At 54.2% G+C, this 55,573-nt stretch carries 40 protein-coding genes and 5 pseudogenes; 3 read left to right on the top strand and 42 right to left on the bottom strand.

Annotation, left to right across the window (positions count from 1 at the left end):
- Positions 1-60: 60 nt before the first annotated feature.
- From ybeY to PPOP_RS11310, 11 genes are all read right to left on the bottom strand, one after another.
- A complete protein-coding gene (gene ybeY / locus PPOP_RS11260) occupies positions 61-564 on the bottom strand; it encodes an rRNA maturation RNase YbeY (protein WP_006286481.1) in 504 nt (167 codons plus the stop codon).
- Positions 565-596: 32 nt separating this feature from the next.
- Positions 597-2,966 carry an HD family phosphohydrolase gene (locus PPOP_RS11265; protein ID WP_093471045.1) on the bottom strand — a complete coding sequence of 790 codons (2,370 nt, stop codon included), beginning with the start codon at positions 2,964-2,966 and terminating at the stop codon, positions 597-599.
- Positions 2,967-2,981: 15 nt separating this feature from the next.
- On the bottom strand, positions 2,982-3,950 hold the full coding sequence (locus tag PPOP_RS11270) for a PhoH family protein (RefSeq protein ID WP_006286483.1): 969 nt from the start codon (positions 3,948-3,950) through the stop codon (positions 2,982-2,984).
- A 26-nt stretch (positions 3,951-3,976) separates the two neighbouring features.
- Positions 3,977-5,218 (bottom strand): sporulation protein YqfD, encoded by a 1,242-nt coding sequence (gene yqfD / locus PPOP_RS11275; RefSeq protein ID WP_006286484.1) that lies wholly within the window; start codon positions 5,216-5,218, stop codon positions 3,977-3,979.
- Positions 5,215-5,508 carry a sporulation protein YqfC gene (gene yqfC / locus PPOP_RS11280; protein ID WP_006286485.1) on the bottom strand — a complete coding sequence of 98 codons (294 nt, stop codon included), beginning with the start codon at positions 5,506-5,508 and terminating at the stop codon, positions 5,215-5,217. Before yqfC ends, yqfD begins: the two co-directional genes overlap by 4 nt.
- Before the next feature lie 342 nt (positions 5,509-5,850).
- A complete protein-coding gene (locus PPOP_RS11285; protein WP_006286486.1) occupies positions 5,851-6,345 on the bottom strand; it encodes a hypothetical protein in 495 nt (164 codons plus the stop codon).
- A 10-nt stretch (positions 6,346-6,355) separates the two neighbouring features.
- The gene (floA, locus tag PPOP_RS11290) at positions 6,356-7,351 is read right to left on the bottom strand and encodes a flotillin-like protein FloA (RefSeq protein ID WP_006286487.1); all 996 of its coding nucleotides are present in this window, start codon (positions 7,349-7,351) and stop codon (positions 6,356-6,358) included.
- Positions 7,352-7,483: 132 nt separating this feature from the next.
- The gene (locus PPOP_RS11295) at positions 7,484-8,857 is read right to left on the bottom strand and encodes an NfeD family protein (protein ID WP_006286488.1); all 1,374 of its coding nucleotides are present in this window, start codon (positions 8,855-8,857) and stop codon (positions 7,484-7,486) included.
- Positions 8,858-9,003: 146 nt separating this feature from the next.
- Positions 9,004-9,447 (bottom strand): GatB/YqeY domain-containing protein, encoded by a 444-nt coding sequence (locus PPOP_RS11300; RefSeq protein ID WP_006286489.1) that lies wholly within the window; start codon positions 9,445-9,447, stop codon positions 9,004-9,006.
- A gap of 15 nt (positions 9,448-9,462) precedes the next feature.
- Positions 9,463-9,636, bottom strand: a complete 174-nt coding sequence (gene rpsU / locus PPOP_RS11305) for a 30S ribosomal protein S21 (protein ID WP_005547957.1) — start codon at positions 9,634-9,636, stop codon at positions 9,463-9,465.
- Between the two features lie 169 nt (positions 9,637-9,805).
- A complete protein-coding gene (locus PPOP_RS11310; protein ID WP_006286490.1) occupies positions 9,806-10,156 on the bottom strand; it encodes a histidine triad nucleotide-binding protein in 351 nt (116 codons plus the stop codon).
- Between the two features lie 116 nt (positions 10,157-10,272).
- Here PPOP_RS11310 and PPOP_RS11315 point away from each other — a divergent pair, with 116 nt between their 5' ends.
- Positions 10,273-11,028, top strand: a complete 756-nt coding sequence (locus PPOP_RS11315) for an alpha/beta hydrolase (protein ID WP_006286491.1) — start codon at positions 10,273-10,275, stop codon at positions 11,026-11,028.
- A 122-nt stretch (positions 11,029-11,150) separates the two neighbouring features.
- Positions 11,151-11,597: a hypothetical protein gene (locus tag PPOP_RS11320; RefSeq protein WP_006286492.1), complete on the top strand. Its 447-nt coding sequence runs from the start codon at positions 11,151-11,153 to the stop codon at positions 11,595-11,597.
- A 506-nt stretch (positions 11,598-12,103) separates the two neighbouring features.
- On the opposite strand, the gene PPOP_RS11325 is transcribed toward PPOP_RS11320, so the two are convergent.
- The 8 genes and pseudogenes from PPOP_RS11325 to PPOP_RS11355 form a co-directional block, all read right to left on the bottom strand.
- A complete protein-coding gene (locus PPOP_RS11325) occupies positions 12,104-15,589 on the bottom strand; it encodes an AAA family ATPase (protein WP_006286493.1) in 3,486 nt (1,161 codons plus the stop codon).
- Positions 15,586-16,782 carry an exonuclease SbcCD subunit D gene (locus PPOP_RS11330; protein WP_006286494.1) on the bottom strand — a complete coding sequence of 399 codons (1,197 nt, stop codon included), beginning with the start codon at positions 16,780-16,782 and terminating at the stop codon, positions 15,586-15,588. Before PPOP_RS11330 ends, PPOP_RS11325 begins: the two co-directional genes overlap by 4 nt.
- 223 nt (positions 16,783-17,005) lie before the next feature.
- Positions 17,006-19,846, bottom strand: a pseudogene (locus tag PPOP_RS11335) (3'-5' exonuclease); the annotation flags it as partial.
- A gap of 122 nt (positions 19,847-19,968) precedes the next feature.
- Positions 19,969-20,040 carry an HNH endonuclease gene (locus PPOP_RS25945; RefSeq protein WP_422730641.1) on the bottom strand — a complete coding sequence of 24 codons (72 nt, stop codon included), beginning with the start codon at positions 20,038-20,040 and terminating at the stop codon, positions 19,969-19,971.
- Positions 20,040-21,521 (bottom strand): reverse transcriptase/maturase family protein, encoded by a 1,482-nt coding sequence (locus PPOP_RS11340; protein WP_006286496.1) that lies wholly within the window; start codon positions 21,519-21,521, stop codon positions 20,040-20,042. The genes PPOP_RS25945 and PPOP_RS11340 overlap by 1 nt, the downstream gene beginning before the upstream one ends.
- A gap of 584 nt (positions 21,522-22,105) precedes the next feature.
- Complete coding sequence (locus PPOP_RS11345) at positions 22,106-23,602, bottom strand: UvrD-helicase domain-containing protein (protein ID WP_006286497.1); 1,497 nt, start codon at positions 23,600-23,602, stop codon at positions 22,106-22,108.
- The gene (addB, locus tag PPOP_RS11350) at positions 23,574-27,125 is read right to left on the bottom strand and encodes a helicase-exonuclease AddAB subunit AddB (RefSeq protein ID WP_042228509.1); all 3,552 of its coding nucleotides are present in this window, start codon (positions 27,123-27,125) and stop codon (positions 23,574-23,576) included. Before addB ends, PPOP_RS11345 begins: the two co-directional genes overlap by 29 nt.
- Positions 27,126-27,200: 75 nt before the next feature.
- A complete protein-coding gene (locus PPOP_RS11355; RefSeq protein ID WP_042228528.1) occupies positions 27,201-28,568 on the bottom strand; it encodes a class I SAM-dependent rRNA methyltransferase in 1,368 nt (455 codons plus the stop codon).
- A 171-nt stretch (positions 28,569-28,739) separates the two neighbouring features.
- Between PPOP_RS11355 and PPOP_RS11360 the strand changes: the two genes are divergently transcribed.
- Positions 28,740-29,702 (top strand): Na/Pi cotransporter family protein, encoded by a 963-nt coding sequence (locus PPOP_RS11360; protein WP_006286500.1) that lies wholly within the window; start codon positions 28,740-28,742, stop codon positions 29,700-29,702.
- Between the two features lie 53 nt (positions 29,703-29,755).
- Here the strand turns inward: PPOP_RS11360 and PPOP_RS11365 are convergent, their stop codons facing one another.
- The 23 genes and pseudogenes from PPOP_RS11365 to PPOP_RS21975 form a co-directional block, all read right to left on the bottom strand.
- Complete coding sequence (locus PPOP_RS11365) at positions 29,756-30,190, bottom strand: NUDIX hydrolase (protein ID WP_006286501.1); 435 nt, start codon at positions 30,188-30,190, stop codon at positions 29,756-29,758.
- 151 nt (positions 30,191-30,341) lie between these two features.
- Positions 30,342-31,691: a tRNA (N(6)-L-threonylcarbamoyladenosine(37)-C(2))-methylthiotransferase MtaB gene (mtaB, locus tag PPOP_RS11370; RefSeq protein WP_006286502.1), complete on the bottom strand. Its 1,350-nt coding sequence runs from the start codon at positions 31,689-31,691 to the stop codon at positions 30,342-30,344.
- 3 nt (positions 31,692-31,694) lie between these two features.
- Positions 31,695-32,459, bottom strand: coding sequence for an RsmE family RNA methyltransferase (locus PPOP_RS11375; RefSeq protein ID WP_006286503.1), 765 nt, complete (start codon positions 32,457-32,459; stop codon positions 31,695-31,697).
- A 104-nt stretch (positions 32,460-32,563) separates the two neighbouring features.
- A complete protein-coding gene (locus tag PPOP_RS11380) occupies positions 32,564-33,247 on the bottom strand; it encodes a site-2 protease family protein (RefSeq protein ID WP_006286504.1) in 684 nt (227 codons plus the stop codon).
- 63 nt (positions 33,248-33,310) lie between these two features.
- Complete coding sequence (prmA, locus tag PPOP_RS11385; protein ID WP_042228513.1) at positions 33,311-34,288, bottom strand: 50S ribosomal protein L11 methyltransferase; 978 nt, start codon at positions 34,286-34,288, stop codon at positions 33,311-33,313.
- A gap of 156 nt (positions 34,289-34,444) precedes the next feature.
- Entirely contained in the window at positions 34,445-34,639 is a 195-nt protein-coding gene (locus PPOP_RS11390) for a hypothetical protein (protein ID WP_006286506.1), read from the bottom strand.
- A complete protein-coding gene (locus tag PPOP_RS11395) occupies positions 34,636-34,833 on the bottom strand; it encodes a YfhD family protein (RefSeq protein WP_006286507.1) in 198 nt (65 codons plus the stop codon). The genes PPOP_RS11390 and PPOP_RS11395 overlap by 4 nt, the downstream gene beginning before the upstream one ends.
- A 36-nt stretch (positions 34,834-34,869) precedes the next feature.
- Positions 34,870-35,271 (bottom strand): annotated as a pseudogene (locus tag PPOP_RS25950) (IS3 family transposase); the annotation flags it as partial.
- 62 nt (positions 35,272-35,333) lie between these two features.
- A pseudogene (locus PPOP_RS25955) lies at positions 35,334-35,423 on the bottom strand (hypothetical protein); the annotation flags it as partial.
- A gap of 32 nt (positions 35,424-35,455) precedes the next feature.
- Positions 35,456-36,123 (bottom strand): annotated as a pseudogene (locus tag PPOP_RS25140) (IS256 family transposase); the annotation flags it as partial.
- A gap of 259 nt (positions 36,124-36,382) precedes the next feature.
- Complete coding sequence (locus tag PPOP_RS11410; protein ID WP_306304722.1) at positions 36,383-36,907, bottom strand: BsuBI/PstI family type II restriction endonuclease; 525 nt, start codon at positions 36,905-36,907, stop codon at positions 36,383-36,385.
- A gap of 9 nt (positions 36,908-36,916) precedes the next feature.
- Positions 36,917-37,039: pseudogene (locus tag PPOP_RS25145) on the bottom strand (hypothetical protein); the annotation flags it as partial.
- Positions 37,040-37,120: 81 nt separating this feature from the next.
- Positions 37,121-38,620 carry an Eco57I restriction-modification methylase domain-containing protein gene (locus PPOP_RS11415; RefSeq protein WP_042228517.1) on the bottom strand — a complete coding sequence of 500 codons (1,500 nt, stop codon included), beginning with the start codon at positions 38,618-38,620 and terminating at the stop codon, positions 37,121-37,123.
- A 563-nt stretch (positions 38,621-39,183) separates the two neighbouring features.
- The gene (locus PPOP_RS11420) at positions 39,184-40,962 is read right to left on the bottom strand and encodes an ABC transporter ATP-binding protein (protein ID WP_006286512.1); all 1,779 of its coding nucleotides are present in this window, start codon (positions 40,960-40,962) and stop codon (positions 39,184-39,186) included.
- Positions 40,963-41,630: 668 nt separating this feature from the next.
- Complete coding sequence (gene dnaJ / locus PPOP_RS11425) at positions 41,631-42,755, bottom strand: molecular chaperone DnaJ (RefSeq protein WP_006286514.1); 1,125 nt, start codon at positions 42,753-42,755, stop codon at positions 41,631-41,633.
- A 185-nt stretch (positions 42,756-42,940) separates the two neighbouring features.
- Positions 42,941-44,776, bottom strand: a complete 1,836-nt coding sequence (dnaK, locus tag PPOP_RS11430; protein ID WP_006286515.1) for a molecular chaperone DnaK — start codon at positions 44,774-44,776, stop codon at positions 42,941-42,943.
- 73 nt (positions 44,777-44,849) lie between these two features.
- A complete protein-coding gene (grpE, locus tag PPOP_RS11435; RefSeq protein WP_006286516.1) occupies positions 44,850-45,443 on the bottom strand; it encodes a nucleotide exchange factor GrpE in 594 nt (197 codons plus the stop codon).
- A gap of 61 nt (positions 45,444-45,504) precedes the next feature.
- A complete protein-coding gene (locus PPOP_RS11440; RefSeq protein WP_006286517.1) occupies positions 45,505-47,073 on the bottom strand; it encodes a TCP-1/cpn60 chaperonin family protein in 1,569 nt (522 codons plus the stop codon).
- 17 nt (positions 47,074-47,090) lie between these two features.
- Positions 47,091-48,119, bottom strand: a complete 1,029-nt coding sequence (gene hrcA, locus PPOP_RS11445; protein ID WP_006286518.1) for a heat-inducible transcriptional repressor HrcA — start codon at positions 48,117-48,119, stop codon at positions 47,091-47,093.
- Positions 48,120-48,431: 312 nt separating this feature from the next.
- Positions 48,432-49,643 (bottom strand): radical SAM family heme chaperone HemW, encoded by a 1,212-nt coding sequence (gene hemW, locus PPOP_RS11450; RefSeq protein ID WP_006286519.1) that lies wholly within the window; start codon positions 49,641-49,643, stop codon positions 48,432-48,434.
- 258 nt (positions 49,644-49,901) lie between these two features.
- Positions 49,902-51,791, bottom strand: a complete 1,890-nt coding sequence (locus PPOP_RS11455) for an N-acetylmuramoyl-L-alanine amidase (RefSeq protein ID WP_234399799.1) — start codon at positions 51,789-51,791, stop codon at positions 49,902-49,904.
- Between the two features lie 892 nt (positions 51,792-52,683).
- Positions 52,684-54,633 carry a peptidoglycan recognition protein family protein gene (locus tag PPOP_RS11465; protein WP_234399801.1) on the bottom strand — a complete coding sequence of 650 codons (1,950 nt, stop codon included), beginning with the start codon at positions 54,631-54,633 and terminating at the stop codon, positions 52,684-52,686.
- Positions 54,634-55,015: 382 nt separating this feature from the next.
- Entirely contained in the window at positions 55,016-55,276 is a 261-nt protein-coding gene (locus PPOP_RS21975; protein ID WP_148277923.1) for a hypothetical protein, read from the bottom strand.
- Between the last annotated feature and the right edge of the window lie 297 nt (positions 55,277-55,573).

A 55,573-nucleotide genomic window follows, 5' to 3' on the forward strand; every position in this document is an offset into this window, starting at 1 on the left:
GGAGGGTATAGAGAATGCCTTCCCATGCTGCCCGGAATGTATCCGCCCATGGCCGCCTCATTAGCGGATCAGCCCGACCCGGCCAAGAACCGCCGCCTGCTTGTCCATCATCTCGCGCTCGCTCTTCTCGTCCTGATGCTCATAGCCAAGCAGATGAAGAAAGCCGTGCACGAACAAAAATCCGATTTCCCGTTCAAGTGAATGCCCGTATTCCTCAGCCTGGGCCTGCGCGCGTTCAGTGGAAATGATAATGTCCCCGAGCAGATCATCGTCCAGGCCTTCCAGCTCGGCATCCTCTTCCACTTCGTATAAGATGTCCATCTCTTCATCGGTCGATTCGCGCATCGCGAAGGACAGTACGTCCGTCGGGCGATCGATGCCGCGATACTCGCGGTTCAACGCATGGATAGCCGCGTCGTCGACGAAGGTGAGGGCAACCTCTCCTCCATCCACGCCTTCTGTTCGGGCCGCTTCTTGCAATATCCGCTCCAGCAGTTCGATAAGCGGCGGTTCAATTGAAAGCTTCACCTGCTCATTGTTCCACTCCAGCTTCACAGTGTGCATGTTCCGTAATCTCCTTCATCACGCTCTACGATTTATCGTCCCGTTCCGGATCCGGTTCCCGGCATGGCCGCCTGGTCGGACTGCACCTCGACAACCGCCTCAACCACCTGTTGCTGCTTCTTCTCGCCGGCGGCAGCATCCGAAGCGGATTCCAGCGTGGTGCTGCTCTGCTTCGCCTTCGGATCGTCCGGATACTCAATGCGGGAATGGAATATCCCCATTACGGTCTGCTTCAGCGAATGACCGATCATGTCCAGCTCGCGCAAGGTCAGATCGCATTCGTTGAATTGGTTGTCATCCAGACGGTCTTTAATGATTTTTTGAATCATCGATTCAATGTGCTCCACGGTCGGGTGGCGGAGCGAGCGGACCGCCGCTTCTACGCAATCGGCAATGCCGACGACGGCCGCTTCCTTCGATTGCGCCTTCGGCCCCGGATAACGGAAGTCATCTTCCGTAAAATCGGGCTCCTTGCCCTGCTCCTTGGCCAGCTTCAACGCCTTGAAATAGAAGTACTTCAAAAATGTCGTGCCATGATGCTGCTCGGCAATATCCCGAATCGGCTTCGGAAGCTTGTAGTCCTTCAGCATCTCGGCTCCGTCGCGGGCATGCGCAACAATGATCGAAGTGCTCTGCTTCGGATCAATGAAATCATGCGGATTGTCCATATTCGTCTGATTCTCGATGAAATAACTTGGACGCTTCGTCTTGCCGATGTCATGATAAAACGCACCCACGCGGCAGAGCAGCCCGTTGGCCCCGATCGCTTCGGCCGCCTGCTCGGCCAGATTCCCGACCATAACGCTGTGATGATACGTGCCCGGCGTCTCCGTCAGGAGCTTCCGCAGCAACGGATGGTTCGGGTTCGACAGCTCGACCAGCTTCAGTGCGGATAAAATGCCGAAGGTCACTTCGAAAAACGGCATCAGTCCCATCACCAGAACCGCATTCAACAGTCCGCTGGCAAAGGCGAACGCCGCGGCGAGCATCGTCTCGCGCTGATTGAGCGCATCCCCGTTCAGCATGGACAGCGTCAGCACCGTCAAGCTGCCGAAGATGCATACCATAATGCCCGCCTTCAATATCGTTGAGCGCTGGCTCGCCCGGTGAATCGCGAATATCGCCGCATAGGATGTAACGAGGGCGAAAAATCCGAAATGGAAATCGAACAGCGCGCCCTGATGCGTATTCAAAATGATGCTGGCCACGACGCTCAGCACGACCGCGCTAATATAGGCGAGCGGCAGATCGATCAGAAGCGTAATCAGCATGACGCCCATGGCGACGGGTGCCGCGTAGCCGATATATATTGCGTCTTCCGTCTGTGAGTAAGCGAGAATATGAACAGCAATGATATTGATGGTGAAAATAAGCAGCAGCATCAGCAATTGAACATTGTTAAATTTGAAATGCGTATGGCTCGCCTGGCGCATGAACATGAACAAGACGAGCGAGAACAGCGCCGACAGAAGCAATAGACCAAATTGCGGCCAATAATTGACTTCGGTCTTCAGCAGATCGTTCTCACGCAGCAGATCATACATTTCTTGCGTAATGAGTTGGCCCTTTTTGACGAAAATATCGCCCTGCTTAATAAATACCGGCGGCGTATTCTCGCGCGCCTGAACCTTCGCTTCCTTCGTTGCTTCATCGTCATAGAACTTGTTCGGCGTAATGACGAGTCGGACCAGCTCCTGTACGACTTCGCGCGCCGAGCGCTTGTTCAGGGAGCTGGCGTTCACATATTCGGGCACCTTCGCCCTGGCGATCGCCGCTTCGGGCACCGCATCGCTCATCAGCTTCGATACGAGCTCCCGGGCGACCGATTTCATTTCCGTAATATCTTCCTTGGTCAGTCTCGCGATCTTGATATACGTTTCCTCGGGAATACGGTAGGTCTGCTCTTCGAGACGTTGGCTTATCTCCTCCAGCATCACGCTGGAATAGGTGTTGGTATTCCGTCCCGTCGTCAGGAACTGGCGCACATGATCCTTCACCATCTCCGGAATTTCCCGGCGGAATACGTCCACCTTCTGGGAATAAGTGATCGACTCGTCCGAGTTCAACTGCTCGATCCGATCGAAAATGCTGTCTGACAGACGCTCGTTGCGCAAGGAAATGATATCGTAAATCGGCTGCACCCGTTCGGCTGCATAATCCTGGGCTTTGAGCGTCGCCTTCTTGTCCGGGATCTGAATCGGCGCGATAATGTCCTTCTCGCTTCGCACGTTGACCTCGATATCGAATTTCTCCGGCAGCACGCTCGGAGCCAGACTCATATAGAACAGCAGCGTGATGAGAAGAAACAAAAGAAGGCGTACGCCAACGCTGTATTTCCAACCGGACATATTCACTTGCCGGGCCGGCTTGCTTCCGTCTCCGGAACGATTTGTCTTTAGCATAGAGAACAACCCTCTCTATCCTTGGTTTTCGCTATCCTTCTGATAAGCTGTAATCATTTTCTGCACTAAGGAGTGACGAACGACATCCTGCTCGGCAAAGTGCACAAAGCCGATTTCTTCAATCTCATGCAAAATATGAGTTGCTTCCACCAGGCCCGAGCGCTTGCCGCGCGGCAGATCGATCTGGGTGATGTCTCCGGTGATGACCATCTTCGAGCCGAATCCGAGCCGCGTCAGGAACATCTTCATCTGCTCGGGCGTCGTATTTTGGGCCTCGTCCAAAATAATGAACGCGTCATCAAGCGTGCGGCCGCGCATGTAAGCAAGCGGCGCGACCTCGATCAGTCCCCGTTCCAATGCTTTCCCGACTTGATCAAGGCCCATGACGTCGTACAGCGCATCATAGAGCGGCCGCAAATACGGATCCACCTTCTCTTGTAAATCCCCCGGAAGGAAGCCCAGATTCTCGCCCGCCTCTACGGCCGGGCGGGTTAATACAATCCGCTTGACCGCTCCTTCCTTCAGCGCCATCACCGCCAGGACGACGGCCAAATACGTCTTGCCTGTCCCGGCCGGGCCGATGCCGAACACGATATCCTTCTTCTTAATAGTGGATACATAATGCCGCTGCCCAATCGTCTTCACCCGTATCGGCTTGCCCCGATACGTATGGGCAATCTCGCCTTTGAACAGATCGAGCAGTTCGTGGACTTTCCAATCTTGCGCCAAATCGAGGGCGTATTGAATATCGCGTTCGGACAGAGTGATATTGTTCCGCACGAGCTCCAGCAGAACTTCAAATAGCTGCTGCAGCTTCTCAACTTCCATCGCCATCCCCGAAATAGAAATCTCCGCATCCCGCGACATGACGTTCGCGTCCGTGCCGCTCTGAATCAGGCGCAGGTACTTGTCCTGCGGGCCGAAGAGAGCCAGTCCCTCGGCCACGTTCTGCAGTGTAAGCTTGACAATTGTTGGTTGCGTCAAAAAATCTCAGTCTCCTTAAACGTTCATTATCCTCTCGCTTGTGGAGGCGCCGCTTTTTCATCCTGCCCGCCCGGATCCGGCTGTGCCTGCGGAACAATCGGCAATTCTTCCGCAATCGACTGCTCCACTTCAAAAAGCACCTTCATGACCACTTTACCATTGTCCGCCTTCTGATGCAAAATTTTTTCCTCATGAATGCGCGCATCGAGACCGTTCTTGGCCAGTACATCGGAGCGCGCCTCCTGCAGCCCCGCAAGTAAAGCCTCCTGCTCGCTTCGCTCCTCCGAGATGATATGGGCTTCCTTCAGCACCTCTGTCTGTGAGCCGAACGGCAGCACCCAATGCCTCCATTGCAGCCGCTTCACTTTCACGATCGTCTCATAGCTGTCGAACGGAATGCCGCCGTAGCCGGCGATCTGCAGACGCCTGTCCCCTGCTGTAACATAACGAAGCTCCTTCTGCTTTCCGGTATATACTTTACGCTTGGTGACAAGGGGGACAGCGACGTCATATTCATGCCATACGAGCGCCCGCACCTCTCCCTTGGCCGCCACCGTGCTCGGCAACTCCTCGGTTCCGATTTGTCCCGAGATGAGAATATCGCCCTTCTTGACCCGGGAATGCTGCCTGACGGCCGGACGGCCACGTTCTGCGATAATATGTGTTATCATCCCGTCTGTCTTGGCCACAAGATGGCGAGGGTTAACAAGCTCCCTATTTTCAGGCAGGGTCGATTCCACGACATGAATCCGGATTGTTGTCCCGTTCCGCTCAATGCCAATCCACGAGACGCCCTTGATCTGCGTATTCATTGCCTTGGAGACGACGTCCGGATCGCGGAGCCGGAAGGTCCATTGGAACGGGTAAATTCCCTGCTGTCTCGCCTGCTTCAGTACTTCCTCCGTCGCAATGCGAACATTGCCCGTTACCTCGATGCTCCAGACGAGGGAAGACAGCATGTACAATCCGAGCAAAAAAAGAATGCCGCCTACGACAAAGAACTTCCGTCGGCGGATGCGTACGATGAAGAATGGAAAGCCAGAGCGCTGCTCCACATGAATGCGGCAGCCTGTCTTCTTCAACAGTGGGCGAAGGCGAAAGTAGCCGCTGACCAGCAAATAACATTCCGCCCGATCGTCCGGGAGACGCCGGATATCCCAAATTCGAATTTGTTGAAGGGCGGCGGCATTGATAAAGGCTTCGATGTTGTCGCCGTGCAGACTGGTACGGACATAGCCGCGCAGGCGGGCAAATGAAGGAGCTTTCACGACGTTCCCCCCGTTCCATGATACTTGATATCGTTGATAACGCCCTCGATACAGATTTCCTCCGTATAGATGGCGTGAATCGTCAAGTCCGTTCCGTACACTTCCAATTGACCCGCTGCCAAGGCGAGACGCATATGCTGATCGGAGAAGTGAAGAATGCCCTGATGGTTCTCTACGACCAGCTTGTGATTGCCGGTCATGACCAGACGGGGCATATCCGCGATCATATCCTGCGGCAGATCGAACCAATTTACGGACCACTGGCGCAATTTGCGGGCAATGCGGCTCATTTTGGCAAAGGCCCCCTTCCTGTACTTTACAACCTATGCGCAACAAGACCGGATTATGAAATAGAGGGGACGGAGAAACGAACAGCCGTCAGCGGGAATGTCCGACGGTGGAGGCGCGTTGCTGGGCTAGGGGGGCGTTGCTCCATTGAGGAGCGCGCTGCGGCGGTTAAGGAGCATTGCTCCATTGGGGGGCTATTGCGGTCGCTTAGGACACTGTTCTCTGGGGAACGCGTTGCTGCCGACCTGCGCACTTCCTTGCTGCAGGGATCTAAAAAAGCCAGGCCCGCGAAGATTCGTACGGTGTTCCGCAACAACATCCCCGTGGGCCTGAAGAACAATAGCTCAGAAAGAGCGGCGGCCATAAGGCCGTTTCGCCCGCGGCGGTCCCAGAATTTCGGACCACAGCACGCCCTTCAGCGCCTCCTCCGGGCGAATCGCGACAGAAGCTGCAGCGGCAGATTCCTTTTTGCTTGACTCCGCATGCCGCGGGGCGCTAGCCGGACGCACCGAAGGCTTCATTGCCGCAATTCTCTCTTCCAGGGCAATGCTATCCATCTCGTGTGAAGCATATCCTTGCGGGAGACCAGCTTGCGAGCTGCGCTCCTCCCCTGCATAGACCGGATAGGACCGCTCCTCTTCCCGCATGTCATCGGGATCGTGGTCGCGATCGTCCGGTTCGGAGCCCGGCCGGTGCCCCGCCGTATCGCCGCCGAAGCTCGGCATCCGATTGGCTCGCTTGTTGTCCTTCCGCAAGATGGAGAACACAAATCCGATCAGAATGACGGCCAAAAATGGATTGTTCAACAGAAAACCCAATACCTTTTCGAAGATATCCATCGCTTATCGCCTAACTTTCCGATTTGTTGTGGTTGCCGTTCTCCCCCATTTTGCCGAGCGAGCCGCGCATATGGGTGTCGGCTTCGATATTTTTCATGTTCATGTAATCCATGACCCCGAGCTTGCCTGTGCGAAGAGCATCCGCCATCGCGAGCGGAACCTCGGATTCGGATTGAACGACGCGGGCACGCATCTCGATGACGCGGGCCTTCATCTCCTGCTCTTCCGCGACCGCCATCGCCCGGCGCTCTTCCGCCTTCGCCTGAGCGATGCGCTTGTCAGCTTCCGCTTGCTCGGTCTGCAGATGCGCGCCGATGTTCTTGCCTACGTCGATATCGGCGATATCGATGGACAAAATCTCAAATGCGGTACCGGCGTCAAGGCCTTTGCCGAGCACGGTGCGGGAAATAAGATCCGGATTCTCGAGAACATCCTTGTGCGAGTCGCTTGAGCCAACCGTTGTAACGATACCTTCGCCAACACGGGCGATAATCGTCTCTTCCCCAGCGCCCCCGACGAGACGATCGATATTGGCTCGAACCGTAACGCGGGCACGAACCTTGACCTCAATCCCGTCCTTCGCTACGGCGGCGACGATCGGCGTCTCGATGACACGCGGGTTTACGCTCATTTGCACGGCCTGCAGAACGTCCCGGCCCGCCAAGTCAATCGCGGCGGCACGCTCGAATTCGAGGTTGATGTTGGCCCGTTGCGCAGCGATAAGGGCGTTGACAACCCGGTCAACATTACCTCCGGCAAGGTAATGGCTCTCCAGTTGGTTGATGGACAGTCCAAGCCCCGCCTTCGTCGCCTTGATCATCGGATTGACGATCCGGCTTGGGGTGACCCGGCGCAGACGCATCGCTACGAGCGTAATAATGCCGATGCGTACTCCGGATGCAACAGCGGATATCCAGAGCATGACCGGGAAAAAGCTGAAAAACACACTTAGAGCGATAACAATAATCGCCCCAATGAACAGGGTGCTGACAATCGTTGGATCCATACGCAGTCAAACCTCCAATTGGAATAAGTTAATGCGGCTGCCCTATCGGCAGTCGATTCTTTTCAACATTGCAAAATTCGATGCCGAATAGCTTCCTTCGTGATCAAAAGCGGACTTTGTAAACCTCCTTTTTCAAGAACCTTCCTGCGGGCTGACAACAATGCGCGCCCCCTCCGTCATCACGACGACGACCAACTCATCCTTTCCGATAAAAGCGCCGTCTGTGACAACGTCATATTTATTTCCGCCCAGCAGGATGGTCCCCGCCGGACGAAGCGGCGTAAGCGCCTTCCCGACCATGCCGATCAGCTCCGTATTATCAGCGGTCGATACAAAGCCTTGATCCGTCGTAAGTGCATCCTTGAGGATGAACCGGTTCCAGATGCCGCGATGCTTGAAGACGCGGGCAATAATGATAACGACGACGACGGCCGCGACGAAGGCGATGCCCAAGGACATGAGCGCGTTCCCCGTATTATAGGCCGCGCGGACGACCCCGGAAATCAAGCTGATCGCACCTAGAATGCCGAGAATTCCGAAGCTTGGAATAAACATCTCCAGCGCCAGCAGCACTAACCCAATTAGCAGCAATACGATGGTCTCCACCCCCGCCAGTCCGGCAATAAAATGGCCAAAAAAGTATAAACCGAATCCAATGACGCCCAGAACGCCCGGAACCCCGAAACCTGGCACGATCAGTTCAATCGCCACGCCCGCGATACCGAGGAATAGCAACAGCGCTGCAATCGCCGGAGTTACGATATAGGAAGCGACTCGTTCCGCTGCCGAGGGCTCGATGCGAACGATTTGTGCGCCGTCGAGCTTCATACGGGCCAGCAAATCTTGCACGGAAGAAGCTTCATATTCCAAATATCCAGCCCGCTTCGCCTCATTGACGCTGAGGGACAGAACCTCTCCCGGCTGTTTCGTGCGGTTCAGTTGCGGAAGCTCCACCTTGGCCTGCAGATCCGCCATCGCCGTAGCGACGTCCGTATCCCGGCCGTTCTTCTCCGCAGCCGATACCATCTTACTGACCCACAGCGCGACGGCCTTCGGATCATCCACATAGTTGTGAGAAGAATCGACCAGCGCGGCAGAGCCGATAGCACTTCCCGGGGTCATTGCGATCTCGTTCGCGCTGAGCGCCAGGAAGATCCCCGCCGAAGCCGCCTTGCCGTGAACGAGCACTACCGTGCGGGCAGGGCTCTCGATCATCCGCTGACTAAGCTCCATCGCTACATCTACATATCCTCCGGGAGTGTCCATTTCGAAAATGACCGCTTCCGGCTGAAGCTGCTCCGCCTCCTCAAGCGCACGGAACAGGAAGGACTTCATGACCGGGTCGACCGTTCCCCTGATTGGAATAACGACTGCGCTGCCCTTGCCCGCCTCTCCCTCGGCCTGAACCGGCGAGACAGCGGTTCCCAGCATGCCGAACAGAACGGACGCGGTCATCAGCCACAGGATGCCTGTAGCTGCAAATCGATGCTTGAACAGGTGTTTCATCTCTCTAGTATACCCCCTTCCCTATTCATCAGTCTATACAGTAATACGTTACATCCTTCCGTCCGTTCCAGGAAATCGCTAGAAAAAAACACTCCCTTTCGTGAAAAGGAGTGTTTTTATTCGTTGCATAAGGCTCTCAAAGACGCTTACTGCAGATATTGTTGAACTATCGTATTGACCAGCTTTCCATCGGCGCGCCCTTTTACCTTCGGCATCAGGGCACCCATCAATTTCCCCATGTCGGCTTTCGAAGAAGCACCGGTCTCTTGGATAGCCTGCTGTACGATCTCTTTAATCTCTTCTTCGGAAAGTTGGGCAGGAAGATACTGTGTCAAAATCTCGATTTCGTCTCTCACTGAACCAGCTAAATCGTCTCGACCTGCGCTTTCAAATTGTTGGAGGGCATCTTTCCGCTGTTTGATTTCACGATCCAGAATCTCAAGCACTTCATCGTCATTCAAAGTTCTCTTAGCATCTATCTCAACATTCTTGATCGCTGAACGTACCATCCGGATGGTGGAGAGTTTGAACTTGTCTTGACTTTTCATCGCTTGCTTCATATCTTCGTTCAATCGTTGGCTAAGATCCATTGGTGCTAATTCCTCCTAGAACTTTCTCTTGCGGGCAGCCTCGGACTTCTTCTTGCGCTTAACGCTTGGCTTTTCATAGTGCTTACGCTTTTTAACTTCAGCCAATACGCCATCTTTTGCAATGGAGCGCTTAAAGCGACGAAGTGCAGCATCGATTGTTTCGTTTTTGCGAACTTTCGTTTCAGACACCAGTTTTCCCTCCCTCCGACCAGACCGTCCAAGAACAACAACACGGTTATCAAACTACATTATATGTGATTGTAAAAGTGAGTGTCAACCTTGGCGGCGCATTCTGTCTGCATTTATGCATCGGACAACAGGAATAGCGAACCGGCCGCTGGAACCTTCTTCCTGTCCTTTACGCTCCAGGCCCTGTCAAAGCGCCCAGCCGCCCTCCTCCTAGCAGGTGATAGTGAAGATGGAACACCACCTGTCCGCCGTCTTTCCCGCAGTTGTTGATCAAGCGGTAGCCTGAATCGGCAATCCCCATATCCCGGGCGATCTTCTGTGCAGCCAGATGGATTTCCCCCATCAGGGAAGCATCCTCTGCTTGTAGATCGTTCATCGATGCGATATGCTTTTTGGGGATGATAAGAATATGTACCGGCGCTTGGGGCGTAATGTCGTGAAAGGCGACGACATGACCATTTTCCAATACTTTTTTGGAAGGAATCGAACCTTCGAGAATTTTGCAAAAAATACAGTCCATCTAAACAGCCTCCTTCTAATATTTCTCACCATCTGATAGCGGATGAGTCGTTACTCTCGGGTACTGTTATCATATCAAAAACGAAGGGCTCGTCCAACTGAAAGGAGGATATCCGGATGTCTTCACCTCAAGACAAGCCAAGACGCCGCGGAGGGATACGCATCCTTATCGGGGCCGCTGCCGTCCTGCTTGTGCTCGCTGCCGCTCTCGCCATCTATTTGCGCCCCTACCCCGCAGGCACGAAGGCGGTTCAGGCCATGATTCCTAGCGAAGATGTCACCATCACGCAGGAAGACGGCGTGCTGCGGTTCGAGCCGACGGCCAATTTCATTTTCTATCCGGGCGGATTGGTCCAGCCGGAAAGCTACGCCGTGCTGGCACGCACCTTGGCCGCCAATGGGGTCAATACGTATATTATCGCGATGCCGCTCAACCTGGCGGTGCTCGATGCCCAGGGCGCCAACCGCGTGCTGCCGCTGCTGGATCCCCGCGGGATCAACATTATCGGCGGGCATTCGCTCGGCGGTACGATGGCGGCTGAATATGTGATGAACAGTACGCTCAGCGTTCAAGGCATCGTGTTTTTGGCCTCCTACCCTAACCGCAACATCCGCCAACTGAACATCCCGGTTCTGTCCGTCTACGGCTCTCAGGATGGAGTGCTCGATATGGAGCGGTATACGAACAGTAAATCGTATATGCCCGATTCCTTCGAGGAGCATGTCATCAAGGGAGGCAATCACGCGCAGTTCGGAGATTACGGCTTGCAAAAGAAGGACAAGGGCGCAACCATATCAGACGATCAGCAAGTTCGGGAAACCGTCAGCACGATCGTCGATTGGATTGCAACGCTACATGCATCCGGAACCTAAAAGAAAGACCCGTATGAGCGCATAACCTATCCTCAGGAAAAAAGTAATATGGTTATTTTTGTATTTTTCCTGTAATTTATGGTATAATGATTTTGAAATTATTGAATAGGGAGGAATGAACTATGAAAAAATTTTTACTAGTTACAACACTAACAGCGTTACCTATCCTAAGCGCAACTTCTGTACTTGCACAAACGGATGAGTTGGAGCGAGTAAAACGAGAAGTATACTATGGCCCTAAACAGGAAGATTTTTCAGGTGGTTCTACAGTTACGTATAATGTCAAGATTCCTGAAAATTATGGATGGGGGAAATTTTATGTTAGGAACGATGGTAAAGCTAATATGACTTTATCAATTGAAAGAGTTAGTGATCGTAAACAACCGGTACTTGAAGGTTCAAATACGAATTCAACAGGGGTAGTAACTATAGAACCGGGAGAAGCACAGATAATATATACGGAAAAACCTACGGGTACAGGTGATCATTCTATACAAGTACATTCTGGTGAGGCTAAGTTAGAGGGAACAGTAACATATAAGTATTCTAATGACAAAAGTCTATTATAACGTTTACCTGCAATTTTTGAATTAGATTTCATTGAAATCGTAAAAAGCCTTATACATACTAGGAGGCCACTGAAAAAGTCCCTTCGTCCTAAGAGAGATAATTCTTCATTTTTTTGAAGAGTCTGTCTCTTTTTTTATCGGTAAAATCAAAGTATCTCATCAAAGGCTGGTGATCTCTTTGCTCCCAAAGCAACAAAGCCTTATTTTGAGCCCATATATAGAACTCTACAATCTGGTGGTTCCCAAAGATAATCTACTGCACACCGGTATCTTTGGGCAATCACTCGCTTTTTTATCCGCTTTGAAGACAAAAAAAGAGCACCTCGTCCCCCGCTCGCAAGCGGGCAGCGTCACGGACGCTATGAACGTAGTGCACCTGCAAGCGAAATGCGGCTGCAAAGAGCGCCCACCGCTTGCAGAAGCAGTACGGTCATCGAGATGCCATTGGATAAGATGTCGGCTATCTGTATTATAACAGTGGGTCACAGCTGTTACTGTGATGAACTTCACACCCCTTCGCCCGTACCGCTGTAGTCCGCTTCGTCCATCCTAATCCGGGAACCGGAGCCGGCAAGCTCCGCCGGCAGCACGGTCAGCTTGTGCGACAAGCGGGCCCGAAGCTCCGGCACATGGCTGATGACCCCGACCGCCAGCCGATTGTGATGAAGCTTCTCCAACGCCGTGACGACGGTGTCGAGCAGCTCGGGATCGAGCGTGCCGAACCCTTCGTCCAAGAAGAAAAATTCGAGCGGATATATCCCCCGCAATTGAATCTGGGCCGACAACGCCAGCGCCAGCGCCAAGGAGCTCAGGAAGGTCTCGCCTCCGGACAGCGTGGATACCGGACGCCGAATGCCTCCGTTGCCGTCGTCCCGGATGACAAAGCCGCCGCCCGAATCGACTTCGAGCGCATACCGCTGCTTGGTCAAGTTTTTCAGCCGTTCCGCAGCGGCCCGGCTTACCTGTATCAGTTGCTCCTCCGCGATGAATTCGACGAAGGCGTTCCCGCGAAATATGCCCTGCATCTGCTGAAGCCTTCCCAACAGCTCCTCCATACGCAGCCGCTCGCCCTCGAGCTCCATCCAGCGCTCATGCTTGCTCCGGATATGCTCGGCATCGCGTTCGGCCCGGGCACGGCTCCCAAGCGCCGTTTCGTCCCGCTCGACCGCCAGCTCCCACTGCTCCTTCACTTCCTGCCACGCTGTGGCGGACACGGTGCGTCCGTCGAGCTGCTCCGCCAGCCGGGCCAGCCGCGCTTGAAGATCTCGCAGCTCCTCGTCATAGGCCGCCAGCCCCTCTTCCAGCTCCAGGCAGCGATCAGGGCCGCGGCGCGCCGCCATGACTTCACCGGCAGCCCCGAACGAGGAAGCGGCCAGCTTCCCCGCCAGACGCTCTCGCGCACCGTCCGCGCGCTCGCCCAGGTCGGCCCGCTGCTGCTCTGCCAGCGCCGCAATCCGTTCCGCCTCCCCCTGGGCCTGGCGTGCCGCTTCCGCTTCTCTAGCGGTTCGGGCGGCTTGTTCCCGCAGCGCATGCAGCTGGGCTTCCGCCTCAGCGGCCTGCCGTTCGATCGGTGGACCGCCTGCCCACGGCTCCAGCCGCTGACAGTACTCGGACAGCAGCCGATGGACGCCATGAAGCTCGGACTCCGCCTGGACGCGCTGCAGCTCCGCCTGCTGGCTCTCCGCTTCGAGCTGACGCAGCCGCTGCTGCATCTCCTCGACATAGACGGCCCCTTTGTCCATCCGGGCACGGCAATCGTTCACGAACGCTTCATCCTCGCGCCACCGCTCGGCGGTCGCGTCCATTTCGCCCAAGCTCCAGCCGGCCGGCTCATACTGGGCTGCCCATCGCTCCGCTGAACAGGCAAATTCGGCCCCGGCCCGCTTCGATTCGGCCTCGCCTTCCCGCCGGGTCGCCTCAGCCAACTCATAGGCCGACCATGCCTGTTGCAGCTCCCATTGGCTGTCTGTCATCCGCTGCACGCTCTGCTCCATGCCGCACTCCCAGGCAGCGGTCCGCTCCTGCAGGCTCCATATTAGCGCCTCCCAGGAGGCATCCGCTTCTTGGCCGACTAGCTCACCCGGAACCGGAACGCCTTCCTCTAAGGCGGCTGCCATTTGCGCCGCCGCTGACGGCAGGGAGGCAGCGCCCTCTTCCCAGAGGCGCAGCATCGGCCGCAGCCGACTGTTCAGCTCCGCCATCCGTTCGCTCCATTGACGCACCGCGCCGGCGCAGCGCTCCTTGCCCTGCTCGGCCAGCCTTACGGCCTCCCGCCGCTTGTCTCTCGCTTCCTCCCATTCCGGCCAGCCTTCGCGGCCCACCTTCGAGGCAGCCGGTTGCGCCGGATGAGTATGGCACGTCGAGCCGCAGACCGGGCACGGCTGGCCGTCCTCCAGCCGGGAAGCCAGCTTCGCCGCCATCTCCTCGGCCGCCTGCTGCCACTGCCGCTCCCTCGCGGCCGCCAGCTCGCGTTCCGCTTCCTCCAGCGCAGCGCCAGCCTGGGCATGCAGCCATTGCCACGCCGACTCGATCCGGCGACCCTCCAGTGCCGCCGCCTGGCCGGCCAGCACAAGGCCGGTTAACATCTGCAGCAGCTCAAGCCATGTCTGCCCGGCCTGCTCCGTCCGGGCGGCCAGCTTGCCGCAGTTATCCTCCAGCTCCCGACATCGGTCGTGCTGCACGCCCAGCAGCTGCCGCTCGCGCACCGCTTGCTGGAACCGATCTCGCTCCTCGGCCGGTTTCTCACGCGTCTGCATCGCTTCGCGCAGTTCTGCCTGCCGATCGGCCGCCTTCCGCAGCACCTCGCGGGCCCGGGCCGCTTCGGCTTCCGCTCGCTCCGCCCGGCTAGCGGCCTCGCTTTGCTTCGCGGTCCACTGCTCCGCCTCTTCCTGCAGCCGTACGCTGTCCTGATACAGGCGGACCGCTTCCTGCAGGCGGGCATGGCGGCTCATCAGCTCCGGCTCCTCCATCTCTTTGCGCCGGAGCGCATCGTCGGCCGCCCGAATCGCCTGTGCCTCCCGCTCAGCGGCTGCGGCTGCGGCGGCCCGGGCCGCCTCGTGTCCGGCGGACGCCTTCAGCAACCTTGATTCCAGCTCTTCCAGCTCGCTGACATACGGAAGCAGCGCCTCCGCATCCCGTGCCCGCTGCAGCTCCGTCCGCTCCGCCTCGCGCTTCGGCGCCTCCTGCCCCAACTCGCCCCTTCTGGCGAGGAGCCGCTCCTGCTCCTGAAGACGTTCCCGCAGTTCCGTCCGCTCCCGGTGAAGGCGTTCCGCTTCCAGGCGGGCGGCTCTAGCCTCCTCGGCGTGGCGCACCGCCGCGGCAAGCGCCGCTTCCGCCTCGCGGACCGCCTCTTCGGAGGCGTCGCCCAGCCCTTGCTGCTCGGCCAGGCACGTCTTCAAGCGGATATCCGCTTCCTTCACGCGGCGGGCCAGCCGGGCAGCCAATTCGTCGCCGTATTTCTCAAGGGAGAACAGCCGCTGCAGCATCTGACGGCGCTCGCTTCCCTTCAAGGAAAGGAACTCGGCGAATTTGCCCTGGGGCAGCACGACCGCCCGCGTGAAATCGTCCATTTTCAGCCCGATCTGCTCCTCTACGCAGCGATTCACATCCGCCAGCTTGTCTGCCAGCACGATATCGCCTTCCGGCCGGAGCTCGATGAAGCGGGTCAAGGTGCTGCCCACCGTCACGTCACCGGTTCGCTTGAAGCGCCGCTCGACCCGGAACGTGCGCTTGCCGGCCGCGCCGTGGAGTACGAAGGAGAAGGAGACCGACAGCGTGTTCTCCATCTGATTCAGAATCCCCTGTGTTCCGCCCGCCGCACGCTCGACCTTGCCGTACATCGCCAACGTCATGGCGTCGAGGATGGAAGATTTACCGCTGCCCGTCGGGCCAAAAATGCCGAACAGCCCGGTCTCGCACAGCTTCTCGAAGTCGATCCGCTGCTCTTCGCGGTAGCTCTGCAGTCCGGCCAGCCTCAATTCAAGCGGCTTCATGCGCTCTCCTCCTTCTCAGCGACTTCAGGCTCAAGCAGCTCAAGGAAGCAAGCGACTAACGCGTCATCGGGCTGGGCGCCGCCGGTCTGCCGCTCATAGAAGCGGCGGAACATCTCCTCCACCGGCAGCTCGCTCAGCCGCAGCTCGCCCTCCGTCTCCCGTTCCACTTCCGCATACACCGGCCGGATATGAACGATGCCGTCATGGGCGCGGCGCAGCTTCTGAATCTGATCCATCGTCAACGCCTCGGTCAGCGTTAAGCTCACATCCAGCCAGGCGCGGCCGTCCCGCCCTTCCTCGATCCAGCGCATCACTTCCTCATAGCCTCCGCGGGCATTCCATACTGCAAGCGGGCGGCCGGACGACAGATAGCGCTCCTCCGGCACCGCTTCCGCGCCGGGCGCCAGATCGAGCAGCGTCACCGACTTCGCCTGTCCGGCCTCTGAGAAGCTGTAGGCGAGCGGAGAGCCGCTATAGCGGATGACGCCCGGCCCCTTAACGTACTGGGGCCGGTGCAGGTGCCCCAACGCCGTATATTGGGGCGCGGCCGACGCACCCTGGCAGCCGAAGGCGGACGGATCGACCGTATAGGCGCCCCCGACCTGAATCGGGCGCTCCGAGTCGGTCTCCGCCCCGCCCAGCACATATAGATGGCTCATGGCGAGATTGACCGCCGTCGGCCGGAACCGCTGCGCCTGCCGCGCCAGCAATTGCGATACACGGGCGCTGTAGGCCCGGCGCACTGCCTGCTCCTCGGGCTCATCCGACAGCAGCTCGCCCAGCCGCGCTTCCGACGGGTAGGGCAGGGCCGCGATAACCGCCTCTTCCCCCGTCCGCGCGCACGGCACGACGACCGCCTCCAGCATGGGCTGGCCGATTAGGACAACGCCCCGCTCCCCGACGAGCGGGGCGGAAGCAGATAACCGTTCCGGATGATCATGATTGCCGGAAATAATAACGATCGGGCGGCGGCCCCCGTCCGACAAACGGGCCACCGCTTCATAGAACAACTGCTCCGCGGCAGCGGGTGGATTGACGGAGTCATAGACATCCCCCGCGATCAGAACAAGATCGACCCGCTCCTCCTCCGTCAGCGCAACCAGCTCGTCTGCGAACGCCGCCTGCTCCTGCAGACGGCTCCGCCCTTCCAGCGTCCGTCCGAAATGCCAATCGGCGGTGTGTAAAATACGCATAAATCTATCACCCTCCTCGCCAAACTCGATCAAATCAACCCTGAGGCCTGCACGAAGACCGGGGCAGGACACAAGCACACGGGCGCCAGACCCGCACGCGAACGAACACCCGGACATGTGCAGACAGTCACCGGAACGGAACAACCCCTGGAACACAAGGACGATTGCCCTACCCTCGCAAGCACTGGGGCCGGAGCAGGCCGCAGCCGACCGCCGTTTTCGCTTATAGCTCGCAAGCCTGCTTCGCGTCGAAGAAGTACAGCACCTTCCGCTTGACCGGCCGCTTCCATATGTCTTCAATCGCCCGCGCGTACAGCTCCAGTTGGAACCGGTAATGCTCCGTCAGCCCGCGGAGACCCTTCTGGCAGGCCAACACGTTGTCGGTCTTGTAATCGAGCAGAACCAACTCGCCGTCCCATTCGAACAGGCAATCGATAATCCCTTGCACGAGCACCGTCTCTTGGTCAAGCTGCCCGGATGAATCCAGCGCGGCGAAGGCCGGGGTCGCGACGAAGCGCGGCTCGTTCTCCGATGAGGAAGCCGTCTTCCTTCCCAGCGCTTCGGCGGCGGCCGTTACCGATTCACGTCGGCGAAGACCCTCGATCGAGTACGCTTCCGTTGCCGATAGTCCGTAGCTGAACGGCAGCTCCCGCTTCACCCACGACGCTTCGGCCAGTTGCCGGCCGACCTCGCTGTCGAAGAAAGCGACGACGCTCTCCGCATCCAGCGCGTTCGCCTGCATCCGGGTCATAATGAGCCGGGCCACCAGATCGTCGAGGGTATGATTCACCTCGGCCGCCGTCAGTTGGCGGTTCAGCGGAAGATGCTGCATCAGCAGATGGTAGGCTGTCCCCCGTTCGACAGGCGTGATGCCGCGCCGTTCCATGAACCTCGGACGCCGCAAATACAAGGTGCGGGACGCATCGGCATACGGTGCGGACGCCACCTGATCGCCGCCTGCATCCGTTCCCGCCGCCGCGGCCGGTTCATTGCCGCCCATTGCCGTCTCCGCTGCCTCCTTATCATCGTGTTCCGCCACGGGTTCCCCCGCTTCTACTTCCGGTCCGGCCGGATCGCCAATCCAGTCCTCCGCCGGCCCATCATCGGAAGCGGCCAGCCGCTTCATCTCCGTGACGGATGTCTTCGACGGCAGCAAGGTCACAATGCGGTGCGGATCGCGCCAGGATAGCCGCTCCCCGATCTGCTCCACCCAAGCGGAGCGGGGGAACTCGTCCTCTGTCTCCAGCCGGCGCAGCGCCTTCATGCGACGCACACGCTCTTCATCTTCCGGCATGTCCGCCAGACGTTCGTCCGCGGCAATGACAGATGCCGGCACCAACGCCAACTGCCACTGGGACGGCTCCTCCAGCAGGCATTCCCCGTTCCGGTTCGGCAGGCCGGCATACCGGCGCCACTCGGCCGCAGCCGGGTGCCGGATAATCGCAGGCCCGATCCAGTCGAGATACGATCGGGCTTCCGCTACCACATAATCCGGAAGCAAGAGCCGTTCGACATCAAGCGCCTCTCCCCATTTGCGAATCGACTTCTCCGCGTCCTGCACCGTGCCGATCAGAATCAGCTTCTCCTTCGGCCGGGTCAGGGCCACGTAGAGCACGCGCTGCTCCTCGGCCAGCAGCTCCAACCTCATCTGACGGCGAATAGCCAGATACGGCAGCGTCGGATAAGCGACCCGTTTCTCTTCATCGACATACTTCAGACCGAAGCCGAGATGCTTGTGCATCAGGAAGGATGCGTTCAGATCCTGCTGATTGAACCGCTTCGACAGCCCCGCGACGATGACGACCGGGAATTCGAGCCCCTTGCTCTTGTGGATCGTCATGATGCGGACGACGTCCTCCCGCTCGCCGAGCGCGCGGGCCGTCCCAAGATCCCCGCCCGTATCCCGCATCCGGTCGATGAAGCGCAGGAAGCGAAACAGTCCCCGGATCGAGGACGATTCATACTGCCGGGCGCGATCATACAGGGCGCGCAGGTTCGCCTGGCGCTGCAGGCCGCCGGCCAGTCCCCCAACCCACTCGTAGTACCCGGTCTCCCGGTACACTCGCCAGATCAATTCGGACAGCCGCCCTTGCCGCGCGGCATTGCGCCACTGCTCCAGCCGGTCGAGGAAGCGGCTCAGCTTCGCCTGCCAGCCCCCGCTACCTTGCCGCGGGGCCGAATCCGCGTCCCCATCCGCTGACAGAGGTAGCTCTAGCTCAAGCGCCAGCGAGGAGCCGTCCTGCGCTTGTGCCCTGGCCGCTTCCAAGACCGCGCAATAGAACGGCTTACCCTTGCCGTACAGCCGAATCCGGGACAGCTCTTCCTCCTGCAAGCCGACGATAGGCGAACGAAGCACCGCAGCGAGCGGAATATCCTGCTGCGGATTGTCGATGACGCGCAGCAGAGACAGGACAATCTCCACTTCCGTCGCTGTAAAATAACCGGTGCTGAACTCGGCATAAGCCGGTATTCCTTCCCGTCTCAGCTCCTCCATCATCAGCGGCGCCCAGGCTTGGGTCGCCCGCAGCAGAATGACCATATCCCGGTACGTGACCGGACGCATCCGCTGCTGAGCCTTGTCGTACACGAGATAAGGGGCCTCCCCTTCGTCTCCCGTCATACGGCGGATGCGCGAAGCGATCGCCCTCGCTTCCAGGCGTGCGGTCTCCAGCTCGGCGGCATCCGCCGCAGCCCGTTCCCCTTCGCCGTCCTCATCCGCCGCTGCCTCGTCTGCCGGAGCTGGCACGCCCTTGTCAATAAGCAGCAGCTCGGTCGCGAAATAGGGCAGCCCGAACTCTTCCCGGCCTCGGCGGCTCTCCGCCGCGATCTGTTCGGCGGACGGATAGGACGCCCCGCATACCAGCTCTGCTGCGGAATCATAGGTGAGCTCCGCCACATCGGCATTCATAATCTGGCGGAACACCATATTGACCGTATCGACGATGCCCTGTCGGCTGCGGAAGTTGCGGGCCAGATCGATACGGATGCCATCCCCGCGGACTTTCGTCCCGTAGGAGGTATACTTGCTTTGGAACAAGCCCGGCTCCGCCAGGCGGAAGCGGTAGTAGGGTAAGAACCCCGCGCCTTATCACATTCCTGCGACAGGTTTCGAAGAACTCCCCTCCGAACCGTACGTACTTGTCTCCAAGTATACGGCTCTCCACTTGTCATTTCGACCGTAGATATCTATTCGCCGTGATGGATTTTATCGTGACATTGCTGACATACAATGAGTGTCTTCCGGTTCTTGCCTATCATCACTTTCTCCCACTTCGCTGTGCCATGAGGTTGGGATGAAGATCTGGGTCAGCCCGTTGATAAGGAGTGTTGCTCCTCGTAAATCCATCCTTGTGGAAATATAGGATTTTCGTCTGCCCTTGACTGTCCTTGTAAGGAATACCCCAGTGCTTGTCCACCTTGAATTTCTGCTTCACTTTGGCAATGCTTGATTTATATTTGCTAGCGAGAGTCGCTAAACAACTATATTCCATAACATAGCTTAGTTGCCGCATGGATCTGTTCACGTTCATCGCCATTTTGTAGAAGTTATAGAGTCCACGCAGGCGGGCGTTATACAGAGCGACAATTTCGATATCGGGATGATTGACGATGGACGGAATGTGAAGCATTCTCCATTGTTTGGCGTTAATGTCCTTTACCATCTTGTACTTCGTGATGAAGTTCCTGACCGTGTCGTCCGGCATGTAGAGTTCAACCCATCCGTTGCATACTCGCTTTTTCACGCCGTTTTTGCCTTTTTGGAAGTTCCAGTCGCTCCTGACCTTAATGATATGTCCGAGGAATTTAGCGCCATCCGTAGAGTGCGTGATCAGCGTCTTTTCTTCCGATAGCTCGATTTCCAGTTCGGTTGCCATGAACGCTTGGATATCATTTTTCATCGTTTCGCATTGTTCCTTGCTGCCCCAGACCGCGACAACGAAGTCGCCGGCGTAGCGAATGCATTTGATGCGTTTGAAAACCGAGTTTTGGAAGGTGTCGCAGGGAGTTTGATTTCGAACCTGATCGAATTTATTTTTGTAAGAGGTAAACCACTTATCAACATGATCCAGGTAGATGTTTGCAAGCACCGGGCTGACGATTCCGCCTTGCGGGGTTCCGCTATAAGTGCCGTAGTGCTTCCAATCCTCCAAGTATCCTGCCCTTAAAAACTTCCAAATGAGTCGGATAAACTTCGCATCGTTCACTTTCTTCTCCAGCAGCGCGATTAGCTTATGAGGAGAGAGGTTATCAAAGTATCCTGTGATATCCCCTTCGAGAAACCACGTTGCACCCTTGAAGTGAGCCTTTGCTTCCTGCAAGGCAGTGTGGCAGCTGCGATTAGGTCTGAATCCATGACTGAAATCCTCAAAGGTGGGTTCGTAAATCGCATCAAGAATCATCCTGCAAATTTCTTGAATGATGCTGTCCGAGAAGGAAGGTAGCCCGAGAGGACGTTGTTGCCCGTTCTGCTTGGGCATGCAACCCCTCCGTACCGGTTGCGGTTGATACGATTCATTTTTCATCAATTCAATAAGTGATCTGACTTTTTCCAAGCTGAATTTGTCAGCTGTTGCTCCGTCGAAACCTGCTGCACCACTGCCGCCGTTAGCGTAGAGGTTGTCGTAGGCTCGAAGGTAAAAGTCAGGGTTATAGAAATGGCGGTACACCCGTTCGAACACGTAATCTGGCTTCTCACTGGATATCTTGGTCAATAGGTATAACGTTTCGCTAGAATTCATGGAGCCTTGCGCTCCTTTCCGCAACTATTATACCAACAAGCTGTCTCCCTTCGCCATGTGACAGGCTTTCCCTGTCTCGGACTACTACGGAGACTCCGTTCCCCTATGGGATATTCAATCCTCTACAGGATATAGCCATAGCGGCGTTCCCACTTAGGTAATCCCCATTTAGTCACAACCGTCCAAGCACGATAAGTTGTCGGATGGTCCTTTCGTCCGTTCCACCCATCCAGGTGTGCGCCAGCGCTGGAGAAGCTTGGGTATCACTTCGGATTATAGCATTTATCTAAACCGAAGTGTCTGACAGCGTTCAATTGATCCGCTGTCCATCGCGCTGAGGTCAGGTAGCAGCTAACTTTCCTGCCGGGAAACATGGCCCCGCTGGGACTAGACTTTAAGCAGTGTAGCTTTCATCCTCGTACTTATCTTTATGTCTCGCCGCTCAGTCGTGGTGTGTTAGCTCACCAACTTGCGACTTTCCCAACATGCTGCACTCCCCATCAAGTTTCCCTTCTGGATAAGTTGGGTGACATGGCTTCGATACCCTTGAAGCCCCCCGGCTTAACGGGGAAAACGGATGCGCCTTATGGGCGCACAATGCTCTGCTTCACGTCGCCTACCATGAACCGGTTGCCCCGTCCGGGCCGGGTAATCAAATCCACGATCGCTTCCTGAACCCTATTCGTATCCTGATACTCGTCGAGCAAAATCTCGGTGAACTGCTCCTGGTACTGCAGCGCGGCTGCGGACGGCACCGGCCTCTCCGGCGTGGAGGAAGGTTCGCGCAAAATGCGCAGGCAGTAATGCTCCAAATCGGCAAAATCAAGCCATCCCTTCGCCCGCTTGGCCGCCTCGAACCGGGCACCGAATTCGCGCACGACGGAAGTCAACACTTCAAGCACCGGCCGGATCGCATGCAGTTCCTGCAAGAACTGCTCCGGCGTCCGGCGGAACAGCTCGTCGCGCACCTGCTGCAGGCGCTTCTTCGCCTGATCTCGCAGACGCTTCACTTGCTCCTGAAGCTCTTTGTCAACTTGCTCCCCGCGGCAGGCCGCAAGCCGCCCGAAGCTCAGCAGTCCGAACGACTCATGCATCCGTTCCCACGGCACAGACGAGGCCGCGTCCGCCAGCGCGGCTGCTCCGGCCAGCTCCTGCTCCAGCGCGGCGCGGTACGGCTCCGGACCGCCCGGAGCCGTCGTCAGGGTGATCGCCTGGCGCAGCAGCTTGACAATGCCGTTCAGCGTCAGTCGTGCCGCCGCCATCATGCTGTCCGTCCACGGGGAGCGGCCCAGTTCGGCGATGTCCGCCGGGCTGAATGAAGCCGTCATGCCGTCCAGCCATTCCTCCGGCCACGGATGGCTGCGGGAGAAATCATAGAGCCGGTGGACGAGCCGGAAAGCCGCTTCGTCATTGCGCTCTCCGCTGAACCAATCGACCATCCGCGTAAAGGACGGCTCCTTGCTGGCATAGTGCTCTTCAAAAAGCTCCTCCAGCACGTCCTGGCGCAGCAGCTCGATCTCGGTCTCGTTCGCGACCCGGAAGGCCGGATCAAGCTGGACCGCCTGGAAATGCCGCTGTATCACTTCCAGACAGAAGGAGTGCAGCGTTGTGATCGAGGCGCGGTTCAGCAGGACGAGCTGGCGGCGCAAATGCTCGGAATCCGGGTTCGCCTCGAGCTTGCGCTCCAGCGCCAGCCGAATACGCTCCCGCATCTCGGCGGCCGCCGCCTTCGTGAAGGTAGCGACGAGCAGCTGATCGACCTGCCGCCTCGCCGACTCGTCGCTGATGCGGCGGATAATGCGCTCGACCAATACGGCCGTCTTCCCGGAACCGGCTGCCGCCGCGACCAACATGTTCTCGCCGCCGTTGACGATGGCTTGCCACTGCTCCTCGGTCCACGTGCTCTCGGCTGGCCTTGGCGGCAGCTCCACAGACGCTTCACTCACTGGCGCCGCTGCGACTGTCAGGACGCCGTCGCCATCCTCCCCGGCTGCAGCGGCTGACGGCAAGCGGGATGTCCCCCCGGCCTCGCCGCCGCGCTCGTATCCGCGTCTAATTCGTTCCCCGCGGTTCATATCCATCTTCCATTTCGCCCTCCTTCAGTTTCGTCCATACTTCGTTTTTGCCCAGCCGCGGCAACAGATGATATTGATTGCCGTCAACCCATTCGTCGAATTGGCATACTGGCTTGTAGGAACAAAAATCGCATGCCGTCGACGTGCCGCTCCGGTACGGCTTGATCACCACATCGCCGTTCGTGATGCGCGTTCCGATATCCCGAATGACCGAACGAACGGCCCCCCGAAGCAGTTCCCACTGCTCCTCCGTAGCGACGGAGGAATGGCTGTAGAATGATCCGTCCGCCTTCACCGCCAGCGGAAGCAGTTGGGAATGCCCTTGCTCCACCGAGCCGTCCATCAGGCGGACGGTCTCCCGGTCGGCCAGGACGAGCCCCTTCATTTTGAATCGCTTGAGCAGTTGCTCGTAAGCCTGCTCCTCATTCAAGCCGTTGGCCGCCTGGAGGATCGGATTGTGCACGTGGAAATAAAGCGTTCCGGCGGCTGTCGCCTCCGTGCCAAGCCACTCCTGTGCATACGCAAGGAGCACGTCCAAATAGGTGAGCATCTGCAGCGACAGCCCGTAGTACACTTCATGAAGAGCCAGATCCGTCTGGCTCGACTTGTAATCGATCACCCGCAGCAGGACGCCCCGCTCGCTCTCCGCCTTGTCGACGCGGTCGATGCGGCCGATGATCTCCATCGTGCAGCCGTTGTCCAGCGTGAAGCGGAGCGGAGGCAGCGGCTTGTCGGGGCCAAAATCCATCTCCAGCGCCACCGGCTCGAATGTCCCCCGTTTGGCATGCTCGCCCATGACGGCCGCAGCCCGTCCGACGATGCGCTTCAGCTTGCCCGCGATATGCCCGTACCGCTCGGAGCTAAGCAGAATCTCCCCTTGCAGCCGGGGCGCCAGCAGATCGACGATGCGATCCGCTTCCGCCTGGCATTCCTGGGGCGTCAGCTCCGCCCAGGAGCGGTGCTGGGCCTGCACCTCGCCGGCGAAGCGGCTTAGCGCCGCATGGAACAGCTGGCCGATATCCGGCGCCTCCAGCCGATACAGCCTTCGTTCCTTCAGCTTCAAGCCATGGGAGGCGAAATGCGAGAACGGGCAGGCGACGAACCGCTCCATACGGGAGACGCTGGTCCGCAATCGCTGCCCGTACAGCTTCCGGCTCGTGTCGGCCGTCAGCATCTGCGCCTGGTTGCGGTAGGCGAGCGATCCAAGTACCGTCTTCAGCCGATCCCGCCAAGCCGGCTGCGCTGCGAACCACCGGTACACATCCCACCACAAATCCGCGATCGGGCGGCCTTGCCGCCATTCCCTGAACTGGGCGATCAATTGTCTAAGCGCCGCTTCCGGATAGGCGATGAAATCGGCCTGCTCCGCTTCCGGCAGAAATTCATTCGGCTCCGCCAGTAGGAGCGCCTCCTGCATGCCCGGGAACAGCTCCCGGATCTGCCGCACCATCTCCGAAGGGAGCAGCGAGCGGCCTTCCTCGTCGGCCAGTGCGTAGCTGAGCCACAAGCTCTCGCTCGGAGAAGTGAAGGCATGATAGATGACGAAGCGCTCGTCCAGCAGCTTGCGCCGGATGCCGGGCGCCAGCTCCATCCCGATCGTGAGCAGCAGATCCCGCTCATACTCGGTCAGCAGCCCATCCTCTATCGGGCGCGCAGGCACAACCCCGTCGTTAACCCCGAGCACGTACAAATGCTTGATCTGGCTCGAACGCGTCCGATCTATGGACGCGATCAGCACCTGATCGAGCGCGGGAGGCACGAGCGCCAGCTTCACGCTCTCGAAGCCCGTCTCCAGCATCCCGGCGAACAGTTCAAGCGGCATCTTCTCCCCGTCCAGCATCTCCACCATCTGGTCCAATATATCCAACATCTCGCCCCAGATCTGGCGATGCTCCCGGGAACGCTGCACATCGCCGTCCAGCAGCGCCTCCTGACTCATCCGCTCCAGCTTGTCCGGCACCCCGAGACGGGTCCAGAACGCGTACAGCGCCTCGCACATGTCCTGCACATGCCGGCTGCGCGCGAGCGAGCGCTGCAGCGCGGAGAGCGGCTCGACAAGCCGGCAGCGGCACTGCTCCGCCCATTCCGGCGCATGCTCCTCCATCGTCTCGGCCGTCTCGGCGGCGACCGGATCGTCAGGATCCAGCGACTGTCGCGGCTCGGCAGGCCACGGGTGTCCGTTCGTCCATTTCGAGCCCTCGATGCCGCAAGCCAGCACGTAGTTCTCCAGCCGATCGAATGATTCCCTCGTCACGCTCCCATCCTCCGGCAGGACGAAGTCCGTTTTTACGAAGCGAAATACCGCATCATAGCGCCAGTGGCCGATCAGGATTTCCAGCGCTGCGCGCGTCATCTCGACGAACGGATGATGGAGCACCGCCTGCTTATGATCCGTGAAATAAGGAATCCCCGCATCGCCGAAGACCGTATCGATCAATTCCGTGTAATCCGGCAAGTTCTTGACCATGACGGCCATCTCCCGCCAGCGAACGCCCTCGGTCTGCGCCCGGCGCAACATGTCGCGCGCCGCCCCTTCCACTTCCGCGCGGCGGTTGACCGCAGCATGAACGCGAATTTCCGCTCGCTCTTCGGCGGGGGAGGCGGGGCGATAAGCCGAACGCTGGTCGAAATGGCACTCCAGATGGGCGAGCATCGGCGAGGAAGCGAATCTTGGCAATCTGCCCTGTCCGTCCAGCTGTATGATTTCTCCCGTATCGACGCCGAGCGTATCGGCAAAGCTGCTCAGCTTGAGAAAGGTCGTCGCCGTAGGATGGAACAGGTTCAACTCATGAGGCTCCTCGCCCAAGGCGTAAGGCCGATTCAGGCAGAGCGCTACGGTGACGTTGCGGGCATGCAGCAGCAGCGATGCCAGCACGGCGTATTCCTGAGGCGTGAAGCCATTGAAGCCGTCAATCCATATCTCCGCGTGCCGGACATAGTCCGAGTGCGGAATGCCTTCCGCCAACCGGACAAGCACATCCTCGCCGTCCACATAATGCTGCTCCAGCTCGGTCTCGAACTCGTGCAGCACGGCGGACAAATCGTGCAGCTTGGCCGATAGGAGCGGCTGGCCGTCCACATGCTCCTGAACGAACGCGGCATGCTCATCCAGCTCGGAAGCTTGGATCCGGTACCGCTTCATCTCGTCGAACAGATCATTCAATTTTTCGATGAAGCCGAATTGCTCCGCTGCCCCGGCGAACAGTGGCAGGTCGGATTTGTGCCGCTGCAAAATTTTGTACAGCAGCATCTTCTTGCCTTCCTCTCCAATCGGCGTGAGCGCCGTGCCTCCGGTCTCCTGCATGACGCGGTACGCCAGGCGCCGGAAGCTCAGGACTTGCGTCCGCAGCATCCCCGACAGGCGCTCCGAGGTGACCAGTGCATGCTCCGCCTGGAACGTACTCTGCTCGGGTACGAGCAGAATCATGGGCGGACCTTCAGGCTGAGTCTCCAGCCTCTGCCGAATCTCATTCAGCAGATGCGCCGATTTGCCGCTCCCCGAGCGTCCGATTACGAATTGCAAAGCCAATGGTTATCCCCCGCTTTCCCGTACATCTGACCATTGAAATTGAATATGTACGCTGCCATGCCGTATGCTGGCTTATTATCGTCTAGTGCGAACTTCGAAAATGCCGAATTTCAAATAACGTCCTTCTTCGACGCCGGCCACCTGCGGATGATCCTTCCCTGCCGTACGCCAATCGATGAGGCGCAACACCTTGCCCGCGTCATAGGCGGCTTCCTGGATCGCCTGCAGGAAGCGCTCCGGCTTCATATGATAGGAGCAGCTTGCCGTCACTAAATATCCGCCCTCATTAACGAGCTTCATGCCGTGAAGGTTGATGTCCTTGTAGCCGCGGTACGCCCCTTCCGCCGCCTGCCTTGTCTTGGCGAATGCGGGCGGATCGAGAATGACGACATCCCAGGTGCTGCCGCCGCCCGCAGTCATCGGCTTCGACGTATCCGCCTTCGACTGGCTTGCGCCGCGCTTGATGCGCTCCTCTCTTCCCTGCACTTGCTCCCGCAAATACATAAACGCGTCCGCCACCACGAATTCTACCCGATCCGCGCATCCGTTCAGCTTCACGTTGCGCTTCGCGCTCTCGATAGCATGCTCAGAAATATCGAGACAAGTCACCTTCTTGGCCCCATATTTGCAAGCATGCAGTGTGAAGCTTCCGGTGTGGGAGAAGCATTCCAGCACGGTGGCTCCGTCCCACCATGGAAAGATCACTTCCTTGCCATTGGTGTTCACCGGCACGGTGCGTACGCCTGCCTCCGTTGCGATATCCGTCAGCGTAATCCCGCTGCGGGCGCCCCATCCGGTCATCAGCGGCGCTATCGCCGCCCGGTTCTCACGCTGATCGAAGAAATAGCCCGTCTTCTGCCCTTCGATAATATCGATTTCAAGCTGCAATCCGTTCTCGGTTATTGGCAGATGGCGCGGGCAATCGCCATACAGCACGCCCGTTCTCTGTTCGAGGCCTTCCTTCTCCCGAATCGGCACATCGCTTCGTTCGTAAATGCCGCGCGGATTCATCACCTCGACCAAGGCCTGTATTATCGCATCACGCGCCAGGTCCATTCCGAGCGTCAATATTTGCACGACGAGCACATCGTCGAACCGATCCACGATCAGTCCCGGCAGAAAATCGGCTTCGCCATAGACGAGACGGTATGCCGTCGCTCCGGGCAGGAACCGGTTGCGATGCTCAAGGCACTGCCGCAGCCGCTCCTTGAAAAAGCTGGCATCCATCGCGTCGGCGGGCTGATAGCTAATGACGCGCACCATGATTTTGGAAGCCGGGTTATAGTATCCGGTCGCCACATATTGGCCTTGGGCATTCCTGATGTCGACGAGCGCCCCCGGTTGCGGATTGCCTTCCACGCGCTCGATTTCGGATTGGAACACCCATGGGTGCCCGTGCTCTGTCCGTTTTTTGCGATTCCGGCTCAAGATTACGGTTGCTATTGTCGATTGCTTCAATTGCATATCCCCTCTCGGCTCAGCCGGGCTTGTCATTGTCGTCCATCCGCAAGCATACAGTGACAGTATAGGCTGTTCACTTATTCCCTCTCAAGCTGGTTCCAGCTCGAATGATAGAACCCGCGTTTGGTGTGGAATGACGAAGGAGTCCGGCATATGTTTGCAGAAATCTGGTATCCGCTGCTAGGCGGAATGGCTGTGTTTCTTGTTGGCATGAAAACGATGGAGCTCGCCCTTCACGCATGGGCAGGACCTTATTTGAACCGCTTCCTGCACCGTTCCACACGGACGCCACTGCACGGCATGCTGTTCAGCTCCGGCATGACGGCGCTGCTGCAGAGCAGCACCGCCATCACGGTCATCACCATCGGGCTGGCCAACGCCGGGCTGCTGAGCTTCTCGCGCTCACTCGGTATCATCCTCGGTACGAATGTCGGTACCTGCCTGACGACGGAGCTCATCGGCCTCAACATCAGCCGCTATGCGCTGCCGCTGCTCATCGGCTCGCTCGCCTGCTGGAGCGCGGCGGTTCTGGGCGGCGAATACCGCCTCCTGCCGAAGCGGCTCGCCTCCCTGCTACATCCGCTGCAATTCGGCTCGCTGGCCGCCGCCGGCTTCGCCCTCATTCTGCTCGGCATCGAATGGATGAAGCAGATCGGGGGGCCGCTGCAACAGCGCGGTATGTTCACCTGGTTCCTGGAGCGGTCGAATGACAGTCTGCTCTGGGCGCTGGCCGCCGGTGTGATCCTTACAGCGGTCGTCCACAGCAGCGCGGCCGTTATCGTTATGGCGATGGGCCTGTCAGCTATCGGCGCTCTGCCGGTCGAGATCGGCATCGCTATCGTCATCGGCTCCAACGTCGGCACCTGCTTCACCTCGCTTATCGCATCGCTCGGCGGAAGCCGGCACGGCCACTTCGTCGCTTGGAGCCATATCGCGCTCAATGTGGGGGGAGCGATCCTGTTCTATCCACTAATCGGCCAACTCCATGCGCTGGCCGCCTGGCTCACCGCCGATCCGGCCGCCCAGATCGCCCGCGCCCAGACGGTATTCAATATTGCGAGCTCTGTCCTGGCGCTCCCGCTATGCTATCTGAAGCTGTGGGACCGGCTTCGGTAACGATCGCAATTCCCGAGATTGCGATCTCGGGCGACAAGGCGAACAGCGGCCGTTTACAAGGCAATCCCCAATTGCGCAAAGGCCTTGCTCAGAATACCGTTATTGTTATCATACCCGGATTCGGTCTGCTTCGCCCATGCCGCTTGCGGCGCATACCATTCGACGCTGCGGATCTCCTCTGCCTGGGGCGTGAGCTGCCCGGCCTTCGCCTCGACCAGAAAATAATGAACCTCTTTATCCACCCTGCCGGCTTCCGGCGACATGTATTGATAGCGGATCGTGTCCAGCTTACCGACGATCCTCCCTTCAATCCCGGTCTCCTCCCGGATTTCCCGTAGAGCCGTCTGTTCGATGGTCTCCCCGGGCTCCATTTTTCCCTTGGCCAAGGAAGTTTTGCCGTAACGATCCTGGATCAACTGGAACTCGATCCGCTCCCCGCGCCGAAGGTAGACGACGCCTCCCGCTGATATTTCTTTCATTGCGAACATCCTCCAACGTAAAAAGTGTGCGGCGCGCTCATGTCCCTTTCCGCCCGCCGCATTAAAGCTGATGAATAGGTATATCGTAACCGAAAGGAAAGAGGATTTCACCTGCTCCTTGCACAAGAAGCGACAGTGGAATCCTCTGTATTCTACCTCATTACATATTGGCTGCCTGAGCGCCCGCCTCTTCCCCGAGCACCCGGGTCAGCACGCCAAAGCATTCGTTCACGCCGGCTTGCGTCACCTTGACGCGGCAGAGCTGGCCGATATGCGACTCGTCTCCGTCGAACACGATCTGCAGGTAGTTGTCAGAATAGCCCAATACTTGGCCGGTTCCCGGCGCCCCTTTATGATCGCGTTCCGGAATGACGTCAAGCACCTGTCCGACGAACTGCTCGGCGTATGCGAGCTGCATCTGCTCCGACAGATCGATCAGATCGTGAACGCGGGCATGCTTCACTTCCTCGTCCACTTGATCCTCCATGCGCGCCGCTGGCGTTCCAGTACGCTTGGAGTACGGGAAGACGTGCATCTCGGAGAAGCCGACCCGCTTCATGAATTCGTAGCCTTCGCGGAACTGCTCATCCGTCTCGCCCGGGAAGCCGACGATCACGTCTGTCGTAATCGCTACGTTCGGCATCGCGTCGCGGATGCGGGTGATTTTGTCGCCGAACTCCTCGACCGTATATTTGCGCCGCATGCGCTTCAGCACTTCATTGTTGCCCGCCTGCAGCGGAATATGAAGATGGCGGCACATTTTCGACGAACGGCTCAGCACGTCAATCATCCGATCGTCGATCTGACTCGCTTCGATCGAGCTGATGCGCACCCGTTCCAATCCATCGATGCGATCCAGTGCCCAGAGCAGATCGGTCAGCTCATAGCTCTCGAGATCGTCGCCGTAGCCTCCGGTATGAATTCCGGTCAACACAATCTCCTTGTAGCCAGCCGCCACGAGCTGACGGGCTTGGTTCAGGACGCTTTGCGGGTCGCGACTGCGGGACAGCCCGCGAGACCACGGAATGATGCAGAAGGTGCAGAAATTGTTGCAGCCTTCCTGAATCTTCAAAAAGGCACGTGTCCGCTCCGCGAAATCCGGGACGTCCAGCTCCTCGAATGCACGCGTCTTCATAATGTTGCGCACGGCGTTAATCGGCTGGCGCTCTGCTTGAAGCTGCACGATGTAATCCATCAGCTTGTCCCGATCCTGCGTGCCGATGACGAGATCGACGCCAGGAATATCGAGAATCTCCGCCGGGGAGGTCTGCGCATAGCAGCCGGTCACTGCAATGATGGCGTCCGGATTGCGGCGAACGGCCCGCCGGATCATCTGGCGGCTCTTCTTGTCGCCGGTATTCGTAACGGTGCATGTATTGATCAAATAGACGTCAGCCGTCGCTTCAAAGTCGACTTGCTCGTAACCTTCTTGCTTGAACAGCTGCCAAATGGCTTCCGTATCATAGAAGTTCACCTTGCAGCCCAACGTATAAAACGCTACCGATGGCATTGTTCAACTTCCTCCCATTTCTCCGAATTGATACATGATACAGGCACAGGCCGCTATGCCCGCCGTCTCTGTCCGCAAAATGCGGCGACCGAGACTGACACAGACCGCGCCGGCCGCCGTGGCCGCTTCCACCTCACGCAGCGAAAACCCGCCTTCCGGTCCGATTACGACCAGAATGCGGGCTGCCTCCCGGCCGCGCTGCACTTCGCGGAAAGGTTCCAGCACGTCGCGGAGCTGCGTTCCCTGCTCGTCCTCATAACAGATCAGCACGAGATCATAGGCCACGATCCGCCCGGTCAGCTTTGCCCAGACCGCAGGCGCCGCAATCGTGGGAACGCGGTTGCGATGAGACTGCTCCGCCGCTTCCTTCGCAATCTTTGCCCAGCGTTCCAGCCGCTTGGCTTCCTTCTTCGCGTCATACTGCACGACCGTGCGTTCCGACAGGAACGGGAGGAATCCCGTCGCTCCCAACTCTGTGCATTTCTGTATTATCAGTTCCATCTTGTCGCCCTTCGGCAGACTCTGGGCGATGGTCACCTCGACTGCGGGTTCCCGATCGGCAGCGACCAGCTCCTCCAGCCGGGCGATGGCCGTCTCGCCGTCGCCGCTCTCGAACACGGCCACGGCCTCACGGCCGGCGCCGTCGTTCACCAGAAAAGTAAAGCCCGGCTTGGCCCGCATCACATTGACGATATGATGCGCATCCGCGCCGGTAATCCGTATGTGCTGCTCCCCGAACGCTTCGGGGCTGACAAAGTATTTTTGCATCGTAATCAACATTCCTCATCATACACGTTTTGCGCGCAACGCGCTAGATTGGCAGTAATATTTCCAGAAAGTCCACGGCTGCAGGACGGTATTCTACAAGCTTTCTACATGCCGACCAGATAAGCGGCGGACCGCGAGAAGGAAAATACGATCGGCTCGATCAGCTCGAACAGCGGCGTAATCGTCTTGGCCCGCAGCGGCGGAATAAATACGAGCATCAAGAAAATAAGAATCGACCATTGCTCGAACTGCTGCAAGCGCAGACGCAGGTTCCGCGGCGCCAGATCCTCGACGATACGGTACCCGTCCAGCGGCGGCAGCGGAATGAGATTGAACAGAAACAGCAGCACGTTATAAGTAATGAAATATTCCAAAAAGATGGAGATGGCCAAATGGATACGATCCGGAGATTCCAACTGTACAAAGCCAAACTTAAGGCCGAGTTGAATGACGATTGTCCCGATAAAGGCCAGCAGCAAGTTGCTGATCGGTCCGGCAGCCGATACTACGATTCCCATCAGCCGCGGATACTTGAAGTTATCCCGGTTCACCGGCACCGGTCTCGCCCAGCCGAAGCCGGCGATAACGAAGAACAGCAAGCCGAGGAAGTCAATATGCTTCGCCGGATTCAGACTGACGCGGCCAAGCATCTTCGCGGTCGGATCCCCGAATTTCCAGGCAAAATAGGCATGCGAAAATTCATGAATTGTAAAGGCAATCAGCAGTACCGACACGAGAAACGGCAGCATCTCCCAATCGACGGCGAAAAAATTATCCAAAAAATCCATCCATATATTACCTCCCCTTCTTCTAAATACAAATTTAATAAGGCCGGTTTTCAGTTTCTTTTTTTACATTGGTTTTTTGGCGACAAAAGCGACCCAATCCTCCTCGCGATGCTTCGCATCGATCAGGAAGCCGTGGCGGATCAGCTCCCGTTCTACCGCTTCTTCCTTGTTCTTGTAAATACCTGAGGCAATGTATATTCCGCCTGGCTGCAGCGCGGCGAACACATCCTCAACGAACAGCAGAATCACCTCGGCCAAAATGTTGGCGACCACGATCTGAACGGGAAGCGTTACGCCAAGCGACGGCGCTTCGTCCGTTCCGCTCGCCTTCAGTATGTACAGGAGATCTCCTTCCCGTACCGTAACAACATCATTAAGCCCGTTCATCGCCACATTCTCCCGAGCGCTCTTGATCGCTACCGGGTCCAGGTCGATGGCGAGCACATGCCGGGCGTCGAGCTTGCACGCCCCGATCGCCAGGATGCCGGAGCCAGTTCCGACATCGATGATATCTTCCCCGCCCTGAATAACGCCTTCCAGCGCCTGGAGACAGAGCGTCGTCGTAGGATGGGTTCCGGTGCCGAAGGCCATGCCGGGATCGAGCTCGATTACCTTCTCCTCCGCCGTCGGCGTATAAGGCTCCCATGACGGCTTGATCGTCAGCTTGCTTGTGATGCGCGCCGGCTTGAAATATTGCTTCCAGGCATCCGCCCAATCGTCTTCATGAACGGAGCGCCAGGACATGGCGGCCTCGCCCGGATCGATTCCAAACGTTCGGAGCTCGCGCATGCGACCGGCCAACTCGCCTTCGATCACCGCCAGATCCGCCCCTTCCGCGAAGTAGCCTTGAATCTTCGCCTCGCCTTCGGGAATATCGTTCAGCGGGGCGATATACAGTTCGCCATAGGTCGTATCCCGCTCCTTGTTCAGCGTCCCGGATTCCTCGATCGATACGCCTCCCGCTCCCGCCTCATGCAGGAAGTTGGAGATCATCTCGACCGCTTCTTCTCGAGTATGTATCGTTAATTCATGCCAGTGCACGATGGTGTCCCCCCTATAAATGAGATTAGTACCGACAAATTTGACGGAGATCCCCCGTACGATTCATAACCGCCCGCACATTCTATTTATTGTACACAAAAATAAAACTCCACACAACGAGCGGTCAACCCCGCTCGCCGTAGGAGTTCTGTTTCCTTATAAGAGGGTGCCCTCGTAATCGCGCATCACGGCATATGCCTGATCAAGCACGGCATGGTTCACATCGGCCGATACGATATAACTGTCTTCCTGAGGAACGACTTGAATGGCATGCGCCCGCAGGGCGTTCAGCTTGCGCCCGCAAGCATCAGCCTTCGATTCATCCTGGAATTTCGCTTCAATGTGTCTCATGGACGTTCCGCCCGTTCATCCGCTTGTCTGGCGCGCTCTAGCGCCACCAGATCGTCGGCGTCCGCCTGCTCGATCGAAAATTCCACATCTTCGTTCTTGCCGACGGGCGTACTTGTCTTGCCGACGACGAGATCTGCCTGCTCCTCGAAGGCATTGAGATGGTTCTTCCTGCTGCTGTCCCGGTAATTGGTCATTGCCCTTCCTCCTATACCTTATCATTTCATAGACGGTCATCTATAATATGAGTAGGAAGTGGGGACTTTATTCGATAGTCCAGATGAAGCCGCTTCCCTGTCCGCCTTCATGAACAGGAGGTGCGGATCATCTACAACACCAAACCAACGACGTACTTTCACAGCAGAGTTTAAAATGGCAAATGGTGCAACTTTACGAAAACGGAAAACCCCGAGCAGACATTGTGGAGGAGTATAACCTTGTACCTCTGTCAATAGGGTAGACACAAAGAATCGAGAAAACGATACAGCATATCGGTACATACGTTCGCACTCATTGGGCGTAAGGTACCCAATAGCGGAATGGATTCGTTTTCCATTGTAGAAGCAGGTGATGTATTTAAAAATGCGTTTCTTGGCATGCTTGCGTGTTTCGAACTTCTCCAAATATACAAGTTCTTTTTGTAGGTGTGCAACCGCGCCTGGTAATCGTGGGAAGCATACTGGCTGCCGCGATCCGAGTGGTGCAGTACCTCTCCGCGCGGTCGCTGCTGGCTGTAGGCGCGGTCTAGAGCCGTTAATACCAGCTTTTTGGTCATCCACTCATCCATATGAAAACCAACGATTTTACGGCTGTACAGATATTCTTCAGATCGTTGAGCACGCTCAGCCAGAACTTGGCGGATTCGTTCTCTCCGATCCACATGCCAAGAACGTCTTTATTGCCGTCCAGATCGATGCCAATGACTATATAAGCCGCTTTGTTCACGATGGCGCTGTCCTGCTTCACTTTGAAGTGGATTGCATCCAGGAACACGACAGCGTAAACGGTTTGCAACGGGCGATTCTGCCACCTCCTTAATGAGTGGAACGATCGTTTGTCACGTTCGAGATCATCGTTGGCGAGACATCGATGCCATACAACGGATGCAGGTGATCTTGAATCTCTCGCGTGCTGACACCCTTGGCGTAGAGCGCGATAATTTGATCCTCGATGCCCGTTACGTTGGATTGATGCTTTTGGATAACCACCGGATCGAACTCGCCCTGACGGTCTCTGGGAACCGCAATCTTCTGCTCGCCATACTCGCTTGTGATTGTCTTCTTACTTTTCCCATTGCGGCTATTGCTCGTCCGCTTGTTCTGCACGTCATGCTTCTTGTAGCCCAGAGGGGTGTCCATCTCGGCCTCGAGCATTTCCTGCAACGTTTCTGCGAACAAGTCCTTTAAGGCATTCTGTGCATCCTGAGCGGTAACCAGGTTATTCTCTTTGATAAACGCTCGCAATTGCTCTTTCGTCCACAGTCCCATGTGTTCTCCACAACCTTTCTTTTACTTCCATTTTAGTAGGTTTTGGAGTTTACACCATCTATTTTACAGACCCTCCACTATCGAAATCTAGCCCTTAAAAAAGTTGTTTGATTTACTGTTGACAATCCAATATAGATGCCTTCCTAACTGGATTACAATTAAAAGGGGCATCGTCCCATTTTTTAATGAGATCAATGCCCTTTCTTTCACTATATGTAGTGATTACAATTTTAAAGCAACATTCACATACTCCATTTTTCTATCGTGGACCTAAAAACCTATCTCCGTTTAGGTGAAACATGTGATCAGGGTTATCAGCAACCCAAATTTCTGTTTCCCATGCAATTTGGTCGATGAATTTTTTAAATCCATGTTCACTACTCATATCAAGGAAGGTGGTTACGTAAATGATTCCACAATCACATTTTTCTAACATGTCCTGAATTTCATTCATTCTTTTTACCGAAACGGGTCCAACACTTGTGACTGATTCAATGAAATACAACCAATTCTTATCTTCTCGATATAAAACAACATCTGGGAGCTTATCATGATCAGTAATGCGGACACCAAGTTCCTGTAATTTTTCTCTATTTTTAATCAAGTCTTTCTTCTCCGTGTCCCCAACATATAAAACTTCACTTCCAGGGGCAAAGCGAGGAGCAAAATCTTCTATAATAGCCTTTTGCAACATATTATGTTTCCCAGGACTAAAATGAAAATCTTGTCCGTTTACCTTTACAGGTATCATAGTCATTTCACGAATTTGCGTATATTTCTCCATTAAGGTTTCATGACTTTCTAACCACTCTTCCAGTTTTTCTTCCCATTCGTTATTTTCATAAGATCTAATCAAATCTAAAACTTCATCAGTCAAACGATAAGAATATTTAGGACTATTAGTTGCTCTTTCTTCATCAGTATTGTTGTTTAGGCATTCCTAATGCCTTTAATATTTCTTTTGCTTCATCTAATTTCCCCATGTTTCATACTCCCCTTACACAGCGGCAGCTTGGTTATCTTCGACTAAAAAATACTTTAATATAATAGTATCACACGTCTCCGTGGAAAGACCATCCATTCGCAACAATTGATCCCCAATACACTTAACATCTTGTAGAGAGGGAAGTGGAATGGCATTGACCTCTGTCGCATTAACCTGCGTACTTCCATTGAGAATCCGATAATAACTATCGATAAAAGTACTATTCATTAACGCAAATAGTCCGTACATTTCCTCTTTTGTTATTTCTCCTTTGAGCTTTGCCACATAATTCAAGTGATTCTCGATTCCAATCAAGGGAGAAGTAATAGCCTCAGAGAAATACAACGAACATTGAACTCTTCTTCTTTCTTCTTTACTTGTGAATCGTTTGACAAGAATATAATCTTTGTTATCCAATAAAAGACTTTTACTCTCTTCTGTATTAACAATATATTGAGGATTTTTAGAGTCTATACAAGGAAAATTTATACGAAGATTAGTGAAATGATTTGCCCATAAAAGTGGGACTGAATTTTTTCCTGATTCTTCACTTAGTAACTCCGTCGCTCTAAAATCCACAACAGGTCCAGTCTTCAACTTAAACCCTAAACTTAGAAGGTTGTATTTCCAATTCTTCATTGTATTTAGCAGATTAATTTCTTCTTTTGTTGTTGGAATCATAATAAACATGTTATCTGAATCTGCTTCAACCATGGTACCATAGGGTACTTCATGGACGATATTCTCTTTAAAGTGCATATTCTTACTGGAAGACACCATAATTGTATCAACTTTATTTTTAGTTTTTAAAGCCTTCAAGATGACTGCTTCTTGCAAAATATCATCTCCATAAAATATATCATCTCTTGAATTAAACAAATGGAGATTTGTCAATCGAACATTATTGAAGAACCATTGACGGAACCTTTTAAAATAAGCTCCCGAAGTAAAACTTCGTGGCGTAATAAAAATTAATTGCCCATCTTTTTTTAATAACTTTGCTGACATTGCCATGAAAAGAAAATAGATATTAGGTTGTCCATAAACCACTGTATCCATTACTGCAGATTCTTGTTCTGCTTTTGCTATTTTCTTATACGGAGGATTGGATATAATTACATCATAAAGAGTATCTTCATCTTTCTTTTCGATGTTGTTCCAATAATCAGCGTTACTTAATATGAAATTCTCTTGAATGATCGCATAGGTAAACTGTTTCCCTCTCTGTTCTAAAATTGTACGAATAAACTCAATATTCTCTACCAAGATTGGTAATACATCTTCATTGTTTTCGTATAGGTCAATATGCACCTGAACAATATTATTGTTTTCACATATTTTTTCGCATAAAGCACCCGTAAGAATACCTGTCCCTGCACCAGCATCAAAAATTTTTATACTCGATCGATTGTATACCATTAAACTTGCCATATAGTTTGCAATGGATGGTGGGGTAAAAAATTGTCCGATTTTTTTTCTAAAGTTCTTAGGGACACTTTTTCCGTACGAAATGGTCTAATTCTAACACAGAAACACGCAGTACATAATAATCGGTACTGAAACGTAGTAACTGGAATGGAAAAAGAAACTGAAGTGGTTAGAATTGAAGACCTAGAATATTCTTTTTACATAATCAGAAAAGGGTTAGGAAACCCTAACCCTCTCTGGATGATCCAAAATTGGGAATCTACATCTTATTGCCATGACCTATGCAGTCCAAGGTAAGCGTTGGTAAATACTGGGTTTTGGTGTAGCCCAAAGAAGCATCAAATCATGCTCCGGCCAAAATAATTTAATAAAACTTGCAAATTGCTGCACTTGTGTGCCTCAATCAATAGAGATTCGCTAAATGCCCTTGTGGTTTTTCCGCGAACCTGACAACGAGTGTGTAAGAGGCCACGAGCCATTTTGCAGTTCAACATCACTCGTTTTTTCTTTGTTCAGTTCAAAGAGCTTTTGTTCAGATTGACAAGAATCCGTGTCGTGTGCTCGTCTTCCTTCAAACGCATGGCAACGACAGCAGCACCCAGAACGTATCGTTGTGTGGTCAGTCACCCTTCTCGTTGGCGGAACTGTTACCGCTCTGAGCCTCCGTGCTGCTCCTGAATTTTCAGCTGCTGCGTTGCGAACTCCCGATACATGGAATGGCTCTCCAGCAATTGTTCATGCGTACCGCATCCTGTCAACTTGCCTTTGTCGATGAATAGAATCTGATCCGCATCTACGACAGTAGACAGCCGGTGGGCAATCACAAGCGTCGTCCGTCCCTTCATTAGATTGTTCAGCGCCTTCTGAACGACAATCTCGGACTTGCTGTCCAAGCTCGACGTCGCCTCATCCAGCATCAGGACGTGCGGATTACGAAGTAGCGCCCGCGCGATGGCAATCCGTTGGCGCTGGCCGCCTGACAGCTTCATGCCCCGTTCGCCCACTTCCGTCTTGTATCCGTCGGACAGTTCTTCAATGAACCCTTCCGCATAAGCCATGGCGGCGGCTCGCTTCAACTCCTCGTCTGTTACATCCCGATCCATCCCATAACAAATATTATCGCGAATTGTTCCGTCAATCAGCGGGCTCTCTTGCGACACATAACCGATCAGAGAGCGCCAAGAATGCAGCGTGATTTCATTGATTTCTTCATTCCCCAGCTTGATGGCGCCGGTAGTTGGCAGGTAGAATCGCTCCAGAAGCGAGAACAGCGTCGTCTTCCCGCTCCCGCTTGGTCCAACAATAGCCGTTACCTTGCCCGGACTGATCGTGAAGCTGACATCCTCAAGTACAGGCTTTCCTTCGCCATAGGAAAAGTACACATGCTCGGCATGAATCGGCATATTCGCTTGCCCGGCCTCTTTCCCATGCACATGATCTTCTTCCGGCTCCTGTAAAATCGCAGCCATATGATCAGTTGCTCCAATCGCTTTTTGAAGCTGGGTGAAGAACATGGACAACTGGCTCATTGGCAACACAATCTGAATCAAGTATAGAATAAAGGCGACCAGTTCTCCCGCAGTCAGCGCCCCTGATGAGACGCGCATGCCGCCATAGCCAACAATGACGACAAGCAGCACCATCAGCACGAACGACATAATTGGGGAGATCATCGCCTGTATGGCGCCTTCCTTCATGCCGAACCGAAGCAGATTGTTAATCGCCTTGCGCCCATTCTCATACTCTCTTGCTTCCGCATTGGATGCTTTCACCAAGCGAATTTCCGCCAGCACTTGACTTAACATAGCCGTGAAGGAAGCTGTCTCATTTTGCAGTCCTTTGGAAATGTTGAACATTTGCTTGCCGAGCGGGAACAGCACCAAGGCGGCGAGCGGAATGATGACGAGCATAATCACCGTCATTTGCCAATCGAGATACAACAATACGATGAACGAGCCGATGACGGAGATGATGCCAGTGAATAAACTTGACAGATGATCCGTAATGAACCCTTTCACAATTCCCGTATCATTCGTGATGCGGCTGACGGTCTCGCCCGTCTTGTTCCGGTCATAGTATGACACCGGCAGCACCAGCATCTTTTTCCACAGCCGATCACGCAAGCCGGCAACCACGCGCTGTCCGACAAGATTGAGCAAATAGATGGACAAGCCGGCGGCCACGGTCTGGGTGATCAACGCGATAGCCAATCCCGCAATTTGCAGCGTATTCAACTGCAACGTTGAGAAGTTGTCGACCATCCCCTTCGTGAATAGCGGAATAACGAGCGATACGGCAGCCCCGCCGATGCTCATCAGCAAAGCGACGAATAACATAGCCTTGGGTGGCTTGGTCTCATTAATGAGCTTCAGAAATTGACGCCAATTGCCTATCGTGCCTTTCGTCTGTTCGATTTCATTCTCCATAACAACGACTCCTCGTATCGTATTTCCTGAAGGCAGTTTTGAGTCTTATTCCAGTGCTTTACAGGAATATAGAATGCCTTCAAAATTTTCAGTCTGCACAGTGTAATTCATTTTGCATGAGGGTGAAGCCCTTCAGCAACTGAAATATACCAAGGTGTTCACCATTCATCCGAAGCTGATTGACAAAACCGATTCATGTGCTTTTACCTTGTTGAAGCTGCCAACTCGGTAAAAAACCATGACCCGAATATTCGGGGAGTACTATCGGAAAAAATACAATGATGTCCCTAAGAAAATAATCCTCTTGGGTCGTTATCAAGGGAAAGAATATATTAGACTGCATGCTTGGCTTGAATTAGAAGGCGCTATATATATCTATCGGACAGTAGACACAATTTTTTGACTTCAAAGTACCGTAGATTATAGTCAAAATCCCTAGCTAGACAGAATGGATTCGTTTATTTCTATAGAGGAAGGAGTTTCAAGCGTGAAACTGGGTACCACGATTTCGATGAAAAAGCGCGTCCAAAAATAAAATAAGACCACAACAATCGCATAGAGTGTTCTCTATGCGCCGTTGTGGTCTTGATCCGTATCTCACACCCATGTAATGAACTAATACTCGTATGATAAATGATATGGACCATTTGATCAAGTAGGCCTGAGGTCTAGTCTCCCCGGAACGCCCGCTTCATTCGGTCGAAGAACGATTCCTCGTGCCCGCCGTTCGTTTGCTCACCGCCGCTGGCCGCGAACTGTCGAAGTATCTCTTTCTGTTCGTCATTCAGTTTCGTCGGCGTCACGATAACAACCTTGACATGCTGATCGCCTTGCCCGTGGCCCCGCAGTCGCGGAACGCCTTTGCCGCGCAGTCGGAAGAAGGTCCCTGTCTGCGTGCCGGCCGGAATTTTGAGCTTGACTCTATCGGTCAGCGTCGGAATCTCAATCTCGTCGCCGAGCGCCGCCTGAGCGAATGTGAGCGGCACCTCGCAGTAGATATCGTCGGCATCGCGTTCGAAAAATTCATGCGGCTTCACGCGGATGACAATGTACAAGTCGCCGTTCGGACCGCCGCGCGATCCGCTCTCGCCTTCTCCGCTCATGCGCAGTTGGGCTCCATCGTCTACTCCTGCCGGAATGCGTACATGAATGACGCGCTGCTTCTTCACGCTTCCGCTGCCATGGCAGGTGCCGCATTTCTCGCGAATGATTTTGCCCTTGCCTTGACATACCGTGCAAGGACGCCGATTGACCATGCGGCCGAACGCCGTATTTTGCACGACCTCCTGCTGTCCCGTTCCATGGCAGGTCGAGCAGGTATCCGGCTTCGTACCAGGCTTCGCCCCGGTCCCGAAGCAGGTGTCGCACTGCTCGGTCCGCGGAATCGTAATATCCGTCTCTTTGCCGAAGACGGCTTCCTTGAATTCAATCTGCATCGTATACTGCAGATCACTGCCTCGCTGTGGCGCATTCGGATCGCGGGTGCGTCCTCCGCCGCCGAAGAACATATCGAATATGTCGCCGAATCCGCCGAAATCCCCGGAGAACCCGCCTCCGCCCATGCCTTGATTCGGATCTACATGCCCGTACTGGTCATACATCGCCCGCTTCTGATCGTCCCCAAGCACATCGAACGCTTCCTTGACTTCCTTGAACTTCTCTTCCGCGTCCGCTGCCTTGTTCACGTCAGGGTGATATTGACGCGCAAGCTTCCGGTAGGCTTTTTTGATTTCGTCGTCGCTAGCCCCTTTGCTTACGCCGAGCACTTCATAATAATCTCGCTTTTGCGCCACTCTTCCACCCCCATTGCAACTTAAAAGCCCGGTATCCCGCATCCGTTCCGCTGCAACCGGCAGAACGGGCCGCGTTGCCGGACAAGTGCCGCATGGCCTACACGCCATGCCGTTCTGCAGTCTTCATCGTAAACAGGCAAAGCCAAAGCCGGGTGAAACCCGGCTTTGACCCTGTTCATCCGCGCTTATTTCTTGTCTTCGTCCACGACTTCGTAATCGGCATCGACTACATTATCCTTTTGGGCCGCGCCGTCATTCGCTTGCTCTTGACCAGCCTGCTGCGCTTGCGCCGCCTGCTCATACAGCTTCACGGATAATTGCTGCACGACTTCAGACAGCTTGTCGGTCGCCGCTTTGATCTCGTCGATATTGTCGCTTTCGAGCGCCTTCTTCACATTTTCCTTGGCTTCGTTCGCCTTGTCGATCTCGGCTTGGTCAACCTTGTCGCCCAGATCCTTCAACGTTTTCTCTGTCGAATATACCAATTGGTCGGCGTTGTTCTTCACTTCGACCATTTCTTTGCGCTGCTTGTCTTCTTCTGCGTGCAATTCCGCTTCCTTCATCATGCGGTCGATTTCATCGTCGTTCAAGCCGCTGGAGGACGTGATCGTAATGTTCTGCATCTTGCCGGTTCCTTTGTCCTTCGCAGATACTTTGACGATCCCGTTCGCGTCGATATCGAACGTAACTTCGATCTGCGGCACGCCGCGCGGCGCTGGAGGAATGTCTCCCAACATGAAGCGTCCCAGCGTCTTGTTATCCGCCGCCATCGAACGCTCCCCTTGTAGGACATGAATCTCGACGCTCGTCTGATTGTCCGCATACGTCGAGAAGGTCTGCGACTTGTCCGTCGGGATCGTCGTATTGCGCTCGATCATCTTCGTAAATACGCCGCCCGCTGTCTCAATACCAAGGGAGAGCGGAGTGACGTCGAGCAGAACGACGTCCTTCACATCGCCGGTCAGTACGCCCGCCTGCACGGCTGCGCCCCGAGCGACGACCTCATCCGGATTCACGCCTTTATGCGGCTCTTTGCCGATCAGTTTTTTGATCGCTTCCTGAACGGCTGGAATCCGGATCGATCCGCCGACGAGTACGACTTTGTCGATATCGGATGGAGTCATGCCCGCATCCTGCAGCGCTTGGCGCGTCGGGCCGAGCGTACGCTCAACCAGATGCGCGGATAGTTCCTCGAACTTGGCGCGCGTCAGGTTCAGCTCCAAGTGCTGAGGCACGCCGTCGACGACCGTGATGAACGGCAGGCTGATCATCGTCGTCAATACGCCGGACAGCTCTTTTTTCGCTTTTTCCGCCGCATCCTTTAGACGCTGCACAGCCGCTTTGTCTTTGCTCAGATCAATACCTTGCTCTTTTTTGAACTCCGCTACCAAGTAGTCGATAATCACTTGGTCGAAGTCGTCTCCGCCCAACTGGTTATCACCGCTCGTCGCTTTCACTTCGAAGAAGCCGTCGCCCAATTCGAGGATTGACACGTCGAATGTGCCTCCGCCCAAGTCGTAGACGAGAATGGTATGGTCGGTTTCTTTGTCTGCGCCGTAGGCAAGCGCGGCCGCTGTCGGCTCGTTCACGATGCGGAGCACATCCAAACCTGCGATCTTGCCGGCATCCTTCGTCGCCTGGCGCTGGGAATCGTTGAAGTACGCCGGCACGGTAATAACCGCTTGCGTTACCGTTTGGCCCAAATAAGCCTCTGCGTCGGACTTGAGCTTCTGCAGAATTATGGCAGAGATTTCTTGCGGCGTGAAGGATTTGTCGTCGATCGTCGTCTTATATGCCGTGCCCATATGACGTTTAATCGAGCTGATCGTGCGATCCGGGTTCGTAATCGCCTGGCGCTTGGCCGTATCTCCGACGATGCGCTCGCCGTCTTTTTTGAAGCCGACAACCGAAGCGGTTGTGCGGGTGCCTTCCGGATTCGGAATGACGACGGCTTCGCCGCCCTCCATTACCGCAACACAAGAGTTTGTTGTTCCCAAGTCAATACCGATAACTTTACTCATTGCAATGTAACCTCCTCAACTGGCTCTCAATCTATATTCATATTAACTAAGCGGATAGCATGTGAACGATCTTTTAGCCGCTTACCTTGACCATGGCCGGGCGAAGCACCCGCTCGTTGAGCATATAGCCCTTTTGGACTTCTTCCACGACGATGCCTTCCTCTTGCTCTTCCGACTCCACCTGCATAATCGCCTGATGGAATTCCGGGTTGAACGGCTCGCCGACGGCGTTCATCGCCTTCACGCCTTCCTGCTCTAGCACCTGCATGAATTGGCGGAAGATCATGTCCACTCCTTTGACGAACGATTGCTCCTCGCTGCCCGTCTGCACTGCTACCAAGGCGCGCTCGAAGTTGTCGAGCACCGGAAGCAACTCGGTCACCAGCTTGGAAGATGCGTACTGAGCCAGTTCTTCCTTCTCCTTCACCGTACGGCGGCGGAAATTATCGAAATCCGCCTGGGCACGCTGCAGGCGCTGCTGAAGCTCCTCCGCTTGCGCATGGGCCTCCTTCAGCTCTGCCGACTCGCCCTGTACTTCCTCCGCTGCCTTGCCTTCTGCTTCGGTTATCTCTCCGGCCACCTGGTTATGTTCAACGTCGTCTATCTCTACAGCCTCCGAGTCCACCTGATCGTTCCTCTCGATCTTCTCTTCTTGTTCTGGGTTCAATCCTTGCACCTCCCTAAATGTAGTCAAGCTTTCTATTTTCCTGCTCCGGGAAGCCGGAGCCTTATGCTTCCGGCTTCATCTTAATAACCGTGTGAATCCGCAGCACGGCGGCGGCCACTTCTCCGGCGGTACGCAGCGCATGGAGCTTCACGGCGACCGGGTCGACGATGCCGGCCTCGACATAATCAAGCAGCGCTCCGCTGTCACAGTCAATGCCGATGGCATCGGATGCAGAAGCGGTCTGCGCCGCCCGCGCTTCCTCCAGCTTCTCCAGTGGGTTGAAGCCGGCGTTGAGCACAATCTGGGCCATCGGCTTGCGCAGCGCCTGCGCTACTGCGACCACACCGAAGGCTTCCATGCCGCGGACAGTCTCCCTGTAGCGCTCCAGCATATAGGAGAGCGCCAGCTCCGTCGTGCCGCCGCCCGGCAGGACGCCGCTCTGGATCGCGGCTTGCAGCGCTGCGGCGGCATCCTGGGCGATGCGCGCCCGCTCGCCCACAACCTCGCGCGTGCTCGCGCCCACGATGAGCGTCACCTGCGCACGGTACATTCCCGCCGGCTCCGGCGGGAATGTAGAGTTGAGCGCCGTCTGCGGGGCATACAGCCGCACGCGCTCCAGGCGCTCATCGTAGCGCACGCAGGCGGTGCGGCCGAGCAGCGGCTCCAGCACCGCCGACGCCTTAGCCAGGGCGGCGCGCTTCAACGGCTTGCCGCCCGTTAGGCGGCAGACGCGCATAATATCTTCGCGGCTGACTCGCTGCACGACCATCATATCATGGTCGAGGCAAAATTGTTCCGCTTCCGGATGAAGGCCTCGCTCCAGCACGAGGAAGCCGACCCCCAGCTCGTGAAGACGCTGTAGCCGCTCCATGAAGGCGGAGCGGTGAGCCATATACTGCTGAAAGCCGGCTTCGGTCGTAAGCAGTTGCTCGTCGAGCGTGTCCGGTTCGAGTGCATCCTGCAGGATAAGGACGCGGCACCCGGTCCGGTCCGTCAGCCAATCCCGCTGCAGCGGCTTCTGCTTCAGGAGCACGCCGTGGAACCATTCATTGCTCGCCTTCTCGTGCGCGACAATCTGCTCCGCGAGCCGATAGGCAGGATTCTCCAGTTGCTCCCAACCTGTCGCCTGTCCCGCCTCCAGCACTAGGCGGACGATGTCGGTCTGCTCCCGGCCCGCGATATGTACCGCGTGGCGCAGCTTCGGGTCATCCCAGCCGTCGAGCCGAAGTGCGCGTTCCGCCAGCCGGTCGGCCGCGACGCGGATGCCCTCCAGCATCCCGGTCACGACCTTCGCCGCGGGTACTCCTCTCGTCACCTGGGCCACGCCTTCCTGCACCAGCGCACCGGCCAATAACGTCGCCGTCGTCGTACCGTCGCCGACCTCGCTCTGCTGGGCGCGCGCCACCTGAATGAGCAGCCGGGCCGCCGGATGGCTCACATCCATTTTCTCCAAAATGGTAACGCCGTCATTGGTAATGACGACGTCGCCATTCGCGCCGACCAGCATGACGTCCAACCCCTTCGGGCCGAGCGTGCCCTCGATAGCCGAGCTGAGCGCCCGGACGGCATTGGCATTATTCAGGAGCGTCGCATAGCGATCATCGGTATCCTGTACTTGTCCTTGAGTCACAAGCCGCCCCCTCCCGATTATTTATACCATTGATGCATGAATACCGCCATTTGGCTGGACAGATGGTTCATCAGTGTGATGACCTTCGCATACTCCATTCGGGTCGGCCCCAGGATGCCGACCGTACCCAGCGTCTGACCGTCGACCGAATAAGTTGCGGTAATCATGCTGCAGTTCGTAATCGCGACATGCGCATTCTCTTGGCCGATGCGGACCTGGATGCCGGAAGGGGCGGAGCCCATGACCTTGATCAAGGCCGGCGTCTCCTCGAGCAGCCCCCAGATCGTCTTGATCTTGTCGACATCCTGGAATTCAGGCTGGGTCAGCATGTTCGTCGCCCCGCTCAAATAGATTTGCCGATGGTCGTTATTGTCGGCCAAAATGCTTTCTGCGAGCGCCATCAGCTCCTGGACATGCGACACATATTGGCTCATTTCCTGTCCAATCTCGTTATACAGTTGCGCACGCAGCTTATATAGAGGAACCCCAACAAGCTTAGAGTTCAGCAGGTTGACCACGGTCTCCAGCTCAGAAGCGGAGACGCCCTCCGGCAGCGTGACGGTCTTGTTCTCAACATAGCCCGTGCTCGTCACGACAATCGCGACTGCCGTATTCTCATTCAGCGGCAGCAGTTGAAAATGACGAAGCGAGGCGTCGAAAACTTCCGGCCCCAGCGCGATTGACGTATAATTGGTCAAATGAGATAAAATCGATGCCGTATGCTGCATAATCTCTTCCATCGCTGTTATCTTTTCCGCGAAGACGGATTTCAACCGCGTGACGTCTTCGCTGGACAGGCGATCAAGACGAACGAGATGATCGACATAATAACGGTACCCTTTATGAGATGGGATGCGCCCTGCTGACGTATGCGGCTGCTCCAGATAACCGAGCTCTTCCAGATCGGCCATCTCGTTGCGAATCGTAGCCGGGCTGAAATTCACGTTGCCCCGCTTCGATATACTACGAGATCCGACTGGCTCCGCAGAACGGATATAATCATCTATGATGGCATTCAAAATCATACGCTGGCGTTCCGTCAACATGCGCTCCCTCCTTAGATGTAGCTGGATATCCGTTAGCACTCATCATCGTCGAGTGCTAACCGCCACTACAAAAATACCAAACGGACAAGACAATTGTCAAGTCAGTTCGGTACATTGGGCGTACATTGATCTTTCTTCAAGTTCGCGGCTTGCTATTATTCCTCAAATGAACGGCTGCCCCTTTATGCGTTTGGTGCTGAAGCGCTAACCCTCGTTTTTGGCTGTCAAAGATAATGAAAACCGCCGCAGCCCGATTCAATCAAGCTGCGGCGGCCGCCAACGGATATTTGCCAATCGATCTTTCTTCGTTCCTTATTGCTTCGATCCTTGTTCCAGTGCACCGACAAAAGCGGCGAACACGTCATTGCCGAACAACAGGCCCTGATCTGTCAGCCGATAGCCCGCTTCCGTCGGCTTCAGCAGCCCCTTCTTCAGCAGCCGCTGAATCGGCTGAGCGAATACTTGGTCAAGCAGCGCGCCGTCAAATTGCTCCGCGAAGCGCTCGCTGCTTACCCCTTCCAGCATCCGCAGGCCAACCATCATGAAATCTTCCATCGCTTCCGCTTCCTTGACCCGGAATGAATCCAGCCGCGGCAAGCCTTGCTTGCAGGCGTCATTATACGGAGTGACGCCCTTGATGTTCAGATAACGCTGCCGGCCGACATATCCATGCGCACCGGCGCCGAGGCCATAATAGTCCTCATTGCGCCAATAGGTCGTATTATGCCGGCTCGCGTAGCCTGGCCGCGCGAAGTTGCTGATCTCGTACTGCTCATAGCCGGCCGTCTTCATTCGTTCCATAATGAGCATATACATGTCCAGTTCCGCTTCCTCGCTCGGAAGCGGCAACTCATTGCGTTGGTACATCGCATGGAACAGCGTGTTCTGTTCCACCTTCAGGCTATAAATGGACAGATGAGGGAGAGCGAGCTCCAGTGCCTTCTCGACGCTATGCTCGACCATCTCGACCGTCTGGTTCGGCAGGCCGAACATCAGGTCGATGGACATATTGGCGAAGCCAGCCCGCTTCGCGTTGTCGATGCTGCGGTACACATCATCCGTATTATGGATACGGCCGATGCCGGTCAGCAGCTCATTGTTGAAGGACTGCACCCCGAAGCTGATCCGGTTCACGCCGCCCTCCCGCATGACCTCCAGCTTGTCCGTACCGGTTGTGCCGGGATTGGCTTCCATCGTGAACTCGATATCCGGACTCCACTGCGGAAAGGCGCGCCGCACCGAGGCCAGAAAATACTCCATCTGCTCCGGCGTCAATACGGTCGGCGTTCCTCCGCCGACGAATATCGAATCAATCACACCGGGGAGATGCTGCTGAACGGCATGTTCCATTTCTTGCTCCATCGCTCTCAAGTAGCCCATCACCGGCTGTCCCTTCAACACGTAGGAATTGAAGTCACAGTAATAACATTTATTCGTGCAGAACGGAATATGGATATAAACCGCGCGCGGAGCGCGAACCTTCTCTGGTTGATCTCGAAGTTGTGGCTCGGCAATATGTGCCATGATATCCTCCTAATTCATCCCATCACTGGCATTAGTACAGACTTGGGAAATCCGATCTTGATCTCGCTGCCGAACCCCAAGCAGTACGACAAAGGTATCATATTCTAGCCATTCGCACAACGCAGGCTGCTCTACAGCTTCAGCACCATCCCGTTCGGTAGCGTCTCATTTACAGCTACAGTATGGGTCCGTGTTGTTCCATCCGCAAAGGCAAGTAAAATTATTAGCTTGACGCTATTTTTGTGTAATATTGCTCGCTTAAAGGTTGGTCGGTGCTGTCGGTTCTTCCAAATCCACCACATCTACGTCAGAAGCTTTTACAAACCCAAATCGATGATTAAAGTGAATTCGATAATATTCGTCATTACCCAATATCATCGTATTGACTCCATACGGCGACTCCGAAAAGACTTTTGCAATATACGAATCCGCTTTCATCTTCTCAACAGCTACATAAAATTGACCTTCCGAAATCTTATATTGTAATGGGTTAATTTTATCTGGAGTAATATCTTTTGGATAAGCGCTCATTTCCGGGTAAGCAGCCCCGTAAACATCAATTTCCTTTTTCCCCTTTTTCGGCGTAATTATCGTCCCTTTTGTATTTATCGTATATTGATTTTGTGGATTATAAAACCAAGCCTTCTTGCCCGCAAACCAAATCGCATTCCAGTCTCCTTCTTGTTCTGCTAGATAAAAGCTGGTTCCTGTCAAAAGTTTGTCTCCCCAATGGCAGGCTGTTTGCGTACCGAGCCCTAAAGCTGGATCAGGAAAAAGCGGCGATTCAAAAGTTGGTTGTTCGTAAAGGTAAACAAAGTTGGCCGGTTGAACCGTCGGATCTGCGTCACTAATGGTTTGGTTATTCGTTTTGAAATCAAGTTTAATTGTAACAATATTGCCACTATTATTATTAGAAATTGCAGTCGATCCCACCAATTCCATATAATGATCCCAATCCCAAAATGGACCTGGATCCCAATGCATTCCTGTTTGTCGGGATTGATTTACACCGGGTATTTCTTCATGTCCAAAGATATGAGCACGATCAAGCGGGATATTATATTTTTCTGCTAAATAACGAACTAGCTTGGCAGAAGCTCGATACATCGGCTCGCTATACCAGGTTGCTCCTTCTAATGCATGCCCTTCATGCTCTATACCTATAGAATGCATACCAAAATACCAATTCCCTGCGTGCCATGGCACATCTTTAGTATCAACCATTTGCGTAATATCACCATCGGATGAACGGATCACATAATGTGCAGATACACCAGAAGCAGGATTAGCAAACCATTCTATTGTCCCATCATAGGAGCCTTCTGCATCATGGATGACAATATAACGAATGTCAGGACCAAATATAGGACGATCTGCGACATCATAATTACCATAGTTTGAAGGATTTTCACTTTTTTGTTGGTGAAATGCAGGAACAAAATGACAAGCAAGGTCACTAGGACAATCAGCAGCCTTATTTTGTCCATTGCTTTGCTGAGTACGTTTGAAAGTGTTGAGGTTGGGCTTTACTTCCTTAGGAGGTAAGTACATTCGTTCTCCCTCTAAGGTTGTACGCTCTTCCCCCTGATTAATAGATTGATAGACTCGATTCGCAAAATCTTCCGCATGAACTTCCTGATTAGAAGGGTAATATTTTGCAACCGCACCATACCAATCTGAATCATTTTCCGGTATCCCCCCTGTTGTTTCTTTCACATATTTTGCTAACAGCGCTGCTCCTCCCCTTATATTCTGATACACGCTTTTTTTTAATGTATCCGGTGATTCTTTCAATAAGTTAGCAGCTACTTCTAGCGGAGAAGTGTTATTCTCTTGATCGCTCTCTGCACGCATTACTCCGTTTATAGTTAATAAATGCATTGGGCCATATCCACCTGAAGTACTAGGCTCTCCGTTATGAGATTCCCACCTTGTCAGATTATAAGAAACGGAAAGCAAAATAGGCTCAGGTACGTTGAATTCTTTGGCAACTGTAGAAAATAGTTGTTGTAAAGTCATCTCATTTATGGATTGTTCCATGGTCATAGAGTCTCCCCTTGTGCCGGCAAACGCTACATCAGAAAGATAAACAAATTGACTGGTTCCCATCATTATAGAGATAATAGCTAAAAAAAGTTTTTTCTTCATAATAATTTGCTGTTTTTATCTATTTAGATTAGACAGATTATCAAGCTACGTGCGGCGACTTCTCCATAATAACAAGTTGTGCTGTTTCGTACTTCTTTGGGACGCTGGCCAATCGGTTGACCCACCAGAAGAAAGCACGGTTTTTAAGAGTTTCCGGCATTTTGCTTGTAATACAAAGATTGGAATCTACTCAGCAACCAAACGTCCTGCTTAAATTCAACGGTGGTTACCCATTTTATTTTATGCGATTCCAATCATGAGTGTTACTTTTTAACTCATTCTGTCATTACAAAACAGCCTTTACCCCTCCCCCATATCATCATTTTCAACATAACTTATTGTTGTGCCCCACAAAAAATGCTTCAGCTCATTGATAGAGTCGTGAATGCAATGTAGATAATCACAGTTACAAAGAAAGATCACCTCCAAATCTTTCCTCCACACTTTTGAATTATTTCATATTAGTAGAGATTTGTAAATGGAAATATATATCTGTTCGCTACAACACTTCTTGATTTTTTTTGTATGAACCACGGTTCGATAAAACAATCATGACTTCCGCGAGCTGAAGATCAACGATAATGGTTGTACGGCTGGATGAAGAAGTACGCGCGGAGGAGCCGGAAATCTCCGCCGCGCAGGTGTTCAAGTCGGGGGAGCACCAGAGATGTGGGAAATGCAGAAGCGTATCCGGGAACGGCAGGAGGAACACGAGATCCTAAAAAAGGCGATGCACTCCTTCGCGAAAGACCGTCGGTAAAGTATTTGTCATCTACTACAAACGGCTCAACCGTCCGCCCAGTGACCGAAGCCGTCGCCTTCAGGAATGGACGAAGCAGATGAAAGACGTAATTCCCTCATACTTTTCGATGCACCCCATGTTAGTTTCACGCTAGTTTTCTGTACTATTGCTCGCTTGAGGGTTGGTAGGTGCTGTCGGTTCCTGCAGTTTTACCACATCTACGTCAGAAGCTTTTACAAACCCAAATCGATGATTTAGGTAAATTCGATAATATTCATCTTTACCCACTATTTCCGTATGGAATCCATACGGTGACTCCGTAAAGACTTTTGCATGATACCAATCTCCATTCATCTTCTCCACAGCTACATAGAATTGACCTTCCGAAATCTTATATTGTAATGGGGCAACTTCCGGTGGCGTAATATTTTGTGGATAAGCGCTATTTTCCGGGAAAGCAGCACCGTAAACATCAATTTCCTTTTTCCCCTTTTTCGGCGTAATTATCGTCCCTTTTGTATTTATGGTATATTGATTTTGTGGATTATAAAACCAAGCCTTCTTGCCCGCAAACCAAATCGCATTCCAGTCTCCTTTTTGTTCTACTAGATAAAAGCTGGTTCCTGTCAAAAGTTTGTCTCCCCAATAGGAGCCTGTTTGATTGCCGATCCCTAGAGCTGGATCACGAAAAAGCGGCGCTTCAAAAGTTGGTTGTTCGTATAGGTAAACAAAGTTGGCCGGTTGAACCGTCGGATCCGCGTCACTAATGGTTTGCTTATTTGTTTTGAAATCAGGTTTAAGTGTAACAATCTTGCCTTTATTATCATGAGTAACAACAGTTGATCCCAACAATTCCATATAATGTTCCCAATCCCAATACGGACCTGGATCCCAATGCATTCCTGTTTGTCGGGATTCATTAATTCCGGGTATTTGTGCATGTCCAAAGATATGAGCACGATCAAGCGGGATATTATATTTTTCTGCTATATAACGAACAAGCTTTGCAGAAGACCGATACATCGGCTCGCTATACCAGGTTGCTCCTTCTAATGCATGCCCTTCATGCTCTATACCTATAGAATGCATGTTAAAATACCAATTCCCTGCGTGCCATGGCACATCTTTAGTATCAACCATTTGCGTAATATCACCATCGGTTGAACGGATAACATAATGTGCAGATACATAAGACGCAGGAGTAGCAAACCAATTTATTGCCTCATCATAGCTGCATTCTGTATCATGTATAATAATATAACGAATTTCAGGACCAAATGTAGGACGATCTGATACATCATAATTACCATAATTTGAAGGATCATCACTTAATTGTTGGTGAAATGCAGGAACAAAATGACAAGGAAGGTCACTTGGACAATCAGCAGTCTTATTTTGTCCATTCCTTTGCTGACTCCGTTTTAAAGTTTTAAGATTAGGCTTTACTTGCTTAGGAAATAAGTACACTCGTTCTCCCTCTGAAGTAGTGCGCTTTTCCCCCTCATTAATCGATTCATAAACTTGATTCGCAAAATCTTCCGCAAGAACTTCCTGATTTGAAGCGTAATATTTTGCAATCGCACCATACCAATCTGAATCATGTTCCGGTATGCCCCCTACGATTTCAGTCACATATTTTACTAAAAGCGCTGCTCCTCCCCTTATATTCTGATACACGTTCTCTTTTAATATATCCGGGGATAACCCCAATAAGTCAGCAGCTACTTTTAGCGTAGAGGTGGTGATCTCCTGATTTGTGTCTTCCTGCTGTCCTCCGGTTAGACTTATTAAATGCATTGGACCATATCCACCTGAAGTACTAGGCTTTCCATTATGGGATTCCCACCTTGTCATATGATATGAAACGGAAAGCAAAATATGCTCAGGTACGTTGAATTCTTTGGCAACCTTAGAAAATAGTTGTTGCAAAGTTATCTCATTTATGGATTGTTCCATGGTAATAGAGTCTCCTTTTGTACCGGCAAACGCTATGCCAGAAAAATGAACAAATTGACTGGTTCCCATCATTAGAGAAATAAGAGCTATACAAAGTTTTTTCTTCATCATATTTTGCTGTTTTGTACTTCTGTGGGGCGTCATTACAAAACAGCTTTTCCTCCTCCCCCATTTCATATCTTCAACATAACTTATTGTTGTACCCCACAAAAGCGCTTTGGCTGTTATTTTTCCGTAAAAATTATGATTCGTAACCTAGCGTACAACCCCAAATCAAGATAGGTAATTCCAAATTTTTCCTCCTTCCTTTCCGATTATTGCATAATCGTAGAGATTTGTAAATCAAATTTTATAGCTTTTCGCCACAACACTTCTCGATTTTTATACTCCCTATATTCTGGGCGTACATTTGCACAACAAGATGTAGTACATAATGATGGGAATCATCAGGAGATAACTGGGGATAAAAGCTGCGTACTGTATCCGTCCACGACTGTTGTTCAGTATGGAAACATTGCACTGTGGCTTAAACCAGCTCCAACTCCACTTTCATGTCGGAGTTGTGGCGAGAAGCCATGGATGTTTTAAGTGATCTATGCCGGTAAGGTTCTGCAACGCTAACTGTTTGGTTGATAACGAAAAATATTTGAGAAATATCGTCATGTTCTGTTGATTGGCTTCGTCTAATATAGATAAGCATCTGCACTCGCAGTAGACAAGCCGACAATGACTGGCTGTCTGTAACTTTTTTGATGCTTGGGGCAGGTATGATTGCTTGTTTCAACAAAAGGAGATGCTCCATGTCTTACTCTAGCGGGTGACACCACAGGGAGTTGACCACTTTAGGAAAACTCGTAACTCCTAACAAGTAAGCATAACGACATCAATGAATACTATCGGTTTGGATTGTCAACAGTAAATCAAACAACTTTTTTTGTACGAAAATGACACCTTGCACGAAGTAGCAGGATGTAGTTCTTTACACTGAAATAGAAGGGTTCTGTAAAATGGCACAAAAAAACACCCCCTACAAATTGATTAACTAATATATGGTACTTTAGGGTTTATCCAACATCTCCCAACT

The organism is Paenibacillus popilliae ATCC 14706 (genome assembly GCF_000315235.1).
GTDB lineage: Bacteria > Bacillota > Bacilli > Paenibacillales > Paenibacillaceae > Paenibacillus_B > Paenibacillus_B popilliae.

What these genes read in the sequence shown, in the direction of transcription:
- mtaB (WP_006286502.1), bottom strand. Translation starts at nt 31,691, where the DNA reads ATGCCATCGGTAGCGTTTTATACGTTGGGCTGCAAGGTGAACTTCTAT.
- PPOP_RS11285 (WP_006286486.1), bottom strand. Translation starts at nt 6,345, where the DNA reads ATGGATATCTTCGAAAAGGTATTGGGTTTTCTGTTGAACAATCCATTT.
- PPOP_RS11420 (WP_006286512.1), bottom strand. Translation starts at nt 40,962, where the DNA reads ATGGAGAATGAAATCGAACAGACGAAAGGCACGATAGGCAATTGGCGT.
- PPOP_RS11325 (WP_006286493.1), bottom strand. Translation starts at nt 15,589, where the DNA reads ATGAAGCCGCTTGAATTGAGGCTGGCCGGACTGCAGAGCTACCGCGAA.
- PPOP_RS11330 (WP_006286494.1), bottom strand. Translation starts at nt 16,782, where the DNA reads ATGCGTATTTTACACACCGCCGATTGGCATTTCGGACGGACGCTGGAA.
- PPOP_RS11295 (WP_006286488.1), bottom strand. Translation starts at nt 8,857, where the DNA reads ATGAAACACCTGTTCAAGCATCGATTTGCAGCTACAGGCATCCTGTGG.
- ybeY (WP_006286481.1), bottom strand. Translation starts at nt 564, where the DNA reads ATGCACACTGTGAAGCTGGAGTGGAACAATGAGCAGGTGAAGCTTTCA.
- floA (WP_006286487.1), bottom strand. Translation starts at nt 7,351, where the DNA reads ATGGATCCAACGATTGTCAGCACCCTGTTCATTGGGGCGATTATTGTT.
- PPOP_RS11300 (WP_006286489.1), bottom strand. Translation starts at nt 9,447, where the DNA reads ATGGATCTTAGCCAACGATTGAACGAAGATATGAAGCAAGCGATGAAA.
- PPOP_RS11465 (WP_234399801.1), bottom strand. Translation starts at nt 54,633, where the DNA reads ATGACGCCCCACAGAAGTACAAAACAGCAAAATATGATGAAGAAAAAA.
- PPOP_RS11455 (WP_234399799.1), bottom strand. Translation starts at nt 51,791, where the DNA reads ATGAAGAAAAAACTTTTTTTAGCTATTATCTCTATAATGATGGGAACC.
- PPOP_RS11360 (WP_006286500.1), top strand. Translation starts at nt 28,740, where the DNA reads ATGTTTGCAGAAATCTGGTATCCGCTGCTAGGCGGAATGGCTGTGTTT.
- PPOP_RS11315 (WP_006286491.1), top strand. Translation starts at nt 10,273, where the DNA reads ATGTCTTCACCTCAAGACAAGCCAAGACGCCGCGGAGGGATACGCATC.
- PPOP_RS11310 (WP_006286490.1), bottom strand. Translation starts at nt 10,156, where the DNA reads ATGGACTGTATTTTTTGCAAAATTCTCGAAGGTTCGATTCCTTCCAAA.
- PPOP_RS11265 (WP_093471045.1), bottom strand. Translation starts at nt 2,966, where the DNA reads ATGCTAAAGACAAATCGTTCCGGAGACGGAAGCAAGCCGGCCCGGCAA.
- PPOP_RS11340 (WP_006286496.1), bottom strand. Translation starts at nt 21,521, where the DNA reads ATGAATTCTAGCGAAACGTTATACCTATTGACCAAGATATCCAGTGAG.
- PPOP_RS11390 (WP_006286506.1), bottom strand. Translation starts at nt 34,639, where the DNA reads ATGAGACACATTGAAGCGAAATTCCAGGATGAATCGAAGGCTGATGCT.
- PPOP_RS11395 (WP_006286507.1), bottom strand. Translation starts at nt 34,833, where the DNA reads ATGACCAATTACCGGGACAGCAGCAGGAAGAACCATCTCAATGCCTTC.
- dnaK (WP_006286515.1), bottom strand. Translation starts at nt 44,776, where the DNA reads ATGAGTAAAGTTATCGGTATTGACTTGGGAACAACAAACTCTTGTGTT.
- PPOP_RS11410 (WP_306304722.1), bottom strand. Translation starts at nt 36,907, where the DNA reads ATGGAGAAATATACGCAAATTCGTGAAATGACTATGATACCTGTAAAG.
- PPOP_RS11380 (WP_006286504.1), bottom strand. Translation starts at nt 33,247, where the DNA reads ATGGATTTTTTGGATAATTTTTTCGCCGTCGATTGGGAGATGCTGCCG.
- PPOP_RS11320 (WP_006286492.1), top strand. Translation starts at nt 11,151, where the DNA reads ATGAAAAAATTTTTACTAGTTACAACACTAACAGCGTTACCTATCCTA.
- PPOP_RS11375 (WP_006286503.1), bottom strand. Translation starts at nt 32,459, where the DNA reads ATGCAAAAATACTTTGTCAGCCCCGAAGCGTTCGGGGAGCAGCACATA.
- PPOP_RS11345 (WP_006286497.1), bottom strand. Translation starts at nt 23,602, where the DNA reads ATGGATATGAACCGCGGGGAACGAATTAGACGCGGATACGAGCGCGGC.
- yqfC (WP_006286485.1), bottom strand. Translation starts at nt 5,508, where the DNA reads ATGAGCCGCATTGCCCGCAAATTGCGCCAGTGGTCCGTAAATTGGTTC.
- hrcA (WP_006286518.1), bottom strand. Translation starts at nt 48,119, where the DNA reads ATGTTGACGGAACGCCAGCGTATGATTTTGAATGCCATCATAGATGAT.
- hemW (WP_006286519.1), bottom strand. Translation starts at nt 49,643, where the DNA reads ATGGCACATATTGCCGAGCCACAACTTCGAGATCAACCAGAGAAGGTT.
- PPOP_RS11365 (WP_006286501.1), bottom strand. Translation starts at nt 30,190, where the DNA reads ATGTTCGCAATGAAAGAAATATCAGCGGGAGGCGTCGTCTACCTTCGG.